General features: G+C 41.8%; 44 protein-coding genes (1 of these 44 running past the window's edge). 23 read left to right on the top strand and 21 right to left on the bottom strand.

The genetic code is table 11. From position 1 onward, the window contains the following. From EZV76_RS13485 to EZV76_RS13475, 3 genes are all read right to left on the bottom strand, one after another. Positions 1 to 867: the 5' portion of a 4Fe-4S dicluster domain-containing protein gene (locus EZV76_RS13485; RefSeq protein WP_136567096.1), read on the bottom strand. It extends 456 nt beyond the left edge of the window; the window shows 867 of its 1,323 coding nt (coding positions 1-867); its start codon is at positions 865 to 867; its stop codon lies off the left edge, out of view. A gap of 3 nt (positions 868 to 870) precedes the next feature. Beyond that, a complete protein-coding gene (locus EZV76_RS13480; protein WP_136567095.1) occupies positions 871 to 1,836 on the bottom strand; it encodes an MlaD family protein in 966 nt (321 codons plus the stop codon). A gap of 68 nt (positions 1,837 to 1,904) precedes the next feature. After that, a complete protein-coding gene (locus EZV76_RS13475; RefSeq protein ID WP_136567094.1) occupies positions 1,905 to 3,122 on the bottom strand; it encodes an N-acetylmuramoyl-L-alanine amidase family protein in 1,218 nt (405 codons plus the stop codon). 130 nt (positions 3,123 to 3,252) lie between these two features. Between EZV76_RS13475 and EZV76_RS13470 the strand changes: the two genes are divergently transcribed. Next, on the top strand, positions 3,253 to 5,952 hold the full coding sequence (locus tag EZV76_RS13470; protein WP_136567093.1) for a putative LPS assembly protein LptD: 2,700 nt from the start codon (positions 3,253 to 3,255) through the stop codon (positions 5,950 to 5,952). Between the two features lie 45 nt (positions 5,953 to 5,997). Beyond that, entirely contained in the window at positions 5,998 to 6,378 is a 381-nt protein-coding gene (locus EZV76_RS13465; RefSeq protein ID WP_136567092.1) for a RidA family protein, read from the top strand. Here EZV76_RS13465 and EZV76_RS13460 read toward each other — a convergent pair. From EZV76_RS13460 to EZV76_RS13445, 4 genes are all read right to left on the bottom strand, one after another. Further along, on the bottom strand, positions 6,371 to 7,222 hold the full coding sequence (locus EZV76_RS13460) for an N-acetylglucosamine kinase (protein ID WP_136567091.1): 852 nt from the start codon (positions 7,220 to 7,222) through the stop codon (positions 6,371 to 6,373). The two genes, EZV76_RS13465 and EZV76_RS13460, sit on opposite strands and share 8 nt — an antisense overlap. A 74-nt stretch (positions 7,223 to 7,296) precedes the next feature. Beyond that, positions 7,297 to 8,298 carry a type I glyceraldehyde-3-phosphate dehydrogenase gene (gene gap, locus EZV76_RS13455; RefSeq protein ID WP_136567090.1) on the bottom strand — a complete coding sequence of 334 codons (1,002 nt, stop codon included), beginning with the start codon at positions 8,296 to 8,298 and terminating at the stop codon, positions 7,297 to 7,299. Positions 8,299 to 8,321: 23 nt separating this feature from the next. Further along, entirely contained in the window at positions 8,322 to 9,308 is a 987-nt protein-coding gene (pfkA, locus tag EZV76_RS13450; RefSeq protein WP_136567089.1) for a 6-phosphofructokinase, read from the bottom strand. Positions 9,309 to 9,439: 131 nt separating this feature from the next. Continuing rightward, positions 9,440 to 13,834, bottom strand: a complete 4,395-nt coding sequence (locus tag EZV76_RS13445) for a translocation/assembly module TamB domain-containing protein (RefSeq protein WP_201741871.1) — start codon at positions 13,832 to 13,834, stop codon at positions 9,440 to 9,442. Positions 13,835 to 13,962: 128 nt separating this feature from the next. Here EZV76_RS13445 and tsaD point away from each other — a divergent pair, with 128 nt between their 5' ends. From tsaD to EZV76_RS13430, 3 genes are read left to right on the top strand one after another with little or no spacing between them, the layout of a single operon-like run. Next, the gene (gene tsaD / locus EZV76_RS13440) at positions 13,963 to 14,991 is read left to right on the top strand and encodes a tRNA (adenosine(37)-N6)-threonylcarbamoyltransferase complex transferase subunit TsaD (protein WP_136567087.1); all 1,029 of its coding nucleotides are present in this window, start codon (positions 13,963 to 13,965) and stop codon (positions 14,989 to 14,991) included. A gap of 56 nt (positions 14,992 to 15,047) precedes the next feature. After that, positions 15,048 to 15,374: a TfoX/Sxy family protein gene (locus EZV76_RS13435; RefSeq protein WP_136567086.1), complete on the top strand. Its 327-nt coding sequence runs from the start codon at positions 15,048 to 15,050 to the stop codon at positions 15,372 to 15,374. A 3-nt stretch (positions 15,375 to 15,377) separates the two neighbouring features. Then, the gene (locus EZV76_RS13430; protein WP_136567085.1) at positions 15,378 to 16,082 is read left to right on the top strand and encodes a 16S rRNA (uracil(1498)-N(3))-methyltransferase; all 705 of its coding nucleotides are present in this window, start codon (positions 15,378 to 15,380) and stop codon (positions 16,080 to 16,082) included. Here the strand turns inward: EZV76_RS13430 and EZV76_RS13425 are convergent. Next, on the bottom strand, positions 16,079 to 16,756 hold the full coding sequence (locus EZV76_RS13425; protein ID WP_161594421.1) for a DUF1223 domain-containing protein: 678 nt from the start codon (positions 16,754 to 16,756) through the stop codon (positions 16,079 to 16,081). The two genes, EZV76_RS13430 and EZV76_RS13425, sit on opposite strands and share 4 nt — an antisense overlap. 138 nt (positions 16,757 to 16,894) lie before the next feature. Between EZV76_RS13425 and EZV76_RS13420 the strand changes: the two genes are divergently transcribed. Genes EZV76_RS13420 through EZV76_RS13410 form a run of 3 tightly spaced genes read left to right on the top strand, consistent with a single transcriptional unit; the run spans position 16,895 to position 19,835 of the window. After that, positions 16,895 to 17,545 (top strand): DUF4159 domain-containing protein, encoded by a 651-nt coding sequence (locus tag EZV76_RS13420; RefSeq protein ID WP_136567083.1) that lies wholly within the window; start codon positions 16,895 to 16,897, stop codon positions 17,543 to 17,545. Between the two features lie 3 nt (positions 17,546 to 17,548). Beyond that, entirely contained in the window at positions 17,549 to 18,649 is a 1,101-nt protein-coding gene (locus EZV76_RS13415) for an AI-2E family transporter (protein ID WP_136567082.1), read from the top strand. A 7-nt stretch (positions 18,650 to 18,656) separates the two neighbouring features. Continuing rightward, the gene (locus tag EZV76_RS13410) at positions 18,657 to 19,835 is read left to right on the top strand and encodes a class I SAM-dependent methyltransferase (RefSeq protein WP_136567081.1); all 1,179 of its coding nucleotides are present in this window, start codon (positions 18,657 to 18,659) and stop codon (positions 19,833 to 19,835) included. Here EZV76_RS13410 and EZV76_RS13405 read toward each other — a convergent pair. From EZV76_RS13405 to EZV76_RS13390, 4 genes are all read right to left on the bottom strand, one after another. Next, positions 19,832 to 20,548 carry a M15 family metallopeptidase gene (locus EZV76_RS13405; RefSeq protein WP_136567080.1) on the bottom strand — a complete coding sequence of 239 codons (717 nt, stop codon included), beginning with the start codon at positions 20,546 to 20,548 and terminating at the stop codon, positions 19,832 to 19,834. The two genes, EZV76_RS13410 and EZV76_RS13405, sit on opposite strands and share 4 nt — an antisense overlap. A gap of 5 nt (positions 20,549 to 20,553) precedes the next feature. Continuing rightward, on the bottom strand, positions 20,554 to 21,282 hold the full coding sequence (locus EZV76_RS13400) for a carboxylesterase family protein (protein ID WP_136567079.1): 729 nt from the start codon (positions 21,280 to 21,282) through the stop codon (positions 20,554 to 20,556). Positions 21,283 to 21,290: 8 nt separating this feature from the next. Beyond that, the gene (locus tag EZV76_RS13395; RefSeq protein WP_136567078.1) at positions 21,291 to 21,812 is read right to left on the bottom strand and encodes a 5' nucleotidase, NT5C type; all 522 of its coding nucleotides are present in this window, start codon (positions 21,810 to 21,812) and stop codon (positions 21,291 to 21,293) included. Positions 21,813 to 21,939: 127 nt separating this feature from the next. Next, positions 21,940 to 23,073 carry a formylglycine-generating enzyme family protein gene (locus tag EZV76_RS13390; protein WP_136567077.1) on the bottom strand — a complete coding sequence of 378 codons (1,134 nt, stop codon included), beginning with the start codon at positions 23,071 to 23,073 and terminating at the stop codon, positions 21,940 to 21,942. Between the two features lie 163 nt (positions 23,074 to 23,236). Here EZV76_RS13390 and EZV76_RS13385 point away from each other — a divergent pair, with 163 nt between their 5' ends. Genes EZV76_RS13385 through EZV76_RS13370 form a run of 4 tightly spaced genes read left to right on the top strand, consistent with a single transcriptional unit; the run spans position 23,237 to position 28,686 of the window. After that, positions 23,237 to 24,115, top strand: coding sequence for an aminotransferase class IV (locus tag EZV76_RS13385; RefSeq protein ID WP_136567076.1), 879 nt, complete (start codon positions 23,237 to 23,239; stop codon positions 24,113 to 24,115). A gap of 2 nt (positions 24,116 to 24,117) precedes the next feature. Beyond that, a complete protein-coding gene (locus tag EZV76_RS13380) occupies positions 24,118 to 25,734 on the top strand; it encodes an N-acyl-D-amino-acid deacylase family protein (protein WP_136567075.1) in 1,617 nt (538 codons plus the stop codon). A gap of 5 nt (positions 25,735 to 25,739) precedes the next feature. Continuing rightward, positions 25,740 to 27,038, top strand: a complete 1,299-nt coding sequence (locus tag EZV76_RS13375) for a M20/M25/M40 family metallo-hydrolase (RefSeq protein WP_136567074.1) — start codon at positions 25,740 to 25,742, stop codon at positions 27,036 to 27,038. 4 nt (positions 27,039 to 27,042) lie between these two features. After that, positions 27,043 to 28,686, top strand: coding sequence for a serine hydrolase domain-containing protein (locus tag EZV76_RS13370; RefSeq protein ID WP_136567073.1), 1,644 nt, complete (start codon positions 27,043 to 27,045; stop codon positions 28,684 to 28,686). A 134-nt stretch (positions 28,687 to 28,820) separates the two neighbouring features. On the opposite strand, the gene agaR is transcribed toward EZV76_RS13370, so the two are convergent. From agaR to EZV76_RS13335, 7 genes are all read right to left on the bottom strand, one after another. Further along, complete coding sequence (gene agaR, locus EZV76_RS13365; protein WP_136567072.1) at positions 28,821 to 29,579, bottom strand: transcriptional repressor AgaR; 759 nt, start codon at positions 29,577 to 29,579, stop codon at positions 28,821 to 28,823. A 94-nt stretch (positions 29,580 to 29,673) separates the two neighbouring features. Beyond that, positions 29,674 to 31,119: a Gfo/Idh/MocA family protein gene (locus EZV76_RS13360; RefSeq protein WP_136567071.1), complete on the bottom strand. Its 1,446-nt coding sequence runs from the start codon at positions 31,117 to 31,119 to the stop codon at positions 29,674 to 29,676. A gap of 20 nt (positions 31,120 to 31,139) precedes the next feature. After that, positions 31,140 to 32,135, bottom strand: a complete 996-nt coding sequence (locus tag EZV76_RS13355; RefSeq protein ID WP_136567070.1) for an amidohydrolase family protein — start codon at positions 32,133 to 32,135, stop codon at positions 31,140 to 31,142. Beyond that, positions 32,116 to 32,958 (bottom strand): class II fructose-bisphosphate aldolase, encoded by an 843-nt coding sequence (locus EZV76_RS13350; protein WP_136567069.1) that lies wholly within the window; start codon positions 32,956 to 32,958, stop codon positions 32,116 to 32,118. The genes EZV76_RS13355 and EZV76_RS13350 overlap by 20 nt, the downstream gene beginning before the upstream one ends. Positions 32,959 to 32,960: 2 nt before the next feature. Then, a complete protein-coding gene (locus tag EZV76_RS13345; RefSeq protein ID WP_136567068.1) occupies positions 32,961 to 33,911 on the bottom strand; it encodes a carbohydrate kinase family protein in 951 nt (316 codons plus the stop codon). Next, positions 33,904 to 34,827: a 1-phosphofructokinase family hexose kinase gene (locus EZV76_RS13340; RefSeq protein ID WP_136567067.1), complete on the bottom strand. Its 924-nt coding sequence runs from the start codon at positions 34,825 to 34,827 to the stop codon at positions 33,904 to 33,906. Before EZV76_RS13340 ends, EZV76_RS13345 begins: the two co-directional genes overlap by 8 nt. 1 nt (position 34,828) lies before the next feature. After that, on the bottom strand, positions 34,829 to 35,971 hold the full coding sequence (locus EZV76_RS13335) for an SIS domain-containing protein (protein ID WP_236640926.1): 1,143 nt from the start codon (positions 35,969 to 35,971) through the stop codon (positions 34,829 to 34,831). A 329-nt stretch (positions 35,972 to 36,300) separates the two neighbouring features. On the opposite strand from EZV76_RS13335, the gene EZV76_RS13330 reads away from it, so the two are divergent. The 5 genes from EZV76_RS13330 to EZV76_RS13310 all read left to right on the top strand — a co-directional run bounded on the left by EZV76_RS13330 (position 36,301) and on the right by EZV76_RS13310 (position 46,298). Then, positions 36,301 to 36,897: a Crp/Fnr family transcriptional regulator gene (locus EZV76_RS13330; protein WP_136567066.1), complete on the top strand. Its 597-nt coding sequence runs from the start codon at positions 36,301 to 36,303 to the stop codon at positions 36,895 to 36,897. Between the two features lie 466 nt (positions 36,898 to 37,363). After that, the gene (locus EZV76_RS13325; RefSeq protein ID WP_136567065.1) at positions 37,364 to 37,912 is read left to right on the top strand and encodes a DUF4347 domain-containing protein; all 549 of its coding nucleotides are present in this window, start codon (positions 37,364 to 37,366) and stop codon (positions 37,910 to 37,912) included. Positions 37,913 to 37,923: 11 nt separating this feature from the next. After that, positions 37,924 to 42,975 carry a T9SS type B sorting domain-containing protein gene (locus tag EZV76_RS13320; protein ID WP_136567064.1) on the top strand — a complete coding sequence of 1,684 codons (5,052 nt, stop codon included), beginning with the start codon at positions 37,924 to 37,926 and terminating at the stop codon, positions 42,973 to 42,975. A 30-nt stretch (positions 42,976 to 43,005) separates the two neighbouring features. Continuing rightward, on the top strand, positions 43,006 to 43,896 hold the full coding sequence (locus EZV76_RS13315; protein WP_136567063.1) for a PorP/SprF family type IX secretion system membrane protein: 891 nt from the start codon (positions 43,006 to 43,008) through the stop codon (positions 43,894 to 43,896). Positions 43,897 to 44,087: 191 nt separating this feature from the next. Further along, on the top strand, positions 44,088 to 46,298 hold the full coding sequence (locus EZV76_RS13310) for a DUF5916 domain-containing protein (protein WP_136567062.1): 2,211 nt from the start codon (positions 44,088 to 44,090) through the stop codon (positions 46,296 to 46,298). Here the strand turns inward: EZV76_RS13310 and EZV76_RS13305 are convergent. Together EZV76_RS13305 and EZV76_RS13300 are read right to left on the bottom strand one after the other, a co-directional pair. Further along, a complete protein-coding gene (locus EZV76_RS13305; protein WP_136567061.1) occupies positions 46,295 to 46,696 on the bottom strand; it encodes a response regulator in 402 nt (133 codons plus the stop codon). The two genes, EZV76_RS13310 and EZV76_RS13305, sit on opposite strands and share 4 nt — an antisense overlap. A 5-nt stretch (positions 46,697 to 46,701) precedes the next feature. Then, positions 46,702 to 48,891, bottom strand: coding sequence for a PAS domain-containing sensor histidine kinase (locus EZV76_RS13300; protein ID WP_136567060.1), 2,190 nt, complete (start codon positions 48,889 to 48,891; stop codon positions 46,702 to 46,704). A 200-nt stretch (positions 48,892 to 49,091) separates the two neighbouring features. Here EZV76_RS13300 and EZV76_RS13295 point away from each other — a divergent pair, with 200 nt between their 5' ends. From EZV76_RS13295 to EZV76_RS13270, 6 genes are all read left to right on the top strand, one after another. After that, on the top strand, positions 49,092 to 50,105 hold the full coding sequence (locus tag EZV76_RS13295) for a glycoside hydrolase family 43 protein (RefSeq protein WP_136567059.1): 1,014 nt from the start codon (positions 49,092 to 49,094) through the stop codon (positions 50,103 to 50,105). Positions 50,106 to 50,463: 358 nt separating this feature from the next. Then, positions 50,464 to 51,834, top strand: coding sequence for a hypothetical protein (locus EZV76_RS13290; protein ID WP_136567058.1), 1,371 nt, complete (start codon positions 50,464 to 50,466; stop codon positions 51,832 to 51,834). 44 nt (positions 51,835 to 51,878) lie between these two features. Further along, positions 51,879 to 53,120, top strand: a complete 1,242-nt coding sequence (locus EZV76_RS13285; protein WP_136567057.1) for a dipeptidase — start codon at positions 51,879 to 51,881, stop codon at positions 53,118 to 53,120. A gap of 802 nt (positions 53,121 to 53,922) precedes the next feature. After that, entirely contained in the window at positions 53,923 to 55,149 is a 1,227-nt protein-coding gene (locus EZV76_RS13280) for an SIR2 family protein (RefSeq protein ID WP_136567056.1), read from the top strand. Beyond that, positions 55,139 to 57,013 carry an ATP-binding protein gene (locus EZV76_RS13275; protein WP_136567055.1) on the top strand — a complete coding sequence of 625 codons (1,875 nt, stop codon included), beginning with the start codon at positions 55,139 to 55,141 and terminating at the stop codon, positions 57,011 to 57,013. Before EZV76_RS13280 ends, EZV76_RS13275 begins: the two co-directional genes overlap by 11 nt. Positions 57,014 to 57,047: 34 nt before the next feature. Beyond that, positions 57,048 to 57,371: a hypothetical protein gene (locus EZV76_RS13270; protein WP_136567054.1), complete on the top strand. Its 324-nt coding sequence runs from the start codon at positions 57,048 to 57,050 to the stop codon at positions 57,369 to 57,371. Positions 57,372 to 57,671 lie beyond the last annotated feature (300 nt).

Below are 57,671 nucleotides of genomic sequence, written 5' to 3'. Positions count from 1 at the left end.
TTTCTCAGGTACTGGAGCATCAGCAGGTGGTGCTGCAAAAGGGTCTGCCGATGGATCCATCATCAATTTTACTTCATTGGTGACAGACTCCAAGTTATTGAATTCCCCTTGGGGTTTGACCTTCCCATAGTATGTGTTGGGAAACGCTAAAAGGATATGCAAATGTTTTGAATAATAGAGGTAGTTCAAAAAAGTTAAAATACCCAAAATATGCAGCCACCATGCGGTACGCTCTATAATAACCAAAGTGGAAATGGACAATCCATCCATTAGGGGTAATAAAAATTGACTGACCGGAAAGGCTCCTGCTTGGGTATAATGTTCTGCTCCCGATTGTTGTAATTGAAAATCGGCAGCATTCATGGTCAAGAAAAGTACCATCAACACAAATTCTATGTATAGAATCATGTTTCCGTCTTTCTTGGGCCATCCTTTCATTTCTGGTTTGATGAACCGTTTCAATCTGATGATGTTTCTTCGAATCCAAAAAATCGTTACGGCCACAATGACCAAAAGTGCTAAAACCTCAAATGAACCGATAAGAAAATCGTATAGGCCTCCTAAAGGAGAAAACAGTCTGTGAGTACCCAAAATACCATCTAGGATGATTTCGAGCACTTCAATGTTAATGATAATGAACCCCACATAGACAATGATGTGCATAAGCCCAGCAACTGGGCGAACAACCATTTTACTCTGTCCCAATGCAATCCTAACCATATTCCTCCATCGTTGTGGCTTATGGTCACTTACATCAACATCTTTCCCCAATTTGATGTTTCTAGCGAGCTTTTTAACATTCTTGACAAAAAAACCGATACCCCCTATCAGGGCTATTAGAAAAAGAATGTTGGGAAGGTATTGCATATCTTAATTTTGGTCCTGTTCGGCAGGGTCTTTTTCCGGTAGGGTGTACTCTTTCTGTTTTTTACCGAATACGGATACGTTTACATATCGTTTTGGGTTGAGCCTAAAGTCCTGAAGCAGTAAATCCAGTTCTCGCGAAGCTTCCGCAAGATTATTGTACAACTTATCATCGTGGGCAAGCTTGCCCAAAGACCCTTCCCCTTTTTCAATTTTTTCAAGAACTGTATTCAGACGGTCAACCGTAACCTGAAAATTGGAGACAGTTTGCGCCAATCCGGCATTGGCCAATGAATCGGACAATTTTGAGAAATTTGTAGTGATGTTGTCCACATTCTTCAATGAACTATCCAATTGCTCCTTGTTGTTTTCCAACAGGCCATTGAGTTTATCTGCACTGCCCTTAAAAGAATTTACCATTTCATGAAGGGCAACTATGGTTTGTTTAAGTTCCCTTTTTGTAGGATCGTCCAAAATCTGGTTCACGTTCATCAAAAGTGAATCGGCATTGGAAACAGCCCCTTCAACCTTCATCTGTAACGGAGTAAGTTTTTGCTGCACCAATTCCGTAATCCCTGGTTTAATGTTAGATGTAAGGGTGTCTCCGGATTTTGCACGCGGGGCGTCATCAAAAACAGGGTTTATCTGGATTCCTTTCCCCCCTATAATTCCAGTGTCATAAAGTTCTGCAACACTATTTTCGGAGAATTCAAATTCGTTGCTGACGGTAAAAGTGACCACCAATTTCCCTGAACTGTCCTTAAATTTAATATTGTTTACGTTGCCCACGTTCAACCCGTTGATAGATACTTGGGTTCCGGCTTGCAGTCCTCCCACATTGTCATAGACAGCATGAAAAGTCTTGTTGTTTTCAAAAAGGGAGGCGGATTTTAGGTAACTCAACCCAAAAATAAAGGCTAAAATCCCAGCTAACACAATAACCCCAGTTTTGATTTCCCTGGATAGTTTCAAAAGATTCGGTTTATGGTTTTAAACAAAATTAGGAATATTTTTGACAAGGCTATCATTGTGTGGACAACCTAATTTACCGCTTGCGAAATGGGCACGCGTTTTCCGTTTTTATAGGCTACAATATACGATGTGGTATACCCCTTGGCATCTGCATTGGCCTTAAGCCTTTTGGCCTCTTCCAAAGTTGGGGCGTTACCATACATATATCTGTACAAATTTTTAAAAGGCTCTCTGGATAATTGGTCCAATCCATTAAAATTTTGTCCATTTAGTGGAATGCTCTTGGCGCTCGCCAAAAGCTGTACTTTAAAAACCACATCTGATTTACTTGCTGCCGATGGGATAACATCTTCTTTTTCTTCTTTAGTTACCGGCCGCTCAACTGTTTGTGGTTTGTTCTCTTTGATTTCTTCTGTTTTCGTAGGAGCTATATCTTTTTTTTCTTCAGGAATATCCACTGCAACTTCTGTATCTTCAATCTCTAGACTGGTATTGGGTTCCACACCACTGACAATGTCCGATTTATAGGCCAAAACTGCATCCGCAATTGCCTTTCCCATTTCAGCCTGCCCTTTTGATGAATTTAGGTAAGTTCCTTCATTTTTATTGGTTAAAAAGCCTGTTTCTACCAAAACACTGGGCATAAAAGTTTGATGTAGCACTATAAACCCTGCTTGCTTTACTTTTCTATCTTTTCTTTTGAGTTGTTTGGTGAAATTATCTTGAAGCCTTTTTCCAAGCATAATGCTCTGGTCTAAAAATTCTTCCTGCATAATGGTAAGGCCAATGACAGACTCTGGAGAATTGATATCGTACTCCGCATAACGTTGTTCGTAATCGTCCTCTAAGTAAATTACCGAGTTTTCCTTTTTGGCCACTTCAAAATTTTGTCGGTTGGCATGCAGTCCCAAAACAAAAGTACCGGCCCCATGAGCGTCCGAATTATGGGAATCACAATGTACGGATACAAAGAGGTCCGCATTGGCTTGATTGGCTATTTCCCCTCTTTTAAATAAGTCAACAAAAGTGTCGTCCTTTCTAGTATAAACGACTTTGACATCCGGATGCTTGCCTAATTCCTCACCTGCCTTCAGCACAATTTTTAGCGCAATATCCTTTTCCAAATACCCATTTCCAAGGTTCCCCGGGTCATGCCCTCCATGTCCTGCATCCAAAACAACAACAAATTTATCCTTGGGAGGGAATTCGGTATTATTTTTGGTGAAGGACGTTAAAGTGAGTACTGATAGGAAAAAAACCAAAAATGTTGACCTGCTTTTATTCATAAGAACCGAGTAATTATAGTGTTCCTTATTGGTTAAAAATATCGTAATCCGCCATAATCAGAACAAAAAATATATGTAAGTTTGAGCCCAAAAACTGAGCCAAACCAGCACAAAAATAGGATTTATCACGTTGCAATCAAATAAACATCTTTTAGTTTTCCTATTTGTTCTTCTTTGTGGCACAGCATCCTTAGTGGCTCAGGAAGACCCTATTATGCCTTTGCCCATAAAAGCCATACAGGATAGCATAACAGCTCCCTTGATGCCGGCTAATTTCCTAAAAGGTCCCAATGAGGTTGATTCTGTTGAGGTGGATTCCGCAGCCCAAAAACAGCCTTTATTGTTGGATAAAATCAAATACAAGGCCAAGGACTACGTAAAACTCAGCCAGAAAGATAACAAAATTTATTTGTACGACGAGGCAGAAATCTATTATCAAGATACCGAACTCAAAGCTGGTGTTATTGTAATGGATTATGTGAAAAATGAGGTTTATGCCGGTCGAATGAGGGATTCCACAGGTACTTTTTCGCAAATTCCTTATTTTAAACAAGGGGACAATGAGGTACGCCCTGACTCCATTCGTTTTAATTTTGACACCCAAAAAGCGTTGATCTGGAATTCCAGAACGGAACAACAAGCTGGACTTGGGCAATTGGGCAGCGATGCCATGAAGGTATATGCTGAGGTCACCAAAAAGGAAAACGACTCCGTGTACTTTCTAAGTGAGGCTAAATTGACTACCTCAAAGGACACTATAGATCCAGATTATTATATCCGTGTTCGCAAGGCCAAGTTTGTGCCCAAGAAAAAAATCATTGCTGGCTATAGCAATATGTATATTGTGGATGTTCCCACCCCCATTGCTTTGCCATTTGCGTATTTTCCTTTGACCACGGGGCGAGTGGCCGGATTGCTCTTCCCTACTTTTGGTAATGATCCCCAAAGGGGATATTTCCTTCAGAATGGAGGGTATTATCTACCCATAAGCGAATATGTAGACCTTAGTGTTACCGGAGATTTCTATACCAATGGCAGCTATGGGTTTAGAGGGCAGTCCATATACGCAAAACGTTACAATTTTAAGGGAAACATCAATTTTAGCTATGAGAACCTTATCCGAAGTCAAAAGGGGTTCGACGATTATAGCCGTACCAGTAATTACAATATTAGGATAACGCATACACAGGATCCCAAGGCAAGTCCCTATTCACGATTTTCAGCTTCTGTGAATCTGGGAAGTAGTCAATACTATACCAACTCCCTGAACCAAGTAAACCGAAACAACTCCCAAACGAACACTTTTGCTTCGTCCATAAGCTATTCCAAAACATTTCCGGCCTATCCGTCCGTGAATACTAGCTTAACTTTGACACATACCCAAAATACGCGATCTGAAGAGAGAACCATAAATATGTCGTTGCCAACGTTCCAAGCCAGTATGGAGCGTATTTTCCCATTTGCCAAACGCGATGGAATAAAAAAAGGCATCCTGCAGAATATCAACTTTCAGTATGATGTGAACGCCCAAAACAGTATAACTACCAATGAGGAAGACTTTTTTACGAGCAAAATGTTCGATGATGCCAAAATTGGGGCGAGGCACCGTATTCCTATTGGGACCAACTTCAAGGTCGCCAAATATTTGAGTGTTAGCTTAAATGGAAGTTATGAGGATGTATGGACACTCGAGACCATCCGCCGCAGATATGTTGAAGAGGAAGAAAGGGTTGTAACAGATACAATTGCCGGGTTTGACCGATTTAACCGTTATAATCTAGGAGCGAGCATTGGTACCGTGGTATATGGTACCTTTAATTTTGGAGAGGACAAAAAAATCCAAGCTATCCGCCATGTTATGAGACCTTCCATTGGATATAGCTACACGCCTTCCTTTGAACAATTTTATGATAGCTATATAGATGGCGATGGTGATGAAGTACAGTATACCCCTTATGAAACAAGTATCTATGGAAGGCCCTCGTTAAGCAAGGGAAGCTCCCTTAACTTCTCATTACAGAATACTTTGGAGGCCAAGGTCAGGGACAAGGACTCAACGGCCACTGAACCTAGAAAAGTGAGCATCCTTAGCAACCTTACCCTATCAACCAGTTATAATTTTGAAGCCGATTCGTTAAAGTTGAGCCCTTTCAACTTATCTGGTTCCACTGAAATCATTAAAAAAGTCCCTATTAACTTTGCCGCTACTTTTGATCCCTACGCCATAGACAACAATGGTAGAAGAATAAATACCCTGAACATAAAAAATGGGGGTGGTTTGGCACGATTGACATCAGCGCGTATAAATACCGGTTTTTCCTTGAACAGTGAAATGTTCAAGAAAGGAGCCAAAGACAAAAAAGAAGAGGATGACCAACAGGGGCAACCAGATTATGGTGCCAACCCGTTTGAACTTCAGGGCGCCCGTGATGGGGAACCGCATTTTAAAAAGGATGATGCCGGCACTGACGAAGTGGACAGTCCAACCTACAGAACGGACATTCCGTGGGATGTTAGACTTACCTACGTGGCCACATACAACAACAGAAACAGGGAGAAAGAGATTACCAACCATTCCCTAATGTTCTCTGGGAACGTGCAGCTAACCCCCAAATGGGAAGTTGGTTTCAACTCTGGTTATGATCTAAAGAACAAAGGTTTTGCAGATACACGGTTCAACTTTAAAAGGGATTTAAGCAGTTTTAGGCTCAGTTTCGATTGGACGCCTTTTGGTAGATATGAACGATGGTATTTCTTTATTGGTATAAAGAGTTCCATCCTTAGTGACCTGAAATGGGAAAATAGAAGTCAGCCTTTTAGCAGAAGATAATTTTAAATATCTTCAAACCTTATAACAGAATCAAAACCGTCCATCATGAAGAAAATCATAAATACTCCAAAAGCCCCTGCACCCATCGGACCATACAATCAAGCTGTACTGATTAAGGATACGCTATATATTTCGGGGCAAATCCCAATTGATCCCGCTACGGGAAAGTTGGTGGAGGGAGATATTAAAAAGGAAACCAAACAGTCCATGGAAAACCTAAAAGCCATCTTGGACGAAGCTGGGTTGACTTTTGAACATGTGGTAAAAACCTCAATTTTCATTAAGGACATGCATCAATTTTCTGAAATAAACGAAGTGTACGGCACTTACTTTGATGCTGCAACGGCACCAGCAAGGGAAACTGTTGAAGTGGCCAACCTCCCCAAGTTTGTAAATGTTGAAATTTCGATGATTGCCGCTAAATAGTTTGCTGGTGAAACTCTACCAAGCCTTCTATGGGCCTTCTTCGTATAACCCCAAGAATAAGATCGTTCCTTTCCAAACAAGCTTTTAGCTCGTCTTGAAGGAAGTGGGCAATACTACCCACAAAGCTAATGGGAACCTTGGTGGCCAATTCAAACTGCATAATGTAGTTGTTCACAAATTGCTGCAATCCTTTCTCTATGACCCCTTTGCAATAAGGGTGTTCTTTATTTTCGATAATGAAACGGGCAAAAGTGGCCAGATAGGTGTTTGGGTTCGGCTGCTTGTACAAGTTTTCTTTGATCACATCTGCTTCAAGGTTATACTCTTTGGCAAACTTGATTCCCAAATCCTGTGGCATTTTATGAAAATAGTAATCCCTTAAAAGTTTTCTTCCGAAGAAATTACCACTTCCATCATCCATTAAAATGTAGCCCAATGAGGTTACTTTTTGCATTAATTGATGACCATCATAATAACTACAATTGGAGCCTGTTCCTAAAATACAGACAATCCCCTGACGTCCTATATTGGTAGTTGCATATATAGCTGCGTAGGTATCTTCCCTAACTTCTGCCTTTGCATTGGGGAAAAAGTCCTTGAAAATTTCCTTTAGGAAATTTTTCATGCGGTCTGTACCGCAACCTGCTCCGTAAAAATATAACTGACGTACTGTTTCCCTGTTCTTGGAAAGCTCAAAATTGTTGGCCAATCTATCCTCAATCACCTCTCGCGTAAGCACTTCTGGACTTAATCCCAGTGTTTGGGTAAGGAACAATTGTTTCCCTTTTTCATCCAATGCAATCCAATCGGATTTAGTGGCTCCACTATCCACAATCAAAATCATATACGTCGAAGTTTTTTGGTTGAATCCAAAAGAGGGCATCCACCCTCTTTTGGACCTATATGCAAGATACTAAATTAAAGGCTCGCGGCGTATTCGGCCAAGTCTACCAATTTATGGGAATATCCGGTCTCATTATCATACCATGATACCACTTTGAAAAACTTGGAATTTAGTTCAATCCCAGCTTCTGCATCAAAGATGCTCGTTCTGGTGTCGCCCACAAAATCTTGGGAAACCACAGCTTCATCCGTATAGCCCAAAACACCGGCCAATTCACCATCGGCCGCTTTTTTGAATGCCTTTTTGATTTCCTCATAGGAGGTTTCTTTTTCCAAACGAACCGTTAAATCCACAACGGATACATCGGCAGTAGGCACTCTAAAGGCCATACCGGTAAGTTTTCCCTCCAAAGAAGGAATAACCTTGGTTACCGCTTTGGCGGCTCCAGTAGCGGCAGGAATAATGTTCAAGAGAGCACTTCTTCCTCCTCTATAATCTTTTCTAGATGGTCCATCTACGGTCATCTGTGTAGCTGTAGTAGCGTGAACCGTGGTCATTAACCCTTCCTCAATTCCAAACTCATCATCAAGTACCTTGGCCAAAGGAGCCAAACAGTTGGTGGTACAAGAAGCGTTGGATATAATGGTATCCGAAGCTTTAACATCTTGATGGTTAACTCCCATTACAAACATAGGAGCGTCTTTTGATGGTGCAGAAATAACAACTTTCTTGGCACCTCCGTCAATGTGATATTGAGCGGTTTCCAAAGTGGTGAAGATACCTGTACATTCAGCTACAACATCAGCACCAACCTCATCCCATTTTAAATTCTTGGGGTCGCGCTCAGCAGTGATTCTAATGGTTTTTCCGTCTACAATAAGATTTCCATCTTTAATTTCGATAGTTCCATCGAATCTACCGTGAACCGAGTCATACTCCAACAAATAGGCCAGGTGTTCCACATCCAGCAAGTCGTTGATCGCAACTACGTCCACATTGTCCCTTTTTACGGTTGCACGAAACACCAACCTTCCAATTCTACCGAATCCGTTGATTCCTATTTTCAATTTTGACATTTTCTCTCCTTTTTGTTTTTAAATTATGTTGTCATTATATCTGAAACTCTAATGAGTTCTTGGTCTATTTCTGTATGCGCCTTGATTGCTTCGGCAATTGGGGTAAGCACCAATTTGGTGTCTTTTATCCCTACCATGAAGTTGGATTTGCCCTCTAACAGGCTTTCCACTGCCTTTACACCCATTCTACTGGCCAAGACACGATCAAAACATGTTGGATTACCTCCTCTTTGCATATGTCCCAAAACAGATACCCTTACATCGTAGATGGGTAAATGCTCTTCTACATATTCTTTAAGCTCGAAAACGTTCTTCCCTATTTTATCACCTTCAGCGACAATAACTATACTGGAGGATTTTCCGGATTTTTTACTTCGCTTAAGGGACTCCACCAAACGCTCAAGGCCTAAATTCAACTCTGGGATCAAAATCTCTTCTGCACCAGCACCAACTCCCGCATTTAGGGCGATATGGCCCACATCCCTTCCCATTACCTCTACAAAGAACAAACGGTTATGGGAACTGGCCGTATCCCGTATTTTATCAACCGCCTCAACTACTGTATTGATGGCTGTATCAAAACCAATGGTATAGGAAGATCCTAAAATATCATTGTCTATGGTACCTGGAATTCCCATCACGGGAAAACCAAATTCCTCATTAAAAAGCATGGCTCCGTTAAAACTGCCATTACCCCCAATAACCACAAAGGCATCTATGCCTTCTTTTACCAATTGGTCGTATGCCTTTTGCCTTCCTTGCTTTGTTCTAAACTCTTCACAACGGGCAGATTTTAGGATGGTCCCGCCTTTATTTATAATATTGTTCACACTACGGGCATCCAAGGCCTTAAAATCACCCTCGATCATACCTTGATACCCTCGGTAAATACCTATACATTCAATTTTGAGATACGCACATGTACGGACAACAGAACGAATTGCCGCATTCATCCCAGGAGCGTCTCCCCCAGAGGTAAAAACCCCTATTTTCTTAATTTCAGAAGCCATTCAAATTTTTAAAGGGTCAAAACTAGGAAACTTTATTTAAAATATGGATGCCTTAATAATTTATTTACTTCCATCCATTTTTTCAAACGTTTTCGTAAAGAATTAATCGAATTGCGTGAAAAAATACAAGGCTATTTTCTGCCTTTTGAGGGAGAATCTTTCTTGGGTAAAAAGCGGATCAAACTATCTTGGCCCATGACTTCTTGAGTCTCTATTTGCCTTGGACGTTCCGGTTCTTTTTCTTTCTTTTTGAAGACTCTCTGCATCAACTCCTTAAAACTATTGAAATCTACTTGATACGATAGTCCCACACCTTGGGTGTATCCTTGCCTTTCGGCCAAAAATCTTTGTATCTGATTTTCCCGATTAAAAATCTTGGCACTCAAGGTCCCTTGCTCGTTCAAGAGTACCTGCACCTCCACATCTCCGGCAACAACGGTCTCTGAAACTCCACCAACGGGCACCCCTACTCTTCCGTTCACCAGAATTTTATCTGAAATCTGTGTGGAAACTGTAACCCCAATCCTGTTTTCGGTCCGAGTACTGGCCTCAGGGTCCAATAGACCTTGCTCGTAAGACACGCCCAAATTGAACTTGTCATTCTCTCCTCCCAAAATTTGATTCAACAGCCCTGAAGCAGTTTGGATCAGGTTCCCTGTCACGGCTTGTTGATTAATCCCTGATTGCGAATCCACAAAAGTACCTTGGGCCAAGAGAAAAAATGCATTTCGCTCCTTTACGGTTGGATCTTGCAGCCTATACTGTAGTTCAGACTGTACTACCGAGCTTGTGCCCGGAAAATCAATATCAAAATTAATGTTTGGACTTTCCAGCTCTCCATCCAAACGAACAATTACCTCTGTTGGGATCCTTCCTGAAAAACCTGAGTTATCCAAAAGCGGAGCGGGGTTGGCATTAAGGGAATAGACGGCTTCTAAGTTTAATTGTGCTGCCAAGGGGTCTCGCTCCCAAAGAATGGTCCCTCCCGGTCGTACCTTAAATTTTTTATCGATGACTCCTCCGTATTTAAAGTTATACTCTCCGGTTACCGCTACGAATTCCCCATACATGTTAAACTTTCCGTTGGTATTGATCTCTATCAACAAAATTCCTTCCCCCGTACCTTTTAATGAGCTTCCCGTGCCCCTGTCCACCACTATCTCTACCTCGGCTTCTGGTGTTACGGCCAAGTCAAAAGCCATTTCCAAACCTTGATATTCCTGTAGCACCCGCTCTTCTTCGAAAGAATTAGATCCTCCTTTTTCTATGAAATTGATAAACGAATAGTCTCCCACACTGGTTACATCGCTCAATGGAATCTTTAGGGACGTCCCTCTGGCTGTTGTGGCATCCACAGCAATGGTGAGGGCATCGGTTGAACCATAAATGCTTCCCGTGCCATTGATGAAACCTTGTCCGTAGTAGAGCGACTCCTCATCAAAATCAGTGTTCAGGATCATAAACCTGTTGTTCTTGGTGTCCACATCCAACCCAAGGTACCAATCCGAAAAACCGGTATGGCTAATGGTCCCATCCAGAGTTGCTTTGGTCCCCTCCGCCACATCGGAAAGTCCTACGTTTTCAAAATAAAAGGTCTGATCAAAAAGACGGACGCGGGAATAGGGTGCAAAATTGTAATCCACATTAAGGTATGGAATCCCAAGGCCCGCATTGACCAAGCTTAAAGATCCATTGATTGAAGGATTGTATAAATCGCCCGTAATCTTGGCACTACCGATTATACTCCCTCTTATGTTGGAAATAACCCCATCACCCAATGGGCTAAAGGGTTCTAAACTAAAATCGGTGAAATTGGCGGCAAGATCTAATTGCTGTTGATTGTTAATATTGGTCACCTTGCCATTGATGCTCATTTTCTCTTTGCCGTTATCGTTCAACCATGTGCTTACCCCAAACTGGGTAAGGTTATTGTTCCCAAAAATGCCTACTTCCAAATCTCCCAAACGGATATCGTTGACACTAAAATCTTTTATGTTAAGACTGGACGTTGGCAAATATTTACCGTCTTTCTGTAAAATATTGAGGAACCCATCCACTGCGCCATTTAACTTAAGACTATCAATAGCCGGTGTGATCTTGTTCAAGGATACGATCTTAAACTGAAGGTCAAGGTCTTTGTATGTGGAATCTGCAAGCTCACCACGCAGTCTGATCTGTTCTTGGCTGTTGTTGTCCATGACAACGTCCTCTATAATTATGCTGTCCAAGGTTTTGTTGATGATGACCTTGTTCTTGCTGTTACCGTCCTTGTTTAACACCCACTTATTTCCCTTAAAACTAATATCAGACTTTTTAAGTCCAATTACAGATCTGTTGTTTTCATTAAAGGTGTGATAGAAATTCAGATTATAGCTGTCATTGTACTCGCTGCCTCCTTTAAATTCGGTCCTAAAGAAAAGCGTATCCTTTAGTGTGGTGTTGATAAGGCTAAAGTCTTTGATATCATAATAAACCGTTGACATATCCTCTACAGAAACAAAGGTGTTGAAGAGCGGGTTTTTATTGTCCACCTTGAGTTCAACATTATCGAACTTATTTTCAAAGGCCTCTATGCTGGGCGATTTAAACGTGAGCTTAAAATCCCCTTCATCCGCAATGATGCTACCCCGCATGAAAGTATTGGGTCCAAAAACCAGATCGGGGAAGAAAACATCGATGATCTTATTGTAAATCTTAAAATTGAAGTCCAAATGCTGACCTTCGGAAATTTCAAAGGGTTTATAATTGGTATATATGCTTCCTACGGAGTTTTGAACCAATTGACCTACCTCATTGACCTTGAATTTCCCCTTAACGTAACCTGTAATGATGTCCGGTGAATTGATCTCTATGGTTCGGACCGTATCTCGATCAAACGATGAAAAGACGGCAAAATCCTCAAAATAATAGGTGGTATTTATATTTTGATAGGTGGTGTTGGAAAAACGCATTTGACCCACCATATCATCCAAGGTCCTTCCTTCAATATCCATATTCACATGACCTTTGAATATGGAAATGCTGTCATCAATAAAATTGAGTTCCTTAAGATCGGCGTAGTCCACGGCAGCAATAAAGTTGAATTTGTTCTCCGTACCGCCAAAATCAGCCAAACCTTTAAAATCGAATCGGAAATTTTCATCATTGCAAAGCAAAGTACCATCAAACAGTTGTTCCTTTAAAATCCCGGAAACCTTTATGTTGTTGTATTCGTAATTGTTGTACTCCAGTTTGTATACTTCGCCAATGACTTCCGTGTTCAAGTACTCGGCAATAAACCCATTTCCTTCAACATTTACATCCATTGATGTATGGCCGAGCTTATTATTGTCCACAAAATCACCCAAATCAAAATCTATGAGCGAAATAAACCCAATATAAGAAGCATTGTCTATGGTCTGGATGTTGGTCATTTGTAAATCCACATAACTGTCCCCAAGAGCCGTATTGAGATTTACCCTTGCATCCAAGGAAGTTTCGGTGACCTCTGCATCTCCACGAACCGTGAACTGCCCCAGTTTTTGTACCGAAGCTGGTATGTTCTTACCCAAAATATTAGGCAGGATGGCCCTTAGCTGATAATAGCTGGAAGTAAGATTGTCCAAATCGGCCTTCATAACAAATGGAGCCTCCTCACTAAAAATATTGCTGAACACAAAATCTCCATGAATACCTGTGTTCTCCATATGCACATACAGGTCATTCACCTCAAGTTGATTGAGTACCCCACCCATTTGCCCTGAAAATGTAACCACCCTGTCCTTACCAAATTCGTTGTAAAATGCATTGACATCATTGAGGGCCACACTGGATTCATCAAATTGGGCTTCAATGTTCACCTTATCCAAAAATTCGGAAAAGTCTTCCCTGTCATAATTAAAGACAAGATTTCCCTTGATCTCGGATTCCTCCGTATCGATAAGAAGGGAGTCAAACCGCATCTGCTCCTTGGTATAGGTGAAATCTGTTACGAGTTTCTTAAGTCTGATTCCTCTTTTTGCCAATGTGGACAAGTCCTCTATTCTAAGGGTTACCTTGGGGCCCAAAATCTGGAAATCGCGCACCAACACTTTCAACTCAGAAAAATTCAGGGTTTCTTCCGATTCAAGGTTCTCGTCAATCAATCGAAACCTACCGCTATTTATTTGGATTTCATCGGATGACATAAAAAAGGGCGGTGTTCCTGGCGGTCTAGGTTTACCATCGTCCAATTTCGCTACAAAAACATCTAGATTGGTATCCTTTTCCCCTTCATAGGTCTTTAGGTCAAAAATGATTCCATCCACTTCCATATCCCCAAACTCCAACGTACCATTAGCCATGTTGCGGATATTCAATATGGAGGTGCTCAACTTATGGATATAAGCCAAGGTGTCTTTTTTATAGTCTTCAATATAGATTCCCTTGATACCTGCGTTGAGCGTAAAAAGCGACAGGCTGACCCGATCAATCTGAATATTGGTCCCAAACTCCGTATTTATGGAATCTGTGGCATACTTTGCAATCTTTGTCTGCACCACGGGCATGGACAAAATAAGCGAGCCCAAGACCAATAAAAGCACCAAGGCCAACAGGGATCGTATTACTATTTTGCGAAGTTTTTTGATAGGGCTTTATGTTTTACCTTTGATGACCAATTTTTGTTCCAAAAACAGTGACAGACAAAAAAAATTATATCCTTGCCATAGAATCTTCATGTGACGACACTTCAGCTGCCGTTTTATGCAATACAAAGGTACTGAGCAATGTGGTGGCCACACAAGAAATACACAGGCAATATGGCGGCGTTGTCCCTGAGTTGGCATCACGGGCACATCAACAAAACATTGTTCCAGTGGTACATCAGGCCTTGGCCAAAGCAAATATCGATAAAAAACAACTATCTGCCATAGCATTTACACGAGGCCCTGGACTTATGGGTTCCCTGCTTGTGGGTACTTCTTTTGCCAAGTCTTTGGCATTGGGATTGAACATTCCCTTAATTGAAGTGAACCACATGGAAGCCCACATATTGGCACATTTTATTGAAGATGGAGATAAGACACCTCCCAAATTCCCGTTTTTGGGAATGACCATTAGTGGTGGGCATACACAAATTGTAAAAGTTTGTGACCATTTTGATATGGAAATTCTAGGTGAAACCTTGGATGATGCGGTGGGCGAAGCTTTTGATAAGAGTGCCAAACTTATGGGCTTACCGTATCCTGGAGGCCCGTTGGTAGATAAGTACTCCAAGTTAGGCAATCCAAATGCCTTTGAATTCCCGAAACCCAAGGTGGATGGACTCAATTTCAGTTTTAGTGGCTTAAAGACCAGTATTCTTTATTTTCTTCAACGGGAGACACAAAAAAATCCAGCCTTTGTGGAAGAGAACATCAATGATATCTGCGCCTCAGTACAGTATACTATTTTAGAAATTTTAATGGACAAATTGACCCTGGCGGTTGAACAGACCGGAATCCAAGAAATTGCCATTGGGGGTGGCGTAGCGGCAAATTCCGGAATACGTGCTCGACTCAAGGAAGCTGAAGAAAAAATGGGATGGAAAACCTACATCCCAAAGTTTGAATATTGCACAGACAATGCCGCCATGATCGGTATTGTGGGGTACCTGAAGTTTTTAAAAGGGGATTTCACAAACCAAAGTGTGGCCGCCAAGGCCCGGTATGCAATTGGGAGCTAAGCCCTCCCTAGATTCACGGATTATTCGGATATTTGGGAAAAGTATAACCCCGACACATGGCCTATAACGAAGAAACAGCACGTAGGATACAACACCTTTTGGAGCTATTTCCAGAAGATTTTACCGAAAAGAAAATGTTCGGCGGGATTGCCTTTCTTTACCTCGGAAAAATGACTGTCGGTGTTGTAAAAGATGAATTAATGGTACGGGTAATCGGAGAGAAAATGGAACACGTGCTTTCCCAAAATTTTGTACGTCCCATGGATTTTACCGGGAAACCCATGAAAGAATTTGTTTTTGTCTCTTCGAACGGCTTTGCAACTGAGGAACAAATGCACCAATGGATAGAACTAGGTCTGGAACACGCCAAAAGCAAGCTATAGCCTATGCAACTTTTTTACAATCCTTCATTGGACAATAGTGCCACTCAATTCACTTTCCCTTCGGATGAAAGCAAACACATTGTAAAAGTCCTACGGAAAAAGGAAGGGGATATTCTCCATATCACCAATGGAAAAGGATACCGGTTTGAGGCCAAAATTATCAGTGCTGACCAGAAAAGATGCAAGGCTTCGATCATATCCAGTCATAAATCCATTCCCAAAAGATACACGCTGCATTTGGTCGTAGCACCCACAAAAATGAACGATCGTTATGAATGGTTTTTAGAGAAAGCCACTGAAATTGGTGTTGATGAAATCACTCCTGTCATTTGTGATCATTCAGAACGAAAAGTGGTCAAGCTGGACCGTATGGAACGGGTATTGCAATCTGCAATGAAGCAATCCTTACAGACCGTTTTACCAAAATTGAATCCAGCTATATCCCTTAAAACGTTTTTGGAACAAGAACAAACCGGGCTCAAGTTCATTGCGCATTGTGATGATGGTGAAAAAATGGAGCTCAAACGAAAGGTTATCGCCGACATGGACGCTACCATTCTTATTGGCCCGGAAGGAGACTTTTCCAAAGAAGAAATTGATTTGGCCCGCAAAAAGGGGTATAGACCAATCTCACTGGGAAACAATCGGTTACGTACAGAGACCGCAGCCATTGTGGCCTGCACCACGGTTTCAATTATAAATAGTTAGTGATGGATAGGTGCCTTAGCGGCTCCAGTGACCTCTAAATTCTCTGCTTCCACCAATACAACCAGTGTAAGATTGTCTGTTTTTGAAACCACATTGGGAATGGTAATGGAATCGGCCCCAGAAGACGCTTCCAAGTCCAAGTATTTTTCATGGACCACAATATTACTGTTGCGTAAGGTCCTATTCCGGTTTTCACCACGTTTCACCTCGGTAATACGTTCATCAATTACCAAAACAACACGCAACAATTTGTGATCTAAACTCCCCGTAACAGAATAATCAAACAAAATCTTGTTTGCTTCTGATGCAATCTTTCCGATTTGGACCCCATTTTGTGCTTTACCTTTCAAATGGGCATTGATTTCAGTATACAGTTTTGTTTCGTTCGAACCTACAAAATGGATAACTCCATTAAGTACCATTTCGGGTGTATAATTGCCATCATAACCAAATTTACTATTGTATTCCCGTTGTTTTTTGGCGTGGCCCGACTTGGCAAATGGATCTTTCCAACCAATGTAATCCCAATAATCCACATGATATGATAATGCAAAAACCTCATCTGGAAACTCCAATTTTACTTTATCCAAAAGCGCATCGGCAGGCGGACAGCTAGAACAACCCTGGGATGTAAAAAGTTCCAAAACCACGACTGGGGTATCTATAAATTCCATAGGCGGTGGATTAGAAACCTTTTTTGTCCTTGCCGTATATAGTGCCATTAAAGACATTCCAAAACACGCAAATGAAACAATTATCACCTTTTTAATCATGAATACCGTACTTTTGAGTAGTTGGTTAATCGCAAACTCATGGGACAACTTACCAAACTAGGTTGTATTTTAACTTTTTTTGTGATGGGCACTGTGGGTGCCCAAGAAATGGCAATCCTTAAATATGGAGGTGGTGGAGATTGGTATTCCAATCCTACTGCACTTCCCAATCTTATTGCGTTTTGTAACAATGCCATCGACACCAAAATCAATCCACAGCCCGAAACCGTAGAAGCAGGAAGTGTTACGCTCTTTAAATATCCTTTTCTTCATATGACCGGACACGGCAATGTCTTTTTTACTGATGAGGAAGCACAAAATCTTAGGGCCTATCTCCTATCCGGCGGCTTTTTACACATTGATGACAATTACGGAATGGAACCCTATCTAAAAAGGGAATTGCTTAAAGTGTTTCCCGATAAGCAATTGGAAGAATTAGGTGCAGACCATCCTATTTTTGACCAAAAATTTAAATTTCCGAATGGGTTACCCAAAATACATGAACACGACGGAAAGCGACCCCAAGCCTTTGGGATTTTTGACAAGGGGAGACTAGTGTTGCTTTTTACTTTTGAAAGCGACTTGGGTGATGGCTGGGAAGACCCGTCGGTTCACAACGACCCTGAAGAAGTGCGGTTGAAAGCCTTGCAAATGGGCTCCAACATCGTTGAATACGCCTTTAAAAGCTAATCTATGACTTCAAAAACCATAGCCAATGGAATCCTAAGGGCCGTTGCCGTAATTGCAGGAGTGCTTCTTTTGGGCTATTTCCTGTACAAGATACAATCCGTTATCACCTATCTGGCCATTGCGTCCGTAATTGCATTGTTGGGCAGGCCTGTTGTTCTTTTCTTGCGAAGAAAACTAAAGTTTCCCAACACGCTTGCTGTAATAGCCACCATGGTATTTATGCTGGCTATTTTTATGGGCATATTGGCACTTTTTGTGCCCTTGATCTCGGAACAGAGTAAAAACCTCTCCTTATTGGACATTGACGCTTTAAAGGAGGACATCAACAAATTGTATTTTCAGATTTTGGAATATTTTGGAGCCACCACAGGAAATGTCGAGCGCTTGGTGGAGGAGTCCCATCTGGAAGAAAGTTTTCTAAAAGGTCTAGACTTGGGGTTCATCCCCAACTTTCTCAATTCATTTGTGAATGTCCTGAGTAATTTTAGCATTGGATTGTTTTCCGTTCTCTTTATCTCATTTTTCTTTTTAAAGGACAGTAAATTATTCCAAAATGGGATGCTCACTTTTGTGCCCGATGACAAGGAAAACAATTTGGTGAAATCCATCGATAAGATCAATGGATTGCTCTCAAGATATTTTGCAGGTATCCTTCTTCAGCTGTTTATTCTTTTTGTGATTTATACCATTGCATTGTTGATTGTTGGGGTGGAAAACGCTATAGTCATTGCTTTCCTCTGTGCCCTTTTCAATATCATCCCTTATGTTGGTCCCATCATAGGTGGGGTCATCATGGTGACCCTTACCATGACCAGTTTTTTGGGTGCAGATTTCAGCACAGTTATCTTGCCCAAGGCCATGTACGTTTTAATTGGTTTGGCCATTGGTCAACTGGTTGATAATTTCTTTTCTCAGCCCTTTATTTTTTCTACAAGTGTAAAATCACACCCGTTGGAAATATTCTTGGTGATCATTATTGCCGGACTTCTTTTTGGAGTGGTGGGTATGGTGGTAGCCGTCCCCGGATATACCGCAATCAAGGTGATTTTAAAGGAATTTTTAGCTGAATATTCCTTTGTAAAAAAGTTGACTAAAAATTTATAGTATCAGTTTGAATAAATTGATATTAAATACTGGTGTTCAATCTTTTATAGAAGAAAATTGGAATGCTGACATGATGTCAGTATTGCTCCAAAAACCCTTTTTTGATGGGGTATCCCAAAAAGAACTGGTTGAGCAACTCGAAGCCAAGAAAAAATGCAAGGATAAACTTCCAACTTGGTTCTCTACCCCTAACATATTTTACCCCAACAAACTCAATATTGAACAAACAAGTTCAGAACAAACAGCAGGTTATAAATCAAGTTTAGTGGAAGGAAAAAACCTGTTGGACCTTACTGGCGGATTTGGTGTGGACACCTACTTTTTTTCAAAAAAAATAGACGTGCTTTTTCATTGTGAAATCAACAAACAACTCAGTGAAATTGCTCAATATAATTTTAAGGTTTTAGGTCAAAGCAACATCAATTGCATATCTGAAGATGGTATTCATTATATACTAAACCATCCTAAAAAATATGATTGGATTTATATAGATCCGTCTAGACGAAATGAACATATTGGAAAGGTTTTTCTGTTGAAGGATTGCCTACCCAACATACCCGAACATCTTCCCCTTTTATTTGATCACACCAAAAATATCTTGATCAAAGTTTCGCCGATTTTGGATCTTGGCCAAGGCTTGGAGGAACTCAGTTTTGTGAAGGAAATCCATGTGGTTGCTGTTAACAACGAAGTAAAGGAATTGCTTTATGTACTGGAAAAGGATTACACTAAAAGTGTAACCATTAAAACCATAAATCTAACGCGGGATGATGAAATGCATTTTGATTTTGGGCACGAGAGTGAAAAATCATGTACCGCTGAGTTTAGCAATCCCCTTACCTTTTTATATGAACCCAATGCGGCCATTTTAAAGTCTGGAGGATTCAAGGTCGTGGGACACCATTATCAAGTAAAAAAGCTCCATACACACTCCCATTTGTACACTTCGGAAAACCTTGTGGAATTTCCTGGCAGGAGATTTGTCATTAAGGAGGTTCTGCCTTACTCCAAAAAAACCATGAAAAGAATGGCGCAGACCAAGGCCAATATCACAACCCGAAACTTTCCCTTATCGGTTGCGGAGCTACGAAAAAAACATAAGATCAAGGATGGTGGGGAAACCTATCTATTCTTTAGCACAGACCTTACCAATTCATTGGTCTGCATTGTTTGCAGAAAAGTTTAATCGTTACACTCCCATTTAAAATTGGCCACCTTATCATTGGATCCCGCTGAAAGATTATAATGCCACCATTCGGTCCTGATTGACCAAAACCCGTGTGCTTCCATGGTTTCCTTTAACAACTTCCGATTTCTTAAAACTTGTTCGGGCAAATCCATGTGATCATGGTGGGCTTTTTTTCCAAAAAAATCGAAGTCGGTTCCCATTTCCAATTCATTTCCCTCCAAATCTTCCAAGGTAATGTCCACCGCACCTCCTTTATTGTGAATGGAGCCTTTTTCAGGGTTGGCAACATATTGTGGGTTAGGAAAAATTTCCCACATCTTGTACTGTACCGAATTGGGGCGATAACAGTCAAAAAACTTAATCCTTAACCCTTTTTTCATTAAATCTGCATTTGCCTTGATCAAAGCCTTGGCAGTTTTTACCCGGGTATAACATTCGGCACAGTCGTACACTTTTGTCTTGAGAAAATTGTTTTCAGTGGCATACCTCATATCATAGGCGAAATCATTGCTGAAATCAGCCAGGCGTACAAAGGTAGTATCGGCCAACCCTTCAAAAGTTTTTAGCTTTATTTCAGTTTCTTGGGGAACAATTGAGTCTTTCAGCACTACGGTCTTTACTTCAATTGCTTCTTCTACTTTGGTTTCTTCAGGCTTTTCTTTACAACTGGCAAGAATACATAATCCCAGAAAAAGTACACCATATCTCATAAAAATCAGTTTATACGTTTTTGTTCCGCAAACCAAGTATACAACGAATCTGTGGTATAAGCCCTGTCCCATGCATTATGTCCCACTCCTTTGTATCTCGTATATCGAACATCGTAATTCATTTCTTTAAGTTTTTCCACCATGGCATCAGACTCTTCAACATTTATATTATCGTCCTCATCTCCGTGGAACACCCATATGGGCATTTTTTGATCTATCCAATGGGCATAAGGCAAAGGTGCCATACCGCAGACCACTGCCATGGCAGCGAACCTGTTAGGGTATTGGGTGGCCAACTGCCATGCCGCACTTCCTCCCCTGCTAAGTCCAGTAAGGTATATCCTATTCTTATCGACCCGATTCTCCGCTGTTACAGAATCCAAAAGCTGCATAACCGCCTGAATATTCCACCATTTCTTTTCATGGGGATTGTGCGGTGCCAAAACCAGAAAAGGAAACTGCTTGCCTTCCTGTAAAAGTTTAGGGGGATTGTATTTCTTGACCTCCTCAAAGGGTAATCCAGACTCCCCTCCTCCATGCAAAAACAGCAACAATCCAAATCTTTCGGTATCACTGGAAAAGTAATTCTCTGGATAGTACAAATAATATTGCAACTGCTCTTTGGTTACGGTTTGCAGTTCACCTTCAACCAAATGGGATTGCGCCGCACAGCTTTGCATCAGTAAAAAAACTCCTGCCGAGAGTGTCCAAAAAAAGACTTGAGGCCAACGCATGCCCAAATTTACAAAAGTTTGTCTGCGATTTCCCTCCAATTATCCACACGTTCAAACTCAGTGACATCGATGTTATGTGGTGAAGTGAACATAATCTTTCTTCCCTCAAATGGTTTAAGATTACGATAATGGTCATCTATGAGCAAATCACCTTTCAATATAAATTTATCGCCACAAAGAATTCTTTTCTGCCAAGGAATAAATGGAAAATGCTCATCCAACCAATCCGATTTATCCCGCAACGAATTAGGGTATTCCATAGCAGCCGAGGCGATATATACTTCATGATCCTTGCACAACTCCCGCAAAACTTCTTGGCTATCTGGAAATACTTTTAGGTTTCTAAAAAAACCATTACGACTTGTATACTCCTTCACCAAAGGTCTGTGTTGTTCAGGCACACATTGCCTAACCCCTTTGCCCTGGCAATCCTCGGGTTTTAATTGAGCATTAAACTCCATGTTATACAATTCTAAATGAGCTCCGTAGGTATCTGCGATAACCTCATCCATATCCACAAAAATGGTCATAATTCTTTTTTTTTGATGAAGTACGGCAAAAACCAAAACAAACCAAAGAAATTTACAGAATGATAAACAAAGTCTTCCTTTTTGTTCCACTCTGCACAAAAACAGGATGAAATCACATCACTGAAAATTATTTTTTGATCATATCCGTATCTAGAACGGTCCTAAATCCCAAATGTTCCAACGAGGAATCCAGACTAGTAGCCATTCTTGCCGAAATCCGATAACTAGCACAATAGGAAGCACTACATAGGAAAGATCCTCCTTTCATTATCTTTTCTTGGGCATATGGATTGGTGGCATTGTAGGGTCTTGATGCACCTTGAGGGTTGTATTCCACTCCTGACTTAGCTTTTACTTCTGCATAGTATTTCGTGTTATACCAATCGCTGGTCCATTCCCAAACATTGCCGGCCATGTCGTATAGACCAAAGCCGTTTTTTGGGAAAGACATCACCGGGGCACGTTCCTCGTAGCCATCGGAAAGGGTGTTCTCAACCGGAAATTCCCCTTCCCATGTGTTCGCATGTGAACTAAGTTGTTCCAAATCGTTCCCCCAGAAAAAAATGGCATCTTGCTTACCGCCATGGGCAGCATACTCCCACTCCGCTTCGGTGGGTAATCGCCGGCCTGCCCAATCACAATAGGCAACTGCATCTTCATAGGCTATATGTACCACGGGGTGGTTTTCTTTTCCTTCAATGGTACTTTTAGGTCCTTTGGGATGTTTCCAGTTGGTTCCGATACCCCACTGCCACCATTGGGAGTAATCGTAAAGGTTGGGCACACTGGACTTTGTTTTTTTGAAGAGCAGCGAACCCGGCTGCAAAATGGAATCATGGGGCTTGGGCGTTCCTTCGGGAAGTTGTTTCTTCATTTCCTCCCACTCAATTTCCCGTTCTGCCACGGTTACATATCCGGTTTCCTCCACAAATGCGGCAAATTGTGTATTGGTTACCTCATGTTCATCCATGTAGAACCCATTGACCAAAACTTCATGGGCCGGTTTTTCATGGGGCATGGCCATTTTATCTGATTCTTTGGCTCCTTGCACAAATTTCCCACCTGGAATCCAAACCATCCCGGTTGGCGTTTCAATAGGAGGAACAGTAATAACTATAGGGGCATTTTGGGTATTATCGACCTTTGGTTGCGTTCTTTCCTTTTGTTCTTTGTCCTTCTGCCCACAACCCACTAAAACCAATACAATGGCCAATACTGCTAAATGACCCACTCCGTTCTTACCACTAAAGAATTTCTCCATACTACTTACACTTCTTAATCCAATTTTTATAGTGCTACCTTGAAGATTGCAAGATATCAAATCTAATATTTACCAATTCCAATACCCGCATGAAATCCAGTTTTTATTTAGAAAAATATCCGTTACCTTCACATGGCATTCTAGTTAATGTCAACCACCAACTATGCTCCCAAAAGGTAATTTTCCAGAAAAAGTTTTTCTGAACGGAACCATCTATTCAAGTAACGATGCCCATATTTCGGTATTTGACCGGGGATTTCTTTTTGGCGATGGTATCTACGAAGTCATGGTACAATTGGGCAATGGCATTTTTTATAAGAAAGCACATTTAGACCGATTACAGGAAAACCTAGACAAAATCAACATCCCATATGATGTTTCCCATTTAGAGGCCCAAATAAATCCTTTACTTGATTCTTACAATCTTGGCGACAAGACCTGCCTTATCTATATGCAAGTAACCCGTGGTGTGGCACCCAGAAAGCATGCTTACCCAAAGGATGTACCTGCCACAGTTATGATGTACGCACTACCCTTTTCCCTTCCGCACATCAATACTAAAAACATGCAGGTTATTTTGCAACCTGATTTTCGTTGGCACAGGTGCGATATCAAGTCCATTTCCCTATTGGGCAATATCATGACAAATGAAGCTGCCATGACCCAAAATGCGGATGAAGCCGTATTGGTCAGGGATGGCATAATTACAGAGGGCTCCCATACCAACATCTTTTTTATAAAAGATGAAAAAGTATATACGCATCCGGCCAATGAACATATTTTAGACGGCATCACCCGAAAAATTGTATTGGAACTGTGCCGGGATTTGGAGATTACCGTGATGGAAAAGGCTATTCCAGCCGATAAAATTTCCTCTATGGATGAGGCATTCTTGACCGGGACCACAACCCAAATTGCTTCAATCTCTAAATTAGGTGAGCATGTGTTCCATACTTCTGGTGCTATTGGACCAATTACCTTAAAACTACAGGAAGCCTTTGCCAAATTAAAGGGACTGGATTCCTCCACACTCATATTATAACCATGAATAACCTTAAAAAAACCAATACTCACCCCTTTCAAACCATTTTCAAGAAAGTAGGTGTGGGATTATGCTTCCTATTCTTTTTATCCTGCTCAAATACAGACACCTATGATTTGGTGATTTTGAATGGAACTCTGTATAATGGCTCAGGGGAAGTGCCGAGTACAGCTGATATTGCCATTAAAGATTCGATTATCGTGGCCATCGGCCATTTAAAAAATGTCAACGCTATCCGAACCATAGATGCACAGGGACTGGCCGTTTCCCCTGGTTTCATTGATATGCATGCCCATCTGGAACCAATTATGGAACTATCTTCCTGCGAAAGTTTAATAAGGCAAGGAGTTACCACTGCCTTGGGTGGACCAGATGGAGGTTCCCCATGGCCATTAGGGTCATATATGGACAGTTTGGAAAATAAAGGTGTTGGCATGAACGTAGCCTATTTGATAGGTCACAATACCATCCGAAAAAACATTATGGGATTGGAGAATAGAGCCCCAACCCAAATGGAACAACAGGCCATGGAAGCACAAGTGGATAGTGCCATGCAAGCTGGAGCCTATGGGATTTCAACAGGACTCAAATACCTGCCTGGCACCTTTTCCAATGTAGATGAAGTCATTGCCTTGTCCAAAATAGCTTCAAAATATGGAGGCATCTATACTTCACATCTTCGCGAAGAAGGATTGGGTCTTTTTGATGCGGTTGCCGAAGCCATACAAATTTCCGAAAAGGCAAACATTCCCGTGGTGCTTACCCATCACAAGGCCATTGGAAAACCCATGTGGGGAAAAAGTGTCCGTACCTTGGCCATGGTAGATTCTGCAAGGGCAAAGGGATTGGACATTAAAATGGACCAATACCCCTATGCCGCCAGCTATACAGGTATTTCGGTTCTTATTCCCAGTTGGTCCATGGCAGGTGGTCTTGATGCCTTTACGGAGAGAGCAGCAAATCCAATACTTAGGGACAGTATTAGAAATGGTATTGTGTTCAATATTCTCAATGATCGTGGAGGTTCGGATTTGGACCGGATTCAATTCGCAAAAGTGGAATGGCAACCAGAACTGGAAGGAAAAACATTAAAATACTGGGCTGAACAACAGGGAATGGAGCCATCCGTTGAAAATGGTGCAGAACTGGTTATTGAAGCCCAACTCAAGGGTGGGGCTTCCTGTGTTTTTCATGCCATGGCCGAAGAAGATGTAATTCGGATCATGCAACACCCTCAGACCATGATTGGTTCGGATGGTCGGCTGGTAGAACCGGGCATGGGACATCCACACCCTAGGTGGTATGGCACCTTTCCCCGTGTAATTGGCCATTATGCCCGGGAAAAAGCTGTTTTGGAACTATCGGAAGCTATCCGAAAAATGACTCTTTCCCCCGCCCAAAGTCTCCATCTAACAGACAGAGGACAACTTAAAGAAGGTTTGAAAGCCGATATTGTAATCTTTGACCCCAAAACTATTATAGACAAAGCCACCTTTGAGAAACCCCATCAATATCCAGAGGGTATTCCCTTTGTTATAGTAAATGGCAATTTGGCTGTAGATAACGGTGAGTTCATAGATATCCGATCCGGTAAAGTATTACGAAAAACAACAGAATAGAACGTATGAAATCATTTGTAAAAGTTTCCATGGTGGCCATTGCCCTTATGTCAACCTGTATTTCAGCACAGGAAAACATCAATATCGAAAAGAAGTACACTAAAGAAATTGCCAAACTGGTCAAGTCTAAAAAGGTCGAGGCCGCCTTCGGTCATATTGATCAACAGGAAGAACAGACCATGAAAGACCTTGTTACCCTTACCGAAATCTTGGCACCTCCCTTCAAAGAAGAGAAACGGGGCAAAGCCTTTGCCCAAATGCTCATTGCAGCAGGTGTGGATAGTCTATGGACAGACAAGGTGGGTAATGTAATCGGGTTGCGAAAAGGAACTTCAGGAGAATCGGGTTTTGTTGGGATAGATGCCCATTTGGATGTTGTTTTTCCTGAAGGCACCAATGTAAGTGTAACCAAAGTTGGTGATACGCTAAAAGCTCCGGGCATTGGAGATGATACCCGTGGTCTTACTATGCTTATCAGTATGTTGAAAGCCATGAACAAATCCGGAATCCAGACCCAAAAAGACCTGCTCATTGTAGGAACCGTTGGTGAAGAAGGCTTGGGAGACCTTCGGGGTATGAAATATCTGTTCAACGAATCTGGATTACCCATAGACTCTTGGATAGCTATTGATGGTGGTGATATAGGCCGAATAAGCAACGCTGGACTAGGGTCTAAACGATACAAGGTTATCGTACGTGGTAAAGGCGGTCATTCGTGGGGTCATTTTGGCTTGGCCAATCCGCACCATGCCCTTGGTAAAGTTATATCACTTTTTTCATCGGATGCATGGACCTATACCTCTGGAAACATTCCCAAAACCAGTTTTAATGTAGGTAGAATTGGTGGAGGAACTTCGGTCAATTCAATTCCTTTTGAATCTTGGATGGAAGTTGATATGCGTGCCTTGCATCCCAATAATTTGGACGAAATTGAAAAACTCTTCAAACTGTCTGTGGATAAAGCTATTTCGGAATATAATTCAAGTGGTATAACAGACGAGGTCACCTATGAATTGATTCAAATTGGAGATCGTCCTTCTGGCGAACTTTCTCCCTCTCTACCCTTGATTCAAAAAACGATGGCTGCTACGGAGCATTTTGGCGTAGAACCTAAATTGGGGCGTGGTTCAACCAATATCAACATTCCCGTATCAAAAGGAATCCCTTCCGTTTGTATTGGCCGGGGGGGAAAAGGTGGTGGTGCACACTCCCTTCACGAATGGTATTTAAATGATGAAACAGGACCAGCATCCATTAAACTGGCACTATTGATCACTTTGGCCGAAGCGGGATTCAATAAGTAATATTATGATGCGTACTTTTTACAATCCATTTTTCCTCCTAGCTTTTCTCTTCTGGGGAATCTCATCAGCCCAATTACCTGCGGATAAAGCCGCTAAAATTGACAGCCTGTTTCTTGAATGGAACCGTCCCAACCATCCTGGAGGTTCCATCGCTATTATGCAAGGGGACAAAACGGTTTTCTCCAAAGCGTATGGTTTGGCCAGTATGGAATATTTGGTGCCCAACTCCCCTGGCACCCAATACAATGTGGCATCAGTTTCCAAACAGTTCAGTGCCTTGGGTATTGTACGCTTGCATTTACAGGGCAGGTTATCTATAGATGACACCATTGACAACTATATTGATCAACTACCAGAGTTTGGTCAAAGAATCACCATTCGCCATATGTTGCATCATACCAGCGGGCTAAGGAGTCTCCACGCGCTTCTTGCCCTGGCAGGATGGCGAGGAGATGATTACAAGACCAATGCAGATTTAAATCGCATTATTGTTGATCAGGAAGAATTAAATTTTGAGCCGGGAGCAGAATACCTGTATTGCAATACGGGTTATATGTTTTTGGCAAATATCATTGAAAAGGTTACTGGAAAAACTTTTGTGGATTACATGCAGCAAGAAATCTTTGCTCCCCTTGGTATGGAAAACACCTATGTAGAAGACCAATATAACCGAGTGGTCCCCAATAATGCTACTTCGTATAATTCAACTTTCTCTGGGTTTAACCGTGCAGTGGAGTATTGGGGTTATGTGGGGTCTGGGAATATGCACACCACAACCGCTGACCTTCTTAAATACCTAAGAAATTTCTATGCACCTCTTCCGGGTTGGGAAAAAGCATTCGAACTTATGGAAACTATGGACCCGCTCAACGATGGCAGTCATAACCAATATGCCTTTGGGGTGAATGTGGACGATTTTTTTGGGGAAAAACGAATAAGCCATGGAGGATCCATTGGAGGGTTCCGTTCCAATGTTGCTGTATTTCCCGAAAAAGAAATCAGTATTGTAGCACTCACCAATTTTTCTAGGTCGGGCCCGGCTTCCAAAGTTTCCAAAATTGCAGAGATTCTCTTAGGAGATGTTACCCTACCCATTTCTATATCCGCAAAGAAAATCTCAAAGAGCAAAATGAAATCTTACGAAGGGTATTATTGGGATGATGTAACCTTACAGGAACAAAAAATCGAAGTAAGTGGGGACACCCTATTCTTGGGCAATGGAAATTCCAAGTTTATCCCAGTGGACATAGACAGATTTGAAGCAATTGACAGGGATAATAAAACCATACTTACTTTTCAGAAAAACACAATGACCATGCTCCGAAACAGTGGAGGTCCTCTGATTTTTAAAAAATACACTCCCCTGAAGTCGAATGCAAAAAATGCCGAAGAGTTTGTGGGCACATATTATAGCCCTGAAATACAAACAGCCTACACCATCCATTTTTCAGACGGTAAACTATATGCCCACCACATTAGGCATGGCAAATTATATCTCGAACAAAAGCAAGAAGACCTATTTACAGGGGAATATCCTTTGAGTGTGCTGAAATTTTTCAGAGATGGTGATAGGAAAATAAAAGGTGTACGGATATCTAACGGTAGGGCCCGGAATCTGTGGTTCCTCAAACAGCGTAATTCAAAATAAAACGGCTAGCTAACAGTATTCCCAGACCAGTTATGTTTTATGGGAAGTATCGATGTCCAACAGATGGAACGGTTTCCATATCATCGGTAAATATTGGATTGAGACCTACCCCCTTTAAGTTGTATATATTAAAGTTACACCACAATAACTTCAACGTTGTGTTTTTCAAGTGCTTTAATCTGATCTTCTGTAATACCACTGTCCGTAATCAATTTGTGGATGTGGTTGCTGGTGCAAATAAATGCCATTCCAGATTTGGCAAATTTCGAGCTATCGGATACCAAAATTACCTCTTCGGCCAAATTGATCATCAGCTGGTTCAATTGGGCTTCTTCAACATGATGGGTGAACACACCTTTATCCGGTTTAATGCTATCAACACCTAAGAATAGTTTATTGCAGGACAACTGTTTTAGATTTCGCTCGGCCAACGGACCTACCAAAGACATTGAAAACTCCTTGAGATAGCCTCCGGGCATAAACACTTCCAAATTTTCTTGCTGGGCCAAGTTGTTTACTATATCAAGGGCATTGGTAATAACTGTCAACTTTTGAAAGTCACGTAAAAATCGGGATATCTCAAAAGTAGTTGTCCCTGAATCCAGTATAATGGTGTCCCCTTCCTCTATAATTGATGCAGCCTTCTTCCCAATCTTGGTCTTTACCTCCATGTTCAGTTTTTTCTTCTGACTGAAGGTTAAAACAATATTGTTGGACTTGAATGCCCCGCCATGGGCCCTGACGAGTAGATTATTCTTCTCGAGCTTATCCAGGTCATTTCTAATGGTGACTTCGCTGACACCAAAGAGTTTGCTGAGCTTATTGACATTTACTTGTCCATCCTTATCCAGTTCTTCAAGGATTTTGGCCCTTCGGTATGCTGTTTTTTTCATCAAAATTCTGTTGGCTTCGGTTAGCTATAAAAACAAATATAACTTTAATCTTATAACCAAAAACTACCAACCTCCATTAATTCCTATTGAATATCTACCCCAAAACACTCATATTAACCCCTGTAGTAGCTCCTTTTTCCAAAGAAATGTCTACCGGGGCGTTTTTTTTCCAGCTACCACGGGTAAAATCAGGAATATCAATGGATTGTGCCCTATTGGCCACAGATTGCTCACTTAAAGGCGCAATGGCACTCCAAAGTGCTGCATCATAAACGTCTTGATCTAAGGGCAATCCATTTCTCAAACAGTCTATAAGTCTCCAATCCATTATGAAATCCATTCCACCATGTCCGCCAACTTTTTTAGCCATTTCACCAACCTTTTTCACAATTTTGGGCGTGTATTGCTCCTCTAGGGCTTTCATTTCCTCCTCACTGAACCATGAATGTCCAGTGGCCACTCTAGATGGTTCAGGCCATTTACGGGCAATGCCTTTGGAGCCGCTTACCAAATGTATTCTGGAATACGGCCTAGGGGAACTTACGTCGTGTTGGATCATGATACTTTTTCCTTTCTTGGTCTTGACCAATGTAGTATTCATATTTCCCCTGAAGGTATCATCAGTATACTCTTGGAAAAAAGGGTCGTCCTTGGCCAGCTCCACCGCCTTTTGATGCATAGAGAAATCATTGGAGGACAATGAAGTAAGATAATCCATATTATCCCCTCTGTTAATGTCCATGATTTGGCAGATGGGCCCCAATCCATGCGTAGGATACAAACTTCCGTTACGTGATGCATTTTCCTTTAGGCGCCACATATTTTCATATCCATCCTTCTTATTGAAATTAAGCCCCACCAGGTCATGGATGTAAGCACCTTCACCATGAATGATTTCTCCAAAAAACCCTTGGCGGGCCATATTAAGGGTCAACAATTCAAAGAAATCGTAGCAGCAATTTTCAAGCATCATACAATGTTTCTTGGTCTTCTCAGATGTTTCCACCAGCTGCCAGCATTCATCTATGGTTTTGGCCGCTGGAACTTCAACAGCCACATGCTTACCTGCTTCCATGGCATACACAGCCATCGGAGTGTGCAGTGCCCACGGAGTTGCAATGTAAATTAAGTCTATATCATCGCGGTCGCACATTTCTTTCCACGCCTCTTCACTTCCCGAATACATGTCAGGAGTATGTGTGGTGTCTTCCAACAATTTTTTAGCCTTTTCCACTTTTTCAGGAATCAAATCGCAAAGTGCCATGATTTCAACACCCTCAATAAGCCTAATGCGACCAACAGCTCCTGGTCCTCTCATGCCAAGGCCAACAAAACCAATACGAACAGTTTCTAGAGCAGGTGCAGCATAACCAGACATATTAAATGTCTGCTTTCCGTAATCCTTTGTCGTTGCGGCTACTTCTGTTCCCAATGCGGTGGATGAGGATTCATTTTTGCAAGAAACCAATGCATTGGCCCCAGCTACGCCAATTCCTGCCATGGAAAGTGAACGAATAAAATTTCTCCTGTTGTTTTTCATAAGGTTGGTTTTTTAATTTGTCAGACTCCGGGAACCCCGTAAGTGTTGACTGCATTTGAATAAAATATTTTTTCCAGCACCGTATCGGGCAAGGCAAGGCCTTTAAATTTTCCCTCGAATTCCGGTGCCTCCATAGTATTGTCCGTTGCGAAGAAATCCCAATGGAATTTCCACAAATGTTCCAATCTATCTGCCACTTCCTGTGCCGATAGCGAACCATCATCAATCACATCGGTGCCATAAATGATCCTGTCCTGGTACTTGACAAAAAAATCCTTCACTCTGTTGTGGTCCTTTGCAGCTTGATACTGTACATGACAAATTCGCTCTGCAAGGTCGGTCATGGTCTCTGGAAAATCATCTAACCGTTTGGCCACTTCATCCAAATTCCACTCTAGACTGAAAAGGTGCAACCCCACAAACTTTAATTTAGGATGACGTCTCAATACATTGTCCCTTGCTACAATCTGGGCTTCATAGGAAGGATATTCAGGATTAAGATACATATGATATTCAGGATGGGCACTAAAATAGTTGCGATCCGAATCCACGGTCATTTCATCCAAGGGTAGCCAGCAGTTCTTGGGCTCCCCTTGATGGCCGATCAAAACTAGATCATTGGCCCGAATGTATTCATATATGGGGTCAAATACAGGATGATCCAACATCAGAAAATTTCCATTTTCATCCCTGAGTTCTGCATCCATTCCAATATTTTTCCACATCTTCACTCCTTTTGCACCGCGGGCTATACCCTGTTGAATTTGTTTCAACACAGTTGGCAACCAATCTTCCTTTCCCCATCGCTTCATATCAAAAGAACATATATAAGCTGCCCGATCATTGAAAACTTGGTTCAACTCATGAACTGTGTTTTCTTGCTCTTCCAAAGAAGGAAAAAAGGGAATATCGGTATTTATGGACAAGAAATAGGCATCATGGCCAATGGCCATTTTCATCTTTTCCCCACTTGTTGTATTCAGATGCACATGCGCATCAAAGAATGGTCGTAGCATGGTTTTCATTCTTTACCATCAATAGTTTGGTCTTTACCAATTCCGTAACAGCCTCAGTAGCTACTGGAAAGACCTTTCTAAGGTCGATTTCCTCATTACTCCTTAATCTATCTTGGAGTGTTTTCATAAAGATGTTCTTGATTTCTGTAGCCAAGTTTATCTTGCATATGCCCAGGGAAATGGCCTTCTGCACCTGATCATGGGGAACACCCGAACTACCGTGTAACACCAAGGTTGAAGGGGTTACAGAAGCGATTTCCTGCAGTAGTTCCAGTTGAAGCTTAGGCTCGCTCTTGTAAAATCCGTGGGCTGTACCAATGGCGATGGCCAAAGCATCAACTCCGGTTTTTTCAACAAAATCCTTGGCTTCATTGGGTTGTGTAAATCCAGCTCCCTCGGTAGATTGACCTAATTTGGCCACAAAGCCAAGCTCGGCCTCTACATGGGCCTTGTATTGTTTTGCCAATTCTACCACTTCTTGGGTGATAGCCACATTTTCATCGAATGGGAGTTCACTTCCGTCAATCATCACAGAATCAAATCCTGCATCCAAGCATTTGTGTGCCAATTCTACGGAACCACCGTGATCCAAGTGTATCCAACCCGTTACCCCAAACTGTTTAAGTCCAGAGCGACCTAAATTCACCGCTGTTTCTAACCCCATATAATCAATGGAACTTTTGGTCAGCTGTAATATAATAGGTTCGTTCAGATCGGATGCTGCCTTAAGTACACCATGTAAGGTTTCCACATTGTAATAGTTTGTTGCCAAAAGCCCTCGCCCCTGTTTCGTGAATTCTCTCAATGTTTGTTTAAGCTCCATACTTAGGATGTTGTTTTGATATGTTGAAGTTGTTCTATTTTCTTTTGTAAAGCTTTTTTATCCTTGAAAGCTTCCGTGCCTCCTGCCATTGTGGTGTTGATGGCCCCCATCAAGTTACCGTTCAAGAGACAATCCCCAAGTTCTGCTCCTTGTAGATATTTTGCAATGAATCCTGCATTGAATGAATCCCCAGCACCTATGGAGTCCACATAGACATCAGCTTTGAAGGCTGACGTTTGGACCCGTTCCCCATTCTTTATCCCCAAACTACCTTTACTTCCCATTTTTAGGGCAATGGTATTGGCGTAAGGTTCCACTTGTTTCAATGCGCTTTCTACATCATTCTCTTGGGTAAGCCTTAAAATCTCCGCTTCATTGGGCATAAAGACATCAATATATGGAAGACACTCTTTATAATCGAAATTCCATACATCCGCAGGGTCCCATTGCAAATCCAATGATGTGGTAAGTCCTTTACCCTTGACTTTTTTGAAAATGGCCGTTATATCTTGATGCAGTCCTTTCTGCAAAAAGAAATTAGAAAGGTGAAAGTGTTTGAAGTTCGACATTTCAAACCACGGAATATCCAAAATGGTCATAGCCTCCATGGCGCCACAATAGGTAACGTTGGCTCTATCCTCATCGTAATTCATCACCACGGTCACCCCGGTTTGATGGCTATCCGACCTTCTTACAAAAGCAGTGCTTACATTACGGTCTTCCAAGGTTTCCATAACATAATCCCCAAATTGGTCGTTGCCCACCATGCCCCCAAATGCAGTAGAAACCCCCAACGCAGCGGCATTGGCCGCCATGATTGCGGAAGAGCTTCCCAAAGTGAGCGTAAGATCGTTGGCCACAATTTCCTTTCCTATCTGGGGGAAACCTTGGATTCCATTCAGAATAAGGTCCACATTAAGCTCCCCAACTACCAGTAGTTCGTTTTTAGCCATGGCACAAAAGTTTGGTTTCTGTCGATGGTAAAAAGTCCATTACATCTTTATGTTTTAGCATGCCCAAATCGTCATTGACACAATTGGCGGCTCCAAAGGCCGCTCCATATCGGGCTACTTGTTCCAAGGACATATTTTCGGACAAGGCATACAATATTCCTGCGGTAAGGCAATCCCCACTACCCACGGTACTAATTACTTTCTCCAAGGGTTTTAGGGCATGTACCACTTCTTTTCCATCAGCAAGGTAAAGTCCCTTTTTGCCTTTGGTCAAGGCCAGTAGTTGTACACTATCTTTTAATTCCTCCCGTACTTTTTCCGCATCATCGGTTCCAAAAAGATCTTTGGCCTCATGTTCATTGATATGCAGTCCATAAAACCCGGACCGAAGCGCATTCTTTAGTTGGATCCCAGTTCCGTCCAGCATCAATTTCTTGTTCAACCCTTTACAACTTTGGGCAACAACTTGACTAGCATTTTCCGGTACGCCTTTGGGCCAAGAGCCCGATAGGTTGACCATTTCCGATAATCCTACAAGTTCCTGTAGTTTTAGGGTAAACGATTCCCAGTCTTTGGGGCTTATGGTTGGTCCCGGCTCCAAAATTTCAGTATTGGTGATAGAGGAATCATCCGAACGGAAGGTATAACATTGTCTGTTATTTTCAGAAAGTTCCACTCCTTCTACCTGTATCCCTCTTTTTTCGCATTCCATTTTAATCCATTGACCTGTGGTTCCTCCCCAAAATCCAAAGAGAGTGACCTTCTTTCCCATTTCGGCCAAAGCCAAGGCAACATGGGTCGCTTTGCCTCCCGGATAGAGTTTTATTTTTTCCATACGGTTGACCGACCCTATTTCAAATTCCTTGAAATAGGCATAACTGTCAATGGATGGATTTGGACAGATACAAAGAATCATGTCACTTCTTATAAATTGTTACTCCTTGCACTACTCTACTAATGGCACCGTTAACTGATGGATTATCTGGATTCAATCCCAATTCCTGTGATTTATAGAGTCCTAAAAGCTGACCTATGACCACATAGGGCAAAATAAAAATCCCGGCCACATCATTAGAGTGCTTGGTTATTGGCATCATGTAGTTGGATTCCAAGGTTCCATTACCTTGACCAACCAATACCATATCAAGATAACCACCTCCCTGAACAATACTGGATACTAGGTCATTCTCATATTTGGCCACATGGGAATCTGGAGACAGAAAGAAAACCAAAAGGGTGTTTTCCTTTACCACTGCCCTAGGCCCATGTCTGAAACCCAAACAAGAATCATATTTACAAATCACTTGGCCATCCGTTAGTTCCTGTAACTTCAGATGACACTCATTGGCAATTCCCTGAAGGGGTCCCGAGCCTAAAAATATGGCTCGATCAAAATCCAAATGGGCCAACCCTTTCAAAAGTTTTGCATTATCAAAAATCTTTTGTGTTTCCTGTGCCGAATGCGCTACCCAAGTTTCTGCCTGATCCAACCTGTCCAAGTTAAACACCAACAAACTGGAAAGCAGCATGGACGAAAAGCTGCTGGTCATTGCCAAAGACTTATCGTTGGTTTCCTCTGGCAATACTATACAATAATGTATGGAGGAATCCTGTTCCGCCATTTTAGCCAACGCCCCATCGGGATTACAGGTAATCACCAAATGCTTGAGATTTCCTAATCTCGCTTCCAACAGCTTTACAGTTTCCACACTTTCCGGACTATTGCCCGATCGCGCAAAGGATATTAAAATAACAGGGGACTCAGATAAGGTATCCACAGCTTCCGGGTGTGTCACTAAATCCGTTGTGGCAATGGCCCTAGTAGTAAGCCCTGTAGCCCCAGCAATGACCAACTCAACCGATTCACCGATAAAGGCAGACGACCCTGCACCGGTCAGTAAAATAGTTGTATTGCCATCAGATAAGTGCGAAGTAAGAAACTTGTTGATTCCGTCGCGTTGTCCTTGAATTTCCTTAAAGACCTTTTTCCAAACTTCAGGTTGTTGAAAAATTTCTATTTCGGTATGGGTTCTATTCTTTTCCACCATTTCCATGGTCATGTTCTACTTTAATGGTTAGGTATGGCCAACCTTATTTGATTGACCTATGAACAAAATAAACTAAAATGTTTCACAAAAAAAAACTTTCGATTTCTTTTTATTTGAAATAATTTTATTTTCATAACATTTTTATTTTTAGAAGAGGCATTGAATAACTCGAAAACACTTGATAAATATCAATATCTGCTGAACAAATGTTCATTTTTCAAAGAAACATTACGTCAAATACATATCAAACCGTATCTTTCGGGTCCAAAAATACCTGTCCCGCCCCATTTTGGTGTTTTTGATGCATTGTTCAATACTTTATACCAAAACCAGCATTCCAAATGCATTCCAGCCAGAATTTAGAGAAAAATCTCTTCATCATCCTGTACCTTAATTCCATTTACCCCCTCAGCCCTAGCCTTAAGGCGTATTTGGCCAATAAAATTAAAAGCTGCTTTTTCAGAAAAAACGAAATCATAAGCAGGGCCGGGGAAGTCTGCAATAGACTATACCTTATTAAAAAAGGTATGGTCCGGGGCTATTTTTTGAGTGATTCCACGGAGATCACCACATGGATCGATACAGAAAATGAAATCTTCACCTCCATAACTGGCTTCTTCAGGAATGAGAAAAGTAGAGAGTATATTCAAAGTCTCGAAGAAACCCATTGCGACTATCTGGACTATGAGGATTACAAGTATTGTCTCAATAATTTTCCCGAAATACGCCAAATTAATAGAATCATGCTTGAGGAATACTATATTTTGGCGGAGCATAGAGTGTATTTGGCTCGAATTCCCAATGCCAAAAAACGGGTTCTCTATTTTATGGAAAACATTAGACCCGATATTGTAGGAAGAATCCCCAGAAAACATCTGGCTTCTTTTTTGGCGATGAGGGCAGAAACCCTTTCTCGCATCATGAAAGAAATCCTATAGAGGAACCATATACATCCTATAATTCATTTTCTACACTTATATTTTTGTAAGAATCATTCCACTTCATACCATTGAAACAGCATTTTTAGGCTCATTTAGCTTCATTTAATGTAAGAAAATGACTCTAAATTGATATTTGTCAATTCCTCGAACGATTTCATAAAATAAGACCATACCACCTCCGTTTCTTAGGTGAAGAATAAGAAAATCTGTACAGTTCTTCTTGTTGTGAATGTAGGAAAATGACAGACACAACAGCCTAAAAAAACATTTAAAAATAGTTCTTTTTATGGAAGAGATTTACTAGAACCTGTCCAATACATTTTCAAGATTTAAAGGCGGCCTTATTCAACTTGGGCCACTAAGCGAATTGCCTCGATTTTGCAGGCGTGACCTTCCCATGCCTTTACTGAACGAAAATTAAAATCAAAAAAATCACAATTGACACAACCTTAAACCAAAATCAATGAAAGATTTAATCAACAAGAAAGTTTTGCAATCCTTTTTTTACCTGTTCCTCTTTACTGTGACAGCAACTATGGCACAAACCAACAGTATTGCAATCGTGGATGCCAAGTATTCACAGAAACAACAAGTACTCGACAATTTACCGAGCAATACAGAGGTATTGGAAATCGATGGAAATGGGAACCCCTGGAAATCCATTCGTGAGCATTTGGAAAACAATCGCTCTACAGTTGCTGTTCATTTGTTTGTCAATGCAAGCTATAATGCCTTTGAATTGGGAAACACCACATACGATTCGGACGCAGTCGACCAAGAATTTGAACTATCCATGTTGGAAGGTCTCTACCAAGGTGACCACATTCAGCTTATAGTCTATGACTGCAACCTGGGCTCCAACACGGAAGGCCTTGCCCTACTTAAGAAAATCAGTGACAAATCTTACTTCAACATTGCAGTGCCCACCAACTGTAGTTCGGTTTTTGGGAGCAATCTGAAGTTTGACCATACCACCATGAACCAACCCACCCAAAATTCAATATTTCAATAGATCAACCAACCATGAAACAGACTTTTACAAGCATTTTATCGCTTTTCGTACTATTTCTACTGGTAGGGACCGTACAGGCCCAAACCGTGGATATGACCGTACAGCAAGGACCCAACGTAGATGTTATGGTAACCGTTGGATCGGCCAACGTGGACCTATCCACTTTTGAGGACGATCTGGAACAAGCCATGCACTTAAAAGGAATTCCCCTGGGCAAACTCAGGGTAGAAGCCTTTCAACGAAGTTCTATATCCTCTGATCAAGCCGATGCCAGTGACATTTTCAACAGCTGGAACAAGATGGACTTTAATGGAGCTGAACCACCAAATGCCCATAATTATTTGGGCAGTGCCGGGGGAGGTTCCTACAGCGGGCCTTACTTTTCCTTTGATTCCGGCACTAACCAAATCTTGGCAGATCCCGTGGCCCGGAACTCAGGCAATTATGGGGTGGCCATGTACGACCCCACCGGCGATGTATCGGATGGGACCATCTCCGCCACTTTTGGTCTTTCGGGGGCACCATATACCCATGCCGAGGTAGGCTTTATCTTCAGAAAAGTAGACAATGACAATTTTTACGCCTACATCATAGACAACCACACGGCTTGTGGAAACTTATCCAATTATGCTCCTGGAGACGGGTATCCCGCCGAAGCCATCTTAAAAAGAGAAAATGGGGTCACCACTATCTTGGCGGTAAACACCAATAGTGGAAGAACGGGAACGGCAACCTACGGATGGGAAGCCAATAGGGCGGACATGTTTGCTGCCTTCTATAACGGACAGAAAATTGATTTTAAAATAGAGATGTCCGGAAACAACATCAAAGTATCCCGTAGAGGCGGCGGTGGAGATGCCGGAACCGAATGGATCCAATCTTTTGACATTTCGGATACAACACACCCCTCTGGAAGTTATGGATTCTATGTCCATGAACAGCAAAATGCCTATTTCAAAGACATCAATATTGAGAAATTGGAACTCCGTGCCTTTAAAGATGTATTGCGTGAGCCCCAATGGAGAAACAGCGCTTTACGCTTTAACGTAAACTTGGACGACCTTGAGGTAGCGGATTTTGATTCTGATACCGACCTATCAGAAATCTTAATGCGTACCATCAATGAGGACATTCATTATATTGGTTGGGGTACCAATACCAATCAGGCCCAATTTGAGCGCTTTATTGTACAAAACAACGATCAAGGTACATTCATCAACAGGGATGCCGGAAGCTGGGCTTCATGGATTGATGATATGGCCCAATACATCTATGAACAATATCAATTTGGTACTGTAAGTGCCGGAGAATTCTTTATCGCCGGGACATCCGTTGAAATCGATGTAGATCCAGCACAGCTTAAAACCAACACGGCCAATGCAAGCTACCCTAGTGGACGTTGGAACATAACCCATGACGAAACCTATTTTGACAACAATACGGGAAAAGTTTCTTGGAACGGATTGTATTTGGAAGACGTACCGGAATACTACGAAAAACCGGGTAAGTATACCTTCACTTTTGAAGATCTGCCCACAGCACCAACAACCCTATTTTTCCACCGTAAGCCTGTGGCAAGTTTCACCTATAGTGGTGACACAGGATTCATCAACAACACTTCGTATGATTTGGATGGCGGTGCCAATAATGGTATTGCCCAATCCGAATGGAAATGGAAATCTGTGGATGCAGCCTCCACCAACGATTGGAACACTGGGGCTTTTGACAAGAATTCCGTCAGTGATGGCCAATATTTGGTTATGCTACGGGTACAGGACCACCAAGGCACTTGGAGTAGCCCAACCAGTATCTATGTAGAAAAAACTTCTGGCTCCGGAGGTTCAAGTGACCTTCCCATTGCACAGTTCAACATTCTTCCAGATATGCTCAATACCTACACAGGTAACATGACCATTGCCATTGAGGATAACTCTGTAGATCCCTACGGTAGAACTTTGAGTACTCAAGAGTGGATTGTTACCCAACGTGTCTATGATACCAATGGGGACCCGACCGATACGGAAATTTACAATGCGGGTACTCCCATGACCGATTTCTCTGCCTACAACAATATATCCGCAGAATATATCATCCGCCTACGGACGCAAACTGATACCGGTGTTTGGTCCGAACCTTTTTATAGAACGTTGACCATTGTTGATGACAACACAGACCCAACCATAACAGCAACGCCATCCAGTGGAAATCTGGATACCAATACGGACATTCAATTGGTTTTTGCCGATGAAAACGGAGGTAGTGGTTTTGATGTACAACGCTTTGCCAAAATTCAGAGTGCCACTCCCCCAGCTACCAATAATGCTGCATGGACTTCATGGAGCAACAGTCAATCCAAGACCACATCATTCGCTTCAGGTGGCTCGGGATGGTACATTCATGCCGAAGTTAAAGATAACGCTGGAAATACTGGAACTGCAACCTTTGGTCCCTATGATGTGACCTTGGTGGTAAGCGCCGATGATGATTTGGCCATTTTGGACGAGGATACCACATCCAGTCCCATAGATGTGCTCTTTAATGACGTGTACGATACCAACGTTACCCCAACCGTGACCATTACAGTACAGGGCACCAAGGGTAATGCCGTGGTCAATGGAAGCAATCAGATAGTGTATACCGCAAATGCCAATGAAAATGGAACCGATACCGTTACCTATGAGTTGGATGATCAAGGCCAGAAAGTAACCGCCAACATTACCCTATCCATTTTACCCAAAGACGACTTGCCCGTGGCAAATGCGGATGCCTTTACCATGGATGAGAACGATACGTTGAATGAGGACGTTTCCACCAACGATGTGGAGATTGACGGGGATGATTTGTTGTACCATCTAATTTCAGGTCCATCACATGCCACTTCCTTTACCTTTAATCCAGACGGAACCTTTTCATATGAACATGATGGGGATGAATCTGGTTCGGATAGCTTCACCTACAATTTTGAAGATGAGGTGTCCTTTACACAAACTGTGACCGCTACACTTACCATCAATAATGTAAATGACACTCCCGAAGGAGGCAATATCTCCGTAGATGTCATTCAAGATGCAGGATACGCGTTTGCCACGGAAGATTTCACCTTTTCCGATGATGACCCAAGCGATGGTTTCAATGGTATTCAAATTATTTCATTGCCTGCAAAAGGTACATTGACCTACAACGGAAACCCTGTTTCCATCAATGATATGATTGATGATGTAACCCTTTTGGTGTACACTACCGAAAATGGTGAATTTGGCGCCAACTATACCTCCTTCTCATTTAAGGTAAAAGATGGTTCCGATGCATTGAGTGCCACTACGAACAATGCGACTATCGCAGCGGCCCAAGATACCGATGGGGATGGAATTCCAAACGATTTGGATACCGATGATGACAACGACGGTACCCCTGATACCGACGATGATTTCCCATTGGATGACTCCGAGGATACCGACACAGATGGTGACGGGACTGGTGACAATGCCGATGACGACGATGACAATGACGGGACCCCTGATTCCGAGGATGCATTCCCTAAAGATGATTCAGAGGATACCGATACCGATGGCGACGGGACAGGAGACAATGCCGATGACGACGATGACAACGATGGAACCCCTGATTCCGAGGATGCATTCCCAAAGGATGATTCGGAGGATACCGATACCGATGGCGACGGGACAGGCGACAATGCCGATGACGATGATGACAATGACGGGACCCCTGATACCGACGATGATTTCCCATTGGATGACTCCGAGGATACCGACACAGATGGTGACGGGACTGGTGACAATGCCGATGACGACGATGACAATGACGGGACCCCTGATTCCGAGGATGCTTTCCCTAAAGATGATTCAGAGGATACCGATACCGATGGCGACGGGACAGGCGACAATGCCGATGACGACGATGACAATGACGGGACCCCTGATTCAGAGGATGCATTCCCTAAAGATGATTCAGAGGATACCGATACTGATGGCGACGGGACAGGCGACAATGCCGATGACGACGATGACAATGACGGGACCCCTGATTCAGAGGATGCTTTCCCACTGGATGATTCAGAGGATACCGATACAGACGGAGACGGGACTGGCGACAATGCCGATGACGATGATGACAACGACGGAACCCCTGATTCAGAGGATGCTTTCCCATTGGATGATTCAGAGGATACCGATACCGATGGAGATGGAACAGGCGACAATGCCGATACCGACGATGACAATGATGGAACTCCAGATGAGGAGGATGCCTTTCCTAAAGATGATTCAGAAGATACGGATACCGATGGAGATGGTGTTGGAGACAATGCCGATGATGATGCCGATAATGATGGTACACCGGATTCTGAGGATGCATTTCCTAACGATCCCAATGAAGATTCCGATGCAGATGGAGATGGTATTGGGGACAATGCGGACAATGATGACGACAACGATGGTATAATCGATGTGGATAATGATGGGGATGGTCTTGGTGACAACGTGGATACTGATGATGATAATGATGGAATTCCCGATAGCGAGGATGATTTCCCAAATGACGCTTCGGAAACCACAGATACCGACGGGGATGGAATCGGAAACAATGCCGATACCGATGATGACAATGATGGCTATTCCGATGAGGTTGAAGAATCCCAAGGTACGGAGCCAATGGATGCATCCAGCATTCCTGTTGATACGGACGGTGATGGTATTCCAGACAGCATGGATGATGATGATGATAACGATGGTGTACCAGATGCCAATGACGCTTTCCCAACCAGCAATGAACCTACCTTGGTGCCTGCACAAGCCTTTACCCCAAACGGGGATGGCAACAACGATGCTTGGATCATTCCTGGTATTGACAATTATCCCAATAACACCGTATCGGTCTACAACAGATGGGGGCATGAAGTATTTGCAACGAGGTCCTACCGAAACAACTGGGAAGGTTTCTACAAAAGTAGAAATGAAAAGCTTCCTGCAGGATCGTACCTATACATCATTGATTTGGGTGATGGAAGTGCTCCATTACAAGGCTGGATCTTTATCAACTATTAACCACAACAACAGAAAACACACAATACAGACATGAACCTAATTAATAAATTACAGATACTGTTGGCGGCCATGGCTTTTACCGCAACTGTGAGTGCTCAACAAGACCCCAACTATACCTTTTACCGGTATAACATGAACATATACAATCCGGCTTTTGCCGGGAGCTCCGAGGCTGCCGAATTCTCATTGGGAATTCGGAGCCAGTGGGCAGGTATAGAAGGTGCACCGGAGAGTCAAAGTGCCATCTTTGGTATGCCCGTTGGAAAGAATGTGGGATTGGGAGCATCCATTCTCAATGATCGCACCTTTATCGAACAGCAGACTTGGGTGGCCATAGATATTTCCTATTTCATCCAATTGAATGAAGACCATCGCCTTTATTTTGGCATCAAGGGTAGTGCCAACTCTTATGATGCGAACACCGATGGGTTGATTACCTACGGTGTGGGGCAAGATGGCACGCTCATGAACTATGAAAGTAGGTTTACGCCCAATGTGGGTGCAGGGGCCTACTTGAAACATGATAGATACTTTGTGTCCCTTTCGGCTCCTAAACTCCTTACCCCTGATAGATTACAGGAACGGGATGGAAACGCATATTTAGGCGTTGACCGAATGCACGCCTATCTAAGTGGAGGCTACAGTTTTATCTTGGGCAAAACTTTGGACCTAAAGACCATGGGAATGTTTCGCTATGTGGATGCCTCCCCTATATCTTTGGAACTTACCGGTATCTTGGATTTTGGGGAACGATTTGAATTTGGGGCATCCTATCGCTTTGATGAAAGCGTCAGTGGTTTGTTCCTATTTAACATAAGTAATGGTTTCAACTTGGGGTATGCCTACGAGACTTCCATCCAGAATTCCATTGATGGTTTGGACAACAATACCCATGAACTCTTCATGCGATTACGCATGTAAAATCAAGGTCTATTTGCAATTAAAAAATGCCCCTCTAGCTGTGGGGCATTTTTTATAGATATCCTTACGTTTTCTTATTTAGGCTGAGAGTATCACAACTTAATGCTCAATATCGTAATATCTAACAAGATTTTTCACCGCGGACCCCATCGTTTTTTTTAGCTTTGCCAGCATTCAACCAAATTGCAAAAATGCAGCGCCTTTACGTATCGTTCTTTTTTCTCGTTAGCCTAACGACCTATTCCCAAGATGTAGAAATTTTTAAACCCAATCCCAATAAAAATAAGCTGGAAGCCATGGAGACTTCGGGTCCCATCAATGTGGACGGCATACTGGACGAAGCCGATTGGGCAAAAACAAAGCCCCACCCCAGGTTTACCCAGGTAGACCCTTATCAAGGTGAAGCTCCCAATCACGATACGGAAATCAAGGTACTTTTTGACGAAGACAATTTATATTTCGGGATTTTCTGCAAGGATTCATTGGGAAAAAAGGCCATTCGTGCCACGGATTTCAAACGTGATTTTAATTTTAGGACCCATGATTTGGTAACCCTGTGTTTTGATGGGTTCAATGATGAGCGAAATGCCATGTCCATAGTGGTCAACCCCTATGGTGTGCAACGGGACTACCTATCCTTTGATGCCATGTACTACGATATTGAATGGGATGGTAGATGGACTACCCGGACTACTCGGACAGACAAAGGTTGGATTGCCGAAATTGCCATTCCATGGAAGACCTTAAGATATCCCAAGACCGATGACCCCACTCAAATATGGGGCTTTCAATTGTATCGTAACCGAAGATTGACCAACGAGATTACCGCTTTCTCCCCATTTCCACGTTCGTTCAGTGCGGCGAGAATGGATTATGCAGGAAGGCTTACCAACCTTAAACCACCTCCGCCAACGCCCAATATCCAAGTAAAGCCTTACCTCCTCACCTCCTACAATCGGTATAAGGGAAACAACCCTGATATTGAAGATGAGAATACGGATGTGAAAGCAGGGGGAGAGTTTAAATGGGCCATTGACCCCAACAACGTTTTGGACATTACCGTGAACACCGATTTTGCCCAAGCCGATGTCGACCGACAGGTGAACAATATCAGTCGTTTTTCGGTATTCTTCCCAGAACGGAGACAGTTTTTCCTGGAGAATGCTTCCCTTTTTGGAATCAATGTGGGGCCTGGTGACCGCTCTCAAGGTGGATCCATGGTGGTACAGCCCTTTTTTAGTCGAAGCATTGGTCTTGACAACGAAGGGAACCCACTACCCATTGATGTTGGTGGACGTTTTGTGCATCGTGCATCAAGAAGAAATTATGGTGGTATTTATATTCGCCAAGCAGGAAATTCCACCATATCCGGAACCAATTTTTTGGTGGGAAGATACTCGGAGAATTTTGGAAAACAGAACCGCATCGGGGCATTGGTTACCGCCAAGAATGGCTCGGAGAACACCAACGTTACCGGAACTGTGGATGCTTTTATACGCTTGGGCGAACCACATTCCATCAACGCCCTTTTGAGCTACTCGGGCAACACTGAAATAGGTGGCGGCGGTTTCTCCGGAATTGCTCAATATTATTACACTTCCAACAAATGGAAAGCATGGTGGACCCAATCCGTGATCACTAAAGATTTCAATCCAGAAATGGGATTTGTTTCCCGAAGTGATGTGATAGGGACCACACCCGGAGTCACTCGGTTCTTTCGAGGGGAAAAGATGCCTTTTAAGAAATGGTTACGTGCCTATGAACCCAGTGTGCATGCCCAGTTTTATCATCAAGCTTCCACAGGAAAATTGATTGAGCGCCAGTTAACGGGAAATCCCTTGTACCTCAACCTCCAAAATGGCGGGAATTTTGGCTATGAGATTACCAGTTTTTTCCAAAATCTGACCGAAACCTTTACGCCTCTGGGCCTTTCCGTTCCCATTGGCGAGTATGATTATGTGCAACATTCCGTTTTTGGGAACAGCGACCCTTCAAAAAAACTCAATTTTGGAGGAGAAGTACAGTGGGGAAGCTACTTTGATGGAGATTTGACCTCGTACAATGCGCAGGTAGGATACTCTCCCCTTCCCCATATTTCCTTGGGTGGGAGTTTTAATAGAATTGAGTTTGATGCTGTAGGGACAGGAAATATCAGCAAAAAAGTAGACCTGTTCAGCTTGGAGTCCCGCTTGGCCCTGAACCCTAGGGTCCAACTTTCTGGGTTCCTTCAAAAGAACACGGAAAACGACCTCACCAACATCAATGTCCGTTTTTCATGGGAATACAGCCCACTGTCCTTTGTGTATTTGGTGTTCAATGATCGGGACTTCAATGAGACCCTTTATGGCAATCAAACCGAACAACAGGCCATTGTAAAAATCAACTTCTTGAAACAATTCTAGTCTTTCCCTACTAAGATTTGCTTCAATTCTTGTTCATTAACGGGTTTAATGATATAATTGCCCACTACCTCATACTTCTTGGCGCGCTCTTGGTCTAATGGATGAATGGATGAGCTGACCACATAAATAGTGACCCTTTCCCTATTATGGTGGGGTATTTTAACAAAATCATCCAAAAAGCCCCAACCGTCTTTGATAGGCATGTTCAAATCCAAAAAAATGACCAAAGGCAACGGTTTCCCTGCTCCTAACCTATCCAAAAGACCATCTATGGCCTCTTGGCCGTTTTGGAACACCAACACCTCATCGGAAAAGTCCAGCCTTTTCATGAGGATCTTCATCCCAAATAAGTGTATGGGGTCGTCATCCACAATACAAGCACTTTGCAACTGACTCATTGGTTTTACGCTTTTAATAGTTTTACCCTGAACTTTGTTCCTATGTTGATTTCACTTTCAACCTCTATACGTCCACCCATGGACTCTATTTGGTTTTTGGTGATGAATAGTCCAATACCCCGGGCATCTTTGTTGCCATGAAAGGTTTTGTACATTCCAAATAACTTCTGGCCGTACCTCTCTAGGTCGATTCCAAGTCCATTATCCTCTACTATCAATTCAATGTACTGTCCTTCAGCGTTGGCATAAATGGTAAGTGTACATTCCTTTTTATGGTCACGGTACTTGATGGCATTGGTCACTAGATTCAGGATGATACTTTCCATATAGGCCGCGACTCCTTTAATGTTCATTTCATTAGGAACATCTACCCTAACCTGGATATTGTTCTCATTGATCAAGGCATGTACATCCATTAAAATCTTATCCACGGTTTTTCGTAGAGGGACCACTTTCAATTTCTTTTCCGTTTCCAGTTTCACCTGTACCACTTCGTTAAGATGCGCAATGGTCTCATTAAGTCCGTGGGAAGCCCTGCCCAGCATTGTCAACGTATCTTTGCGTTCTTCCTTGGCCAATGTTTCATCCAAAAGAAACTCACTGATCATGGTAAGGTTGGCCGCGTGGGAACGCAAATTATGCGAAACAATATGCGCAAAATTGAGAAGGCTGTTATTTTGGTTGGTGGTCAACTGCAACAAGCCTTTTAATTTCTTTTCTGCAGTAATTCTGGATGAGATGTCCACGATTTGCGATATAAAATGGGATATTTCCCCATCTATTTTCTTTACCGAAGTCACAGTTAAAAGCACATACACCAATTGTCCTTTTTTATCAAAATAGCGTTTCTCAATTTGATATGTGGATCGTTTCCCTTCCACAACTTCGCGAAGCAAGGCCAGATCTATTTCCAGATCATCAGGATGGGTAATGTCCTGAAAGGTCAATTTAAGCAATTCCGAATTGGTATAGCCCAAACTATGGCAAAAGCTTTGGTTCACCTGAATGAACCTACCATCCATACCCACCAATGCCATCCCCACCGAAGAGTTCTCAAAAGCTCCTTGGAGCGACTCTTCACTGGTGACCAACTGCAATTGGGCAGTCTTTAACTCGGTAATATCCGTGTTGGCCCCGATCATTCTTAAAGCGGCACCTTTTTCATCTCTTATCACTGTGGCCTCCGCCTTTATCCATCGGACCTCGTCATTGGGCCATCTTACCCTAAACGTAGTGTTGAATTCCCTTTTTCCTTCGATGGCATCCTGTACCGCATTGGAGGTCCTTTCCGAGTCTTCCGGAAGCACACAAGCTTGCCATGCTTCATATACTCCCTCAAAATTGGATGCTTCAATACCATAGAGCATATACATGTTCGGATCCCAGAATATTTCATTGTTCTGAACATCGTATTCCCAAATCCCTATTCCCGATGCCTTTGTAGCCAACGCCAATCTTTTACTGATATTCTTGTGTTCAATCTCAGCTTTCTTGCGCCTTTCAATATCCTGAAAAGTTCCAGTTATTCGAACACATTTGCCATCGATCATTTCAGGTTCACCTATGGCCCTTACCCAAAGATTTTTTCCTTTTGCCGTTACAATTTGCAACTCTGTATCCCAAGGTGTTCCGTATTCAATGCCTTCCTTCACCAATCTTGTGATGGTTTCTCTACTATGCCCCTCCTTATAAAATAAGATACCCTCTTCTAGATTTGGGACATAATCATTCGACACTTCATGTATTTCTCGTGTAATGTTGGACCAGTATATGGTATTCATCAATAGGTCCACTTCCCATCCACCAATTCTGGCTACCTCTTGGGATTTTTTCAAGTGGGCCTCATCCAACTTTTTTTCGGTAACATCTTCCAAAACCAAGATCACTCCGCTTACCTCTTCATCGTCGTCTTTTACAGAATCTATCTTCCATTCGTACCATACACTGTCACCATTTTCTAAAATCACCCTCATGCTATCTGTTCTAAAACTGACACCTTCCAAGCAATAATCGATGTCCAGTTTTAGCTCTTCGGGCAATTTTGGCATGGATTCAAAAAAGGGTTTTCCCAAAGTATTTCGTGATAGTCCAAAATGGTTGAGCCATCGATCTGAAAAATCCACAAAAGTCAATTGGGCATCCAATAACGCTATTGGTACGGGGGTTCTTTGAAATAGAGATTGGTCAATCGTCATGTAGCACGCTGGGTTATTAAACTAAATTTAGGAAAAATGTCGCTAATAGTTTGTCATGATTACCTACAATAACGATAAAAAAAACTGTGTTAGTATTCAAAAACAATGTCAATCCCTTACTGTTCCAAAAAAATATCTACCCATGGGTCCGAATCCATTTTTAATGTCTATACTTGATTTATCAAAATTCATATAAGGATATGAAAATCAAAGGTTATTTTTTGGTGATTTGTTCATTGTTTGGGGTATGCATATTGGCCCAAGATTCCAAAGAAGAACAAAACAATCCCGTTTTTGACGGATGGTATGCTGATCCTGAGGGAGTTGTATTTGGGGATACCTATTGGGTCTACCCTACTTTTTCGGATGATTATGACAAACAATTGCACTTTGATGCATTTTCATCCAAAGACTTGGTTACTTGGGAAAAGCATGAAAGTATTCTGGACACCACCAAAATCAAATGGTTAAGACAAGCACTTTGGGCACCTTCCATCATTGGGAAGGAGAACAAATACTATCTGTTTTTTGGAGCGAATGATATTCAAAGACCGGGCAGGGATTCCTATGATCCAAATAACGATATCAACCATTTTGGAGGTATTGGAGTGGCTGTGTCCGATAGTCCCAGTGGGCCTTTTGAAGATTATTTGGGCAAACCCTTGGTTTCCGATTTTTACAATGATGCACAACCCATTGACCAATTTGTTTTTAAGGATGTCGACGGCACCTTCTATTTCTTTTATGGAGGCTGGAGCCATTGCAACCTTGGAAGGCTCAACTCAGATTTTACGGGTTTTCTTCCATGGGAAGATGGCCAAACGTTCAAAGAGATAACCCCAGAAGGTTACGTGGAGGGCCCCTTCATGTTCTTGCGCAACGGAATCTATTATTTTATGTGGTCTGAAGGTGGTTGGACCAATGGAAGTTATAAAGTGGCCTATGCCATGTCTGATAAGGCTACCGGACCCTATACACGCATCGGTACCATTTTGGAATCCAAAGAAGGGGACATCGCAACAGGAGCCGGGCATCACTCCGTGATAAACAAACCAGGAACCGATGAATGGATTATCGTATACCACAGAAGGCCCATTCCCAATTTAGATCGTGACCATCGAGTTACCTGCATGGATAAAATGGAATTCAATGCCGATGGCACCATCAAACCTGTAAAGATGACTTTTGAGGGAGTCTCCAATGTACCAAGGTAAATGTCATGCCCCACGCACGTGCCCAAAACCATTGAGAAATATCGACCTCGCCCTACAATGGGCCCAAAAATCCTATCAAGACTATGGGGATAAAATGGCCCGTGACTATGCTAAAGTCCTATTGAGAAGAAAGCGATGGGAACAATAACTTTTGAACTCATTACATTGAAGTATTGCACATATGGCATTGCCAAAAGCTTTCGTATTTGATATATTTCAACTAATAGACACTTAAACACAAGGAATTATAACAAACAATTTGTTTCTTTTCTAAAGGGTTACCATGAATTATAAGTAAATTGTAGGCAATGATGGAATGCTATATCCACTCCTTTGAATTTACAAGATTATCCTAACCATGAAAGTAAAGAGACAGCTCGAAATTAAAGACGGGGCGGCTGATTCATGCCCAACCACGAAAACCACCACAACCGAAACGCATTTTACACGTCGCGAAGCATTGGGAATGACCGGGATGGCCGGTTTAGCAGCACTAATGGGATTGACTTCCAGTGCCATTCCAATGCAGCCACAAAAAAAGGTACGTATTGCATGTCTTACCACCTATTGGGCTGCGACCCGATCGCATGCAGATTGGATTTTTACCAAGTTGTTGGATGGCTATTGGTGGCAAGGTGCCTATATGGAGTCGCGCGTGGAGGTGGTTTCCGTTTACATCCACCAACTCAAGGAAAGTGGCCTGGGCCAGAAAATATGCAAAGCCAAGGGCATTCCCATTTTTGATACCGTTGGCGAAGCTGTTACCCTTGGTGGTGATGAACTTGCGGTGGACGGTGTGGTCATCGTTGGGGAACATGGAAACTATCCTACGGACCTTAAAGGCCATTGGCTTTTACCCCGATGGTGGATCTATAATCAAGTTGTTCGGGTTTTTGAGCGGAGTAATCGCTCTGTTCCCGTTTTCAATGACAAGCACCTTTCCTATAATTGGGACGAGGCCAAGTGGATGTTCGACAAATCCCGCGAGTTGAACTTTCCACTCACCGGAGGTTCTTCCATCCCCATTTACTATCGGAAACCTGAAAGGGAACTTGCCGTAGACACTCCCATAAAACATTCGATCGTACTTGGTGGAACTTCAGATGAAGGTGCCATTTTCCATGCCATTGATGTACTCCAAGCCTTTGTGGAACGCCGTAAGGGAGGAGAGACAGGTGTAAAGTCCGTTCAATCCATACGCGGTCCAGAAACCTGGAAATGGGTGGAAAATACCCCATGGGCCAGCAAACTACTGGGTTCCGTGGAGAAGAAATTTGAATTGGAAGCCGGACATTTTCAACAGCACCCCCAAACCAATATGTGCCTGATAGAATATAATGATGGTACCATGGCCGCTGTTATTGGTGGTCGAGGTGTGGGATGGACCTATGCCGGTGAAATTGAAGGACAAACCGATCCCACTATCATCTCCATGTTGGGCTGGGCAGGCCCTTTTGACCAATATCATGCCTCCAATGCTCAACCGCACTGGATTACCGAGATGATGGTAACCAAAAAAGAGCCATTCAATGCAGAACGACTATTGTTATCCACCGGCATTGTAAACCATTATATGGAGTCCAATTGGGAGAATAGCCAATATTCCCCAGTAGGTCGCCGTATTGAAACCCCAGTACTCAATATGAAATACCACACTACTCGGGGAGCGCAATTCAATACGGGCGAGCGGCCACCAAGCAGGCCCTACATAAGAGGCTTTAGCGAATAGTGCAAGACTCAATAATGATTATTTGATACCAAAGTAATACACATATGCAACGAAGAGAACTAGTAAAGAGTTTATCCATGCTCCCCTTGGCAGGTAGTGTTTTTCCCCTAACATCCTTATTGTCCACTTCTGTAGCTGGGAGCAAATTACCTTTGAATTTTGACCAACAAAAAATGCCCGAGTTACATCGGAATGCTTTTGTGATGGACGGACACACCCATGTCATGACCCGTGAACTGCTGATGGGAACCGACATCGGTCAGCGTTATGCTGATGGTACTGTGGACCTTCCAAGAGCCAAAGAAGGTGGCCTTGATGCCATGTTCTTCTCCGTATATACCCCGGAACATTATTATCCAGGAAGGCTGGAGACCAAAAACACCTTCCGTGTGATCAATCTTGCATTGGAGCAGATTGAAAAGAACAACGATGTCATCGAGTTGGCACTCAATGCTTACGATATAGAACGCATCAACAAAAAAGGGAAAATGGCTGCCTTTCTGGATTTGGAAGGTGGTTACGACCTTGATGGGGATATTTTGTTGCTCCAGGCGCTCCATCGTTTGGGGCTTAGGTCCATGCAATTGACGGCACATAATACGACCAATGCCTTCATCGACACATGTAATGATGTGAGCCGTTGGGGCGGAATCAACAATCTTGGGAAAGAAGTCATTGCTGAAATGAACAGGCTTGGCATGGTCATCAATGTTGCCCATGCCTCCAATGATGCCATCCTGCAGACGGTTGAGACCAGTAAACATCCAGTGACCTATAGCCACGGTGGATTCTATAGTATTGTGAACCACCCACGCTGTATTACGGATGAGGCAGCTAAAGCGGTCGCGGCAAAAGGAGGTGTGATCGGGATTCACTTTGGTAGTCTTTTCAACAATCCAAAATATTTTGGCTGGCAACAAAAGGCCGCAAACGAGACCACTCCGTCTTCGGTACAGAATTTTGCAAAAACCCTTGAGGAAGCAGATAGGGAGGTAGCCAAAGAAGTTCCGTTAAATTTCAAGGGAACCATTCCTGATGAGTACTGGATGCATGTGGACCAACTGGCCAAGGTTATTGATTATGGTGTGAACTTGATTGGCGAAGACCATATGGCCATAGGTTCCGATTTGGATGGTGGCCCAGAACTCCCCCGCGAAATCAAGGATATCAGTGACTTTCCCCAAATCACTATGGCAATGCAAAGGTTGGGCTATAGTGACGAACGAATCAAGAAAATCCTTGGTCTCAACTGGCTACGTGTGATTCGAGAAGTAACCGGAGGTTAGAGGAAAGAGCGGAAAATCAAAATCGTACAAAACAAAAAAGCAAGCTAAAAGCTTGCTTTTTTTATCAGTGATCGCGGAAGGACCACTGTATACTTTATATCTATTTGATATCCAAAAAGTTGTGTCGATTTATTTTATGGATGCACACCGAATTGTACACTGGTTCTAGGGAACATCCTAAGAATTTTTAATTGGTAACAAATATCGGCAAATAATATCAAATAAAAAAACTGCTCAATAAATAAGTTGGTTTATTCAATATTGACCGGTGCCCTAAGGATGACTGGATGTGGAGCAAATTTATATTCAGTTGAATTCCAGTCATTTAAATTATAATTATTGCCAATAGGTCTCCTTTTTGGTCTCTTTATCGGGCACGTTTTTGCCTCCGTAGGTACAAAATTAACAAATGGCACTGTATGTTGGAATATGACATCAAAATTTAAAACCGGAAATGGAATAATTACAATCAAAACATTCTTTTGGAATTCATTAGAAAGGAATTATGATTTTGTTGTACATACAATTTCGGCTCCATCTTATGTCAACACAGATATTAAACCCTTTTTTTATGGGAAATACACAATTTATTTAAGGTTTTGCCGCAATAATATTACATCAAAGAATCTTATCTTAGAATCCCAAGATATTTTGTCTTAAAACTCCCCTTATTTACAAATAACCTAAATTCAAGGTTATAGGCTAACCTTATTTTTTGCTATATGACTAATATTTGCAAGCAACACTAAAGGACTGAGAAATCAGAAAGGTTAGTATAACCCTTTATTTTGAACAAAGTAAAATGAGAATCGAAGTTTTAAAAAACACATTTGAATCGTGCAATATTAATTTCTTAGTTGGTTCAGGTTTATCCAAGCCATATTTAATTACTCTTGGCAACATCGAAACACTTCTAGAAGAATTGGAATACTTTGAAGAAATTGATGAGATAGCGAGATATATTATTAGGGCTTCAATTTACAAAAGGTATTTTAATGAAGTAATGGCAAAAAACCTGGATACATATAAATTTAAAAAGAGCCCGGATGTTGATGAAGAAAAAGACTATAGCAAAGTGTCGTCAAATTATAAATATTTTTTGCAGCTCATCAATACTATAATGCTTTACCGTTATATTCCTATTCATAACAAACAGATTAATATTTTTACCACAAATATTGATTTGTTCTTCGAAAAGGCCCTGGAAGAAACAAAACTCGAATTTAATGATGGCTTTAAGGGTAGAATTAATCCTATTTTCAACTTAAGTAATTTTCAAAAGTCATACCGCAAAACGAGTTTACATTATAAAAATACATCTGAAATTCCCGTTTTTAATCTCTTGAAACTACATGGTTCGATGAATTGGACCGAATGGTCCAACCAAATAGTTCTTTCCTCATTCAAAGAATTTGAGTCCATTTCTAATGCAATTGATGTAATTCCAAATACTTCCCTTTTGTCTATAAATGACAAAAGCGAATTAAAACAGTTGGTTGAAGAGGCCTCTAAAATAGTTGGAAGCTTAAAGGGTAAGGAAAAGACTGAATTAAAAGAAAGTTGCCTGAATTTTTTTCTTGAATATAGTAAGCTTCAAATCGTTAACCCAACGAAGGAAAAGTTCAAAACGACATTGCTCAATACCAATTACTATGAATTATTAAGACTGTTTGCAAATGAAATGGAAAAAGAAAATACACTACTGTTTGCATTGGGATTTTCATTTGCGGATGAGCATGTTAGGGAAATTACTATTCGAGCTGTCAATTCGAACCCTACTCTGCAACTGTATGTAATAGCATTTGATGAGAATGCAAAAAAAGATATAGAACGTGCATTAGGCTTTGCCGACAATCGAATATTGAATGGTAATGTTCAAGTTATTCACCCCGAAAGTTACTGTGCAATTAACAAAGAGGAAGAAGGGCTTACCCCTTTTGAATGTTTTTCTTTTGAAAACATAAATAATCAATTGTTTCAAATAATTTCCAACAAAATAAATCCATCAATTAAAACATATGGGCAATAATACCACCCAGTCTGATCAAGTAATCTTAAAAGATTCCATTTTCAGGATTGGAAAGGTGTTCTCTGTTGAAGGGAGGCAGGTGAAAATTAGTGTTGATAAACAAAAAAATGCATCTCATCTTTTATACAAAGGAGAGCTTCTTAAAAATGTAAGTGTCGGCGGATACATAAAAGTAATTAAAGGGTTTACCTCAATTATTGCAAAAGTTGAAAGTGAACAGGTCAAGGAAGACCTATCATTCGATGGAAGATACAATAAGGAGGAAAATAAAATAAATAGAATTTTAAATGTTAAGCTACTTGGGTTTATTCAGAGTAATAAGTTTGAAAGGGGAATCAAAGAACTACCCCTTATTGATAACGAGTGTTTTCTTCTTGACAAAGATGAAATCGAACAAGTGCATGATTTTGTCAAGAAAGATGATGTCCCGCTAAGATTGGGAAGTTTGGCAGAGGAAAGCGGGCAACCAATAAAAATTGGGGTTAATGGTCTTTTCGCCAGTCATGTTGGCGTTTTTGGTAATACTGGAAGCGGAAAATCCTATACCTTGGCCAAACTATACAGAACACTCTTCGAAGAATTTAGGAATGATGATAAGTTTAGAAAAAACGCAAGATTTTTACTTTTCGATTTCAATGGTGAGTACAATCTCGATGATACCATAATAACTGATAAGAATGTAATTAATCTATCAACCAAAACACAAGAGGGAAAGGAAAAACTCATCTTTAACGAGTCAGATTTATTGGATATCGAGCTTTTTTCAATTATGTCCAATGCGTCAGAAAAAACGCAGAGACCATTTCTTTCACGGACCTTAAACTTTTACAGTACAGTATCGAATTCGGATAATCCTCTTGGATTTTTCAAAAACATGCTTCGTAAAAGAATCTCGGATGTCCTTAAAATGTCAGATAAGGTCAGGGCATTTTTATTGTTGGATTATTTAAAGGCCGTGCTGCCCCCAGCATATGATATGAATGGAATTGAAATAGACTTGGCTGAGGAGTTGGATTATCACAACAATTCAAATGAATTTATATGGAACGGTTTTTATCTGAGACAGAATCCAAATCAAATTATGAACACTGCTCTATACAAACAGGTTGATGAATATACATTCAGTGATAATTTTATTTCTAGAATAATAGACTTTCTCTATTTACAACTTATTTACGACGTAATCAGCAATCGTGCACAAAATGAACATATTTCTCCAGCAATCAATAAATTAAAAAGTTTTCAAAGGGATATTGGTAAAGTACTTGAAATTAAAAAAGATGGACAAAGCGATTTTTGGAATGGGAACTATTTTTCAGTCATCAACCTTAATGAGGCAAATATCAATATGAAAAAGTTAATTCCTTTATTGGTTTCTTTTAAGTTATATTCTGAACACAAGAAAAAAAAAATAGACCAAACAGAGCATTCGTTGAATATCATTATAGATGAGGCCCACAATATTTTGTCCTATTCATCACAACGTGAAAGTGAAAATTGGAAGGATTATCGCTTAGAAACCTTTGAGGAAATTATTAAAGAAGGAAGAAAATTTGGAGTTTTCCTAACAATTGCGAGTCAACGTCCATCTGATATCTCTTCAACCATCATTTCCCAGTTGCACAATTATTTTTTACATCGGCTAATCAACAATAAGGATATCGATGCAATCGAAAGAACTATCTCCTACTTAGACAAGGTGTCCTTTGATTCTTTACCGTTGCTGCCTACAGGAGTATGCATTCTAGCAGGTTTAATGGCCCAAGTACCGGTAGTTGTCAAAATAGATGAGATGGAGAAAAAACATGAACCAAATAATAAGACAATTGATTTAGTCAATAATTGGAGGGACAAGGTTCAATAACTTAAGTAAGATTTTCATTCAAAATATTTCATTAATGATTGAATTTGAAAAAGGTGATATAGAGACTTTGGATTTTATGGTGGCAACCATGGTTCAAAAAAAAAGTGTTAATGGCCAAGACCTAATCGATGAAGGATATATAAAAACAGAATCATCAGAGGGATTTGAATTTAATGTTAGGGCCGATGATAGAAGAGCTGATGAGTTTGTTAGATATCTGTCCATTTTGGATAAATACGAAGTTTGCGATTGCTTTTACGGCGAAGATTCAGAATTTGGCAGGAAAAATGAAAATACATTAAGATTTCATCTGGGAGGCGGATTCAAGGCATTGTATTCAGAATTAACTAGTCAATAGAAACAAAAAATGTTGGAAAATCGAAAGATTGAGGTTGATCTGGAATTAGCTCAAAAAATGTTAAAGGAATATCCCAAGACTAAATGGTTTGCTCGAATTGGTTTTATTATTGGAATAGTATTGGTCATTCTATGGAAACGCCGGACATAGTGTACCACCCTCGCCGGGTTAAAGTGACCATAGCTGGCCGGACGAAAGTGACCCACCCGCGCCGGGCCAAAGTGGACCACCTTTAGATTAGATCTATCTGTAAAAAGTCTAAGTGCTTTTTTTGTTAAAAAGCACCATGGCGAACAAGCA

Source organism: Flagellimonas alvinocaridis (genome assembly GCF_004916895.1).
GTDB classification, from domain to species: domain Bacteria; phylum Bacteroidota; class Bacteroidia; order Flavobacteriales; family Flavobacteriaceae; genus Flagellimonas; species Flagellimonas alvinocaridis.
Note: the sequence above shows the minus strand (reverse complement) of the source record. Positions and strands in the feature narration are given on the sequence as shown.

Coding starts and splice junctions, on each gene's coding strand:
- EZV76_RS13475 (WP_136567094.1), bottom strand. CDS start 3,122: ATGAATAAAAGCAGGTCAACATTTTTGGTTTTTTTCCTATCAGTACTC.
- EZV76_RS13465 (WP_136567092.1), top strand. CDS start 5,998: ATGAAGAAAATCATAAATACTCCAAAAGCCCCTGCACCCATCGGACCA.
- EZV76_RS13460 (WP_136567091.1), bottom strand. CDS start 7,222: ATGATTTTGATTGTGGATAGTGGAGCCACTAAATCCGATTGGATTGCA.
- gap (WP_136567090.1), bottom strand. CDS start 8,298: ATGTCAAAATTGAAAATAGGAATCAACGGATTCGGTAGAATTGGAAGG.
- pfkA (WP_136567089.1), bottom strand. CDS start 9,308: ATGGCTTCTGAAATTAAGAAAATAGGGGTTTTTACCTCTGGGGGAGAC.
- EZV76_RS13445 (WP_201741871.1), bottom strand. CDS start 13,834: ATGCCCGTGGTGCAGACAAAGATTGCAAAGTATGCCACAGATTCCATA.
- EZV76_RS13435 (WP_136567086.1), top strand. CDS start 15,048: ATGGCCTATAACGAAGAAACAGCACGTAGGATACAACACCTTTTGGAG.
- EZV76_RS13430 (WP_136567085.1), top strand. CDS start 15,378: ATGCAACTTTTTTACAATCCTTCATTGGACAATAGTGCCACTCAATTC.
- EZV76_RS13425 (WP_161594421.1), bottom strand. CDS start 16,756: ATGGAATTTATAGATACCCCAGTCGTGGTTTTGGAACTTTTTACATCC.
- EZV76_RS13420 (WP_136567083.1), top strand. CDS start 16,895: ATGGGACAACTTACCAAACTAGGTTGTATTTTAACTTTTTTTGTGATG.
- EZV76_RS13415 (WP_136567082.1), top strand. CDS start 17,549: ATGACTTCAAAAACCATAGCCAATGGAATCCTAAGGGCCGTTGCCGTA.
- EZV76_RS13405 (WP_136567080.1), bottom strand. CDS start 20,548: ATGAGATATGGTGTACTTTTTCTGGGATTATGTATTCTTGCCAGTTGT.
- EZV76_RS13400 (WP_136567079.1), bottom strand. CDS start 21,282: ATGCGTTGGCCTCAAGTCTTTTTTTGGACACTCTCGGCAGGAGTTTTT.
- EZV76_RS13395 (WP_136567078.1), bottom strand. CDS start 21,812: ATGACCATTTTTGTGGATATGGATGAGGTTATCGCAGATACCTACGGA.
- EZV76_RS13390 (WP_136567077.1), bottom strand. CDS start 23,073: ATGGAGAAATTCTTTAGTGGTAAGAACGGAGTGGGTCATTTAGCAGTA.
- EZV76_RS13385 (WP_136567076.1), top strand. CDS start 23,237: ATGCTCCCAAAAGGTAATTTTCCAGAAAAAGTTTTTCTGAACGGAACC.
- EZV76_RS13380 (WP_136567075.1), top strand. CDS start 24,118: ATGAATAACCTTAAAAAAACCAATACTCACCCCTTTCAAACCATTTTC.
- EZV76_RS13375 (WP_136567074.1), top strand. CDS start 25,740: ATGAAATCATTTGTAAAAGTTTCCATGGTGGCCATTGCCCTTATGTCA.
- EZV76_RS13370 (WP_136567073.1), top strand. CDS start 27,043: ATGATGCGTACTTTTTACAATCCATTTTTCCTCCTAGCTTTTCTCTTC.
- agaR (WP_136567072.1), bottom strand. CDS start 29,579: ATGAAAAAAACAGCATACCGAAGGGCCAAAATCCTTGAAGAACTGGAT.
- EZV76_RS13360 (WP_136567071.1), bottom strand. CDS start 31,119: ATGAAAAACAACAGGAGAAATTTTATTCGTTCACTTTCCATGGCAGGA.
- EZV76_RS13355 (WP_136567070.1), bottom strand. CDS start 32,135: ATGCTACGACCATTCTTTGATGCGCATGTGCATCTGAATACAACAAGT.
- EZV76_RS13350 (WP_136567069.1), bottom strand. CDS start 32,958: ATGGAGCTTAAACAAACATTGAGAGAATTCACGAAACAGGGGCGAGGG.
- EZV76_RS13345 (WP_136567068.1), bottom strand. CDS start 33,911: ATGGCTAAAAACGAACTACTGGTAGTTGGGGAGCTTAATGTGGACCTT.
- EZV76_RS13340 (WP_136567067.1), bottom strand. CDS start 34,827: ATGATTCTTTGTATCTGTCCAAATCCATCCATTGACAGTTATGCCTAT.
- EZV76_RS13335 (WP_236640926.1), bottom strand. CDS start 35,971: ATGACCATGGAAATGGTGGAAAAGAATAGAACCCATACCGAAATAGAA.
- EZV76_RS13330 (WP_136567066.1), top strand. CDS start 36,301: ATGCATTCCAGCCAGAATTTAGAGAAAAATCTCTTCATCATCCTGTAC.
- EZV76_RS13325 (WP_136567065.1), top strand. CDS start 37,364: ATGAAAGATTTAATCAACAAGAAAGTTTTGCAATCCTTTTTTTACCTG.
- EZV76_RS13320 (WP_136567064.1), top strand. CDS start 37,924: ATGAAACAGACTTTTACAAGCATTTTATCGCTTTTCGTACTATTTCTA.
- EZV76_RS13315 (WP_136567063.1), top strand. CDS start 43,006: ATGAACCTAATTAATAAATTACAGATACTGTTGGCGGCCATGGCTTTT.
- EZV76_RS13310 (WP_136567062.1), top strand. CDS start 44,088: ATGCAGCGCCTTTACGTATCGTTCTTTTTTCTCGTTAGCCTAACGACC.
- EZV76_RS13305 (WP_136567061.1), bottom strand. CDS start 46,696: ATGAGTCAGTTGCAAAGTGCTTGTATTGTGGATGACGACCCCATACAC.
- EZV76_RS13300 (WP_136567060.1), bottom strand. CDS start 48,891: ATGACGATTGACCAATCTCTATTTCAAAGAACCCCCGTACCAATAGCG.
- EZV76_RS13295 (WP_136567059.1), top strand. CDS start 49,092: ATGAAAATCAAAGGTTATTTTTTGGTGATTTGTTCATTGTTTGGGGTA.
- EZV76_RS13290 (WP_136567058.1), top strand. CDS start 50,464: ATGAAAGTAAAGAGACAGCTCGAAATTAAAGACGGGGCGGCTGATTCA.
- EZV76_RS13285 (WP_136567057.1), top strand. CDS start 51,879: ATGCAACGAAGAGAACTAGTAAAGAGTTTATCCATGCTCCCCTTGGCA.
- EZV76_RS13280 (WP_136567056.1), top strand. CDS start 53,923: ATGAGAATCGAAGTTTTAAAAAACACATTTGAATCGTGCAATATTAAT.
- EZV76_RS13275 (WP_136567055.1), top strand. CDS start 55,139: ATGGGCAATAATACCACCCAGTCTGATCAAGTAATCTTAAAAGATTCC.
- EZV76_RS13270 (WP_136567054.1), top strand. CDS start 57,048: ATGATTGAATTTGAAAAAGGTGATATAGAGACTTTGGATTTTATGGTG.